The organism is Chryseobacterium sp. MMO-72, assembly GCF_037146035.1.
GTDB lineage: Bacteria > Bacteroidota > Bacteroidia > Flavobacteriales > Weeksellaceae > Chryseobacterium > Chryseobacterium indicum.
In genome coordinates, this window is the sequence record NZ_JBBCWG010000012.1 from 114,235 (window position 1) to 165,791 (window position 51,557).

General features: G+C 36.7%; 47 protein-coding genes and 1 riboswitch (1 of these 48 running past the window's edge). Of the genes, 17 read left to right on the forward strand and 30 right to left on the reverse strand.

Annotated elements, in window-relative coordinates:
• The 4 genes in view from WFH39_RS15945 to WFH39_RS15960 are tightly spaced (at most 8 nt apart) and all read left to right on the forward strand, a layout consistent with a single transcriptional unit that may run on beyond the window.
• Window positions 1–855 carry the 3' end of a hypothetical protein gene (locus WFH39_RS15945; protein ID WP_336690596.1) on the forward strand. It extends 2,595 nt beyond the left edge of the window, so only the last 855 of its 3,450 coding nucleotides appear in the window; the start codon falls outside the window, past its left edge; the stop codon is at window positions 853–855.
• Window positions 856–863: 8 nt separating this feature from the next.
• Window positions 864–4,538, forward strand: coding sequence for a DUF6443 domain-containing protein (locus WFH39_RS15950; protein ID WP_336690597.1), 3,675 nt, complete (start codon window positions 864–866; stop codon window positions 4,536–4,538).
• Between the two features lie 3 nt (window positions 4,539–4,541).
• Window positions 4,542–5,288, forward strand: a complete 747-nt coding sequence (locus WFH39_RS15955) for a hypothetical protein (RefSeq protein WP_336690598.1) — start codon at window positions 4,542–4,544, stop codon at window positions 5,286–5,288.
• Window position 5,289: 1 nt separating this feature from the next.
• The gene (locus WFH39_RS15960; protein ID WP_336690599.1) at window positions 5,290–5,673 is read left to right on the forward strand and encodes a DUF2750 domain-containing protein; all 384 of its coding nucleotides are present in this window, start codon (window positions 5,290–5,292) and stop codon (window positions 5,671–5,673) included.
• Window positions 5,674–5,743: 70 nt separating this feature from the next.
• Here the strand turns inward: WFH39_RS15960 and WFH39_RS15965 are convergent, their stop codons facing one another.
• On the reverse strand, window positions 5,744–5,953 hold the full coding sequence (locus tag WFH39_RS15965) for a hypothetical protein (protein WP_336690600.1): 210 nt from the start codon (window positions 5,951–5,953) through the stop codon (window positions 5,744–5,746).
• Window positions 5,954–6,122: 169 nt separating this feature from the next.
• On the opposite strand from WFH39_RS15965, the gene WFH39_RS15970 reads away from it, so the two are divergent.
• Window positions 6,123–6,284 (forward strand): hypothetical protein, encoded by a 162-nt coding sequence (locus WFH39_RS15970; RefSeq protein WP_336690601.1) that lies wholly within the window; start codon window positions 6,123–6,125, stop codon window positions 6,282–6,284.
• A gap of 149 nt (window positions 6,285–6,433) precedes the next feature.
• Here WFH39_RS15970 and WFH39_RS15975 read toward each other — a convergent pair whose 3' ends face one another.
• From WFH39_RS15975 to WFH39_RS16005, 7 genes are read right to left on the reverse strand one after another with little or no spacing between them, the layout of a single operon-like run.
• Window positions 6,434–7,093 carry a DUF3164 family protein gene (locus WFH39_RS15975; RefSeq protein WP_336690602.1) on the reverse strand — a complete coding sequence of 220 codons (660 nt, stop codon included), beginning with the start codon at window positions 7,091–7,093 and terminating at the stop codon, window positions 6,434–6,436.
• Between the two features lie 19 nt (window positions 7,094–7,112).
• On the reverse strand, window positions 7,113–7,310 hold the full coding sequence (locus WFH39_RS15980; RefSeq protein WP_336690603.1) for a hypothetical protein: 198 nt from the start codon (window positions 7,308–7,310) through the stop codon (window positions 7,113–7,115).
• A gap of 3 nt (window positions 7,311–7,313) precedes the next feature.
• Window positions 7,314–7,613, reverse strand: a complete 300-nt coding sequence (locus WFH39_RS15985) for a hypothetical protein (protein WP_108410302.1) — start codon at window positions 7,611–7,613, stop codon at window positions 7,314–7,316.
• A gap of 13 nt (window positions 7,614–7,626) precedes the next feature.
• A complete protein-coding gene (locus WFH39_RS15990) occupies window positions 7,627–8,241 on the reverse strand; it encodes an ATP-binding protein (RefSeq protein ID WP_108410301.1) in 615 nt (204 codons plus the stop codon).
• A complete protein-coding gene (locus tag WFH39_RS15995) occupies window positions 8,241–9,164 on the reverse strand; it encodes a hypothetical protein (RefSeq protein ID WP_336690604.1) in 924 nt (307 codons plus the stop codon). The genes WFH39_RS15990 and WFH39_RS15995 overlap by 1 nt, the downstream gene beginning before the upstream one ends.
• A gap of 20 nt (window positions 9,165–9,184) precedes the next feature.
• Window positions 9,185–11,236 (reverse strand): hypothetical protein, encoded by a 2,052-nt coding sequence (locus WFH39_RS16000; protein ID WP_336690605.1) that lies wholly within the window; start codon window positions 11,234–11,236, stop codon window positions 9,185–9,187.
• Window positions 11,237–11,269: 33 nt separating this feature from the next.
• Entirely contained in the window at window positions 11,270–11,464 is a 195-nt protein-coding gene (locus WFH39_RS16005; protein ID WP_108410298.1) for a hypothetical protein, read from the reverse strand.
• A gap of 79 nt (window positions 11,465–11,543) precedes the next feature.
• On the opposite strand from WFH39_RS16005, the gene WFH39_RS16010 reads away from it, so the two are divergent.
• The 3 genes from WFH39_RS16010 to WFH39_RS16020 all read left to right on the forward strand — a co-directional run bounded on the left by WFH39_RS16010 (window position 11,544) and on the right by WFH39_RS16020 (window position 15,008).
• On the forward strand, window positions 11,544–12,257 hold the full coding sequence (locus WFH39_RS16010) for an XRE family transcriptional regulator (RefSeq protein ID WP_256038255.1): 714 nt from the start codon (window positions 11,544–11,546) through the stop codon (window positions 12,255–12,257).
• A gap of 823 nt (window positions 12,258–13,080) precedes the next feature.
• Window positions 13,081–14,049, forward strand: a complete 969-nt coding sequence (gene trpS / locus WFH39_RS16015) for a tryptophan--tRNA ligase (protein ID WP_336690606.1) — start codon at window positions 13,081–13,083, stop codon at window positions 14,047–14,049.
• 32 nt (window positions 14,050–14,081) lie between these two features.
• The gene (locus WFH39_RS16020) at window positions 14,082–15,008 is read left to right on the forward strand and encodes a zeta toxin family protein (protein ID WP_336690607.1); all 927 of its coding nucleotides are present in this window, start codon (window positions 14,082–14,084) and stop codon (window positions 15,006–15,008) included.
• A 176-nt stretch (window positions 15,009–15,184) separates the two neighbouring features.
• Here the strand turns inward: WFH39_RS16020 and WFH39_RS16025 are convergent, their stop codons facing one another.
• The 5 genes from WFH39_RS16025 to WFH39_RS16045 all read right to left on the reverse strand — a co-directional run bounded on the left by WFH39_RS16025 (window position 15,185) and on the right by WFH39_RS16045 (window position 19,912).
• Window positions 15,185–15,880 (reverse strand): YjjG family noncanonical pyrimidine nucleotidase, encoded by a 696-nt coding sequence (locus tag WFH39_RS16025; protein WP_336690608.1) that lies wholly within the window; start codon window positions 15,878–15,880, stop codon window positions 15,185–15,187.
• A gap of 203 nt (window positions 15,881–16,083) precedes the next feature.
• The gene (locus WFH39_RS16030; RefSeq protein WP_214587541.1) at window positions 16,084–16,674 is read right to left on the reverse strand and encodes an RNA polymerase sigma factor; all 591 of its coding nucleotides are present in this window, start codon (window positions 16,672–16,674) and stop codon (window positions 16,084–16,086) included.
• Window positions 16,675–16,866: 192 nt separating this feature from the next.
• Complete coding sequence (locus WFH39_RS16035; RefSeq protein ID WP_336690609.1) at window positions 16,867–17,358, reverse strand: hypothetical protein; 492 nt, start codon at window positions 17,356–17,358, stop codon at window positions 16,867–16,869.
• 82 nt (window positions 17,359–17,440) lie between these two features.
• Window positions 17,441–18,721 (reverse strand): methionine adenosyltransferase, encoded by a 1,281-nt coding sequence (metK, locus tag WFH39_RS16040; RefSeq protein WP_214587543.1) that lies wholly within the window; start codon window positions 18,719–18,721, stop codon window positions 17,441–17,443.
• Window positions 18,722–18,961: 240 nt separating this feature from the next.
• A complete protein-coding gene (locus WFH39_RS16045; RefSeq protein WP_076396233.1) occupies window positions 18,962–19,912 on the reverse strand; it encodes a LysR substrate-binding domain-containing protein in 951 nt (316 codons plus the stop codon).
• Between the two features lie 132 nt (window positions 19,913–20,044).
• Here WFH39_RS16045 and WFH39_RS16050 point away from each other — a divergent pair, with 132 nt between their 5' ends.
• The 5 genes from WFH39_RS16050 (at window position 20,045) to WFH39_RS16070 (ending at window position 24,309) form a co-directional block, all read left to right on the forward strand.
• Entirely contained in the window at window positions 20,045–21,532 is a 1,488-nt protein-coding gene (locus tag WFH39_RS16050; protein ID WP_336690610.1) for a catalase, read from the forward strand.
• Between the two features lie 105 nt (window positions 21,533–21,637).
• On the forward strand, window positions 21,638–22,405 hold the full coding sequence (locus tag WFH39_RS16055) for an enoyl-CoA hydratase-related protein (protein WP_336690611.1): 768 nt from the start codon (window positions 21,638–21,640) through the stop codon (window positions 22,403–22,405).
• Window positions 22,406–22,453: 48 nt separating this feature from the next.
• Window positions 22,454–22,876, forward strand: coding sequence for a deoxycytidylate deaminase (locus WFH39_RS16060; RefSeq protein ID WP_235131947.1), 423 nt, complete (start codon window positions 22,454–22,456; stop codon window positions 22,874–22,876).
• 6 nt (window positions 22,877–22,882) lie between these two features.
• Window positions 22,883–23,797: a site-specific tyrosine recombinase XerD gene (gene xerD, locus WFH39_RS16065; protein ID WP_087708296.1), complete on the forward strand. Its 915-nt coding sequence runs from the start codon at window positions 22,883–22,885 to the stop codon at window positions 23,795–23,797.
• Complete coding sequence (locus WFH39_RS16070; RefSeq protein WP_336690612.1) at window positions 23,794–24,309, forward strand: NUDIX hydrolase; 516 nt, start codon at window positions 23,794–23,796, stop codon at window positions 24,307–24,309. Before xerD ends, WFH39_RS16070 begins: the two co-directional genes overlap by 4 nt.
• A 575-nt stretch (window positions 24,310–24,884) precedes the next feature.
• On the opposite strand, the gene WFH39_RS16075 is transcribed toward WFH39_RS16070, so the two are convergent.
• From WFH39_RS16075 to WFH39_RS16115, 9 genes are all read right to left on the reverse strand, one after another.
• Window positions 24,885–25,343: a heme-binding domain-containing protein gene (locus WFH39_RS16075; RefSeq protein ID WP_336690613.1), complete on the reverse strand. Its 459-nt coding sequence runs from the start codon at window positions 25,341–25,343 to the stop codon at window positions 24,885–24,887.
• 2 nt (window positions 25,344–25,345) lie between these two features.
• Window positions 25,346–27,091: an Ig-like domain-containing domain gene (locus WFH39_RS16080; protein WP_336690614.1), complete on the reverse strand. Its 1,746-nt coding sequence runs from the start codon at window positions 27,089–27,091 to the stop codon at window positions 25,346–25,348.
• Between the two features lie 25 nt (window positions 27,092–27,116).
• A complete protein-coding gene (locus WFH39_RS16085; protein WP_336690615.1) occupies window positions 27,117–28,379 on the reverse strand; it encodes a serine hydrolase domain-containing protein in 1,263 nt (420 codons plus the stop codon).
• Window positions 28,380–28,531: 152 nt separating this feature from the next.
• Window positions 28,532–29,461, reverse strand: a complete 930-nt coding sequence (locus tag WFH39_RS16090) for a 2-hydroxyacid dehydrogenase (RefSeq protein ID WP_336690616.1) — start codon at window positions 29,459–29,461, stop codon at window positions 28,532–28,534.
• A gap of 47 nt (window positions 29,462–29,508) precedes the next feature.
• Entirely contained in the window at window positions 29,509–29,901 is a 393-nt protein-coding gene (locus tag WFH39_RS16095; RefSeq protein ID WP_336690617.1) for a GxxExxY protein, read from the reverse strand.
• Window positions 29,902–30,004: 103 nt separating this feature from the next.
• The gene (locus WFH39_RS16100; RefSeq protein ID WP_214587553.1) at window positions 30,005–30,526 is read right to left on the reverse strand and encodes an acyl-CoA thioesterase; all 522 of its coding nucleotides are present in this window, start codon (window positions 30,524–30,526) and stop codon (window positions 30,005–30,007) included.
• The gene (locus tag WFH39_RS16105; RefSeq protein WP_336690618.1) at window positions 30,514–31,287 is read right to left on the reverse strand and encodes a hypothetical protein; all 774 of its coding nucleotides are present in this window, start codon (window positions 31,285–31,287) and stop codon (window positions 30,514–30,516) included. The genes WFH39_RS16100 and WFH39_RS16105 overlap by 13 nt, the downstream gene beginning before the upstream one ends.
• Before the next feature lie 247 nt (window positions 31,288–31,534).
• Window positions 31,535–33,652, reverse strand: coding sequence for a TonB-dependent receptor (locus tag WFH39_RS16110; RefSeq protein WP_336690619.1), 2,118 nt, complete (start codon window positions 33,650–33,652; stop codon window positions 31,535–31,537).
• Between the two features lie 320 nt (window positions 33,653–33,972).
• A complete protein-coding gene (locus WFH39_RS16115; RefSeq protein ID WP_336690620.1) occupies window positions 33,973–34,743 on the reverse strand; it encodes a WG repeat-containing protein in 771 nt (256 codons plus the stop codon).
• Window positions 34,744–35,047: 304 nt separating this feature from the next.
• Between WFH39_RS16115 and WFH39_RS16120 the strand changes: the two genes are divergently transcribed.
• From WFH39_RS16120 to WFH39_RS16135, 4 genes are all read left to right on the forward strand, one after another.
• The gene (locus WFH39_RS16120) at window positions 35,048–37,831 is read left to right on the forward strand and encodes a bifunctional aconitate hydratase 2/2-methylisocitrate dehydratase (protein ID WP_336690621.1); all 2,784 of its coding nucleotides are present in this window, start codon (window positions 35,048–35,050) and stop codon (window positions 37,829–37,831) included.
• Window positions 37,832–38,143: 312 nt separating this feature from the next.
• Complete coding sequence (locus WFH39_RS16125) at window positions 38,144–40,414, forward strand: aconitate hydratase (protein WP_116096748.1); 2,271 nt, start codon at window positions 38,144–38,146, stop codon at window positions 40,412–40,414.
• 110 nt (window positions 40,415–40,524) lie between these two features.
• Window positions 40,525–41,019, forward strand: coding sequence for a hypothetical protein (locus WFH39_RS16130; RefSeq protein ID WP_076393713.1), 495 nt, complete (start codon window positions 40,525–40,527; stop codon window positions 41,017–41,019).
• A gap of 67 nt (window positions 41,020–41,086) precedes the next feature.
• The gene (locus tag WFH39_RS16135) at window positions 41,087–43,306 is read left to right on the forward strand and encodes an outer membrane beta-barrel protein (protein WP_336690622.1); all 2,220 of its coding nucleotides are present in this window, start codon (window positions 41,087–41,089) and stop codon (window positions 43,304–43,306) included.
• Between the two features lie 327 nt (window positions 43,307–43,633).
• On the opposite strand, the gene WFH39_RS16140 is transcribed toward WFH39_RS16135, so the two are convergent.
• The 8 genes from WFH39_RS16140 to thiS all read right to left on the reverse strand — a co-directional run bounded on the left by WFH39_RS16140 (window position 43,634) and on the right by thiS (window position 50,784).
• Window positions 43,634–44,344 (reverse strand): HesA/MoeB/ThiF family protein, encoded by a 711-nt coding sequence (locus WFH39_RS16140; RefSeq protein WP_336690623.1) that lies wholly within the window; start codon window positions 44,342–44,344, stop codon window positions 43,634–43,636.
• A gap of 425 nt (window positions 44,345–44,769) precedes the next feature.
• Complete coding sequence (gene thiH / locus WFH39_RS16145) at window positions 44,770–45,888, reverse strand: 2-iminoacetate synthase ThiH (RefSeq protein WP_336690624.1); 1,119 nt, start codon at window positions 45,886–45,888, stop codon at window positions 44,770–44,772.
• A gap of 11 nt (window positions 45,889–45,899) precedes the next feature.
• Complete coding sequence (locus WFH39_RS16150; protein WP_108408743.1) at window positions 45,900–46,676, reverse strand: thiazole synthase; 777 nt, start codon at window positions 46,674–46,676, stop codon at window positions 45,900–45,902.
• A gap of 31 nt (window positions 46,677–46,707) precedes the next feature.
• Window positions 46,708–47,328 carry a thiamine phosphate synthase gene (locus WFH39_RS16155; protein ID WP_336690625.1) on the reverse strand — a complete coding sequence of 207 codons (621 nt, stop codon included), beginning with the start codon at window positions 47,326–47,328 and terminating at the stop codon, window positions 46,708–46,710.
• 125 nt (window positions 47,329–47,453) lie between these two features.
• Window positions 47,454–48,197: a hydroxymethylpyrimidine/phosphomethylpyrimidine kinase gene (locus tag WFH39_RS16160; RefSeq protein WP_336690626.1), complete on the reverse strand. Its 744-nt coding sequence runs from the start codon at window positions 48,195–48,197 to the stop codon at window positions 47,454–47,456.
• Window positions 48,173–48,757: a thiamine phosphate synthase gene (locus tag WFH39_RS16165; protein ID WP_336690627.1), complete on the reverse strand. Its 585-nt coding sequence runs from the start codon at window positions 48,755–48,757 to the stop codon at window positions 48,173–48,175. Before WFH39_RS16165 ends, WFH39_RS16160 begins: the two co-directional genes overlap by 25 nt.
• On the reverse strand, window positions 48,754–50,565 hold the full coding sequence (gene thiC / locus WFH39_RS16170; RefSeq protein WP_336690628.1) for a phosphomethylpyrimidine synthase ThiC: 1,812 nt from the start codon (window positions 50,563–50,565) through the stop codon (window positions 48,754–48,756). The genes WFH39_RS16165 and thiC overlap by 4 nt, the downstream gene beginning before the upstream one ends.
• 12 nt (window positions 50,566–50,577) lie before the next feature.
• Window positions 50,578–50,784, reverse strand: coding sequence for a sulfur carrier protein ThiS (thiS, locus tag WFH39_RS16175; protein WP_336690629.1), 207 nt, complete (start codon window positions 50,782–50,784; stop codon window positions 50,578–50,580).
• A gap of 57 nt (window positions 50,785–50,841) precedes the next feature.
• Window positions 50,842–50,942: riboswitch (TPP riboswitch) on the reverse strand.
• Window positions 50,943–51,557: the final 615 nt, after the last annotated feature.

Genomic DNA, 51,557 nt, shown 5'->3' on the forward strand with positions numbered 1-51,557 from the left:
TTGCTTTCCAGTACAAAAAATACCGAATATTATGAGTATGTACCTGTACATACGCAAGATGACTCTTCATACAAAAAGCTGATGACCACTACGGAGTATGTATATGACAGTAATTCTCATTATCAGCTTACTTCTCAAAAAACGGTGATGTCTGACAATACCATTCAGCAAACCACCTACTCCTACGCCCACGAAAAAAACAACCAGTTGATGATCTCTAAAAACATGATCGGCATCCCTTTGGAAACCACCGTTACGCAAACTGTTGGCGGTGTTACCAAAACACTGGGCAAAACAGAAACGGTGTATCCGACAGCTCTTTCTACACCACAGACCGGAAATCTGGTGTTGCCATTGTCTGAGAAGTCGTATGATAAACTGAATAACACGATGTCTACGGATGTAACCTATGATAAATATGATGACAAGGGAAATATCGTTCAGTATACCGAAAAAGACGGAACTCCTGTAACTATTGTATGGGGTTATAATCAGACTGAACCGATTGCCACTATTGAAGACATCACCTATGACCAGCTTACAGCTACCGTTTCAACCAACGCCATTGTTTCTGCTTCTAACGATGATGCTTCTGATCCAAGTAAAGAAGGTCTTCTTTTAAATGCGCTGAATGATTTCAGAAAATTACCGGCTCTTTCAGGAAAGAAAATAACAACTTATACGTATGATCCACTAATTGGAATGACCAGTAAAACTTCATCACTAGGAGTTAGACAAATATTTGTCTATGACATGGCAGGGAGACTAAAAGAGGGAAATATCAGAGTAAAAAATAATTCAGGATCATACATTCAGGAAACTTCTCAAAAGAATAATTACAAATTCAAGCAATAATCACAGAAATGAAAAAATATTTAATATCAAAAGGATTGTCCTTGTTAGGTGTATTGCTCGCAGGGATGTCTTTTGCACAATCCAATGAAAATTATGTGCAGTCTATAGGCTGTCTGAATCATGATTGTACAAAAAAATCGGAAACCATTACCTATTTTGACGGTCTGGGAAGACCTAAGCAGATCATTAATGTAAAAGCCACTGCTACCGGAAAAGATCTGGTCATGCCGGTAACGTATGACGGATTCGGAAGACAGGCAAAGAATATATTGCCCGTTCCTGTGGCTTCTCAAAACTCTTCCATCCATACCGGAATTACCGATGAAACCGCTGCCAATGCATATTACGGCGCTTCCAATGCTTTTACGGAGAAGGAAATTGAGAATTCCCCTTTAGACAGGGTATTGCAGGAAGCGAATCCGGGAGAGGAATGGAAAATGAGTTCGGGAAAGACAAAGAAATATAAATACGAAACCAATATAGGAAACGAAGTTAAAGCTTTTGTGACAAACACTTCAACCAATACAGTGAGCGGTGTTTCCAATACGGTTTCTTCAGTATCACTTTCTTCTGCCAATTCAGGATTTTATCCCGCAGGAACACTGTATAAAAATACCGTAACCGATGAAGACGGAAATTCTGTTATCCAGTTTGAGAACGGAAGAGGGCAAACAGTTTTGATCCGTAAGAACGACGGTTCGCAAAACATCGATACCTATTATGTTTTTAATGAGTATAACCAGCAGGCTTTCATCATCACACCGAAGGCGGTAAAACAGATCGAAGATAATAATAACCTCATTACGGATGCGATTTTAAACGAACTCTGCTACCAATATCGTTATGACGGAAAAGATAGGCTCGTGGAGAAAAGATTACCGGGCAGAGAATGGGAATTTTTAGTTTATGATAAGCAAGATAGGGTCATCTTGGCTCAGGATGGTATTTTAAGAACAACCACCAATAATTTCGGAAGCAAAGGCTGGCTTTTCACCAAATATGATGAATCCGGAAGAGTCGTTTATACCGGTTTTTTTGCCAATACCGCTACAAGGCAGGCAATGCAAAGCGCATTGAACAATATGACGGCGAATGCGTATAATAACGAAAAAAGGACGACTACATCTTTCAATTTGCAGGGACTGGATGTGTATTACAGCAAACAGGCATTCCCAACGGGAAGCATGACACTGCTTTCGGTTAATTATTATGATACTTACCCGCCTGAAGCTCCGGCTGTACCACAGACTATTTTAGGGCAGTATACCCTGCCACAGACACTGGATGCCAATAATGATGCTTCTACCAACGGAGTTCTCACGGCTTCTTATGTGAAAAATATTGAAGACAACAACTGGACGAAAACCTATAGTTATTACGATTCTTTTGGAAGGGTTATCGCCACCAAAAGCACCAACCATCTCGGAGGATATACCAACACCGAAACTGAGCTGGATTTTACAGGCGTTCCTTTAAAAACAAATACTTTCCACCTCAGAAAGCAGGGCGAAACCGGAGTAACGGTTATGGAAAGATTTGTATATGATGACCAGAACAGGCTTCTGAAACATTTTCATCAGGTAGACAGTAATCCTGAGGAACTGCTTGCCGAAAACACCTATAACGACCTCTCGCAGATTGTAAATAAAAAAGTAGGTTCTACTTCGGGTTCTGCGCCTCTACAGAGTATTGATTATAATTACAATATCCGTGGCTGGCTTACCGATATCAATAAGAACCAGATGGCAGCTGCCGATCTTGGCGGAAAACTGTTTTCTTACAAAATAAAATACACCAATCGTGACGGCATCCAGAATCCGGATTCTTCACAGTTTCCGGGGAAAAATGTAGTTCCGAAATACAACGGAAATATTGCGGAGGTAGACTGGAGAGCCGTAGAATCTATTGGTGCAAATCCATCAACAACACCGAAAAGATATGGGTACGCGTATGACAGGTTAGACAGATTAACGGCAGGCTTTTACCAAAATCCGCAGAATCCTTACAGCAAGGAAAATATAGAGTCTCTGGTGTATGATCTGAATGGGAATATTTCCAGTCTTTACAGGACTTCGGTGATGGAAAACGGAAGCACTACGGCGACGGTAATTGATAACCTTACCTACGACTACACTGGAAACAGAGCAACCAAAATTAAAGACATCAGCGGAAACTCTACCGGATATGAAGGAGTAGCAGGAAATACCATTGGGTATGATGTGAACGGAAACATGAAAAATATGATCGATAAAAGCATTACAGCCATCGGTTATAATTATATGAATATGCCCAACTCGTTAACGATTAATCTGGGACAGCTAACCACCGATATTGCCACAAAATATAGAGCAGACGGAAGCAAGGTAAGAAAAGAAACTACGAAAACTTCGATAGGAATTACAGGGACAACTACCACTAAGGAAACAACGGATTATCTGGATGGTTTCCAGTATTTCAGTACAACAGGCGGAAATACAGGCGGTGGCGGAAGCACGGAAATGATGATGGCTTCAAGAGCTTTTGAGCCGCAGGCTTTTAGCTTGGTTGATCCTACAGGTACCAGTACACTGCTTACCATAAAGACTCCCGACTTACAATTCTTCCCGACGGCAGAAGGGTTTTATGATTATGTAAAAAATCAATATATTTACCAGTATAAAGATTTACAAGGAAATGTAAGGCTTTCTTACGCAAGAAACAGCGCAGGAGCTCTTGAAATTGTCGACAATAATGATTTCTACCCATTCGGGATGAATCATCTGAAAACGGGGAATGCGTATTTTGGAGGGGGTTCCTACAAAAACTACAAATTCGGAAAAAAGGAATTACAGGAATTTGGAGCCTATGATTTCGAAGCGCGTATCTATTGGCAAGATTTACCAAGAATGGGACAAATGGATCCATTGGCGGAAAAAATGCCAAGTTGGTCACCCTACACCTATGGATTTAATAACCCAATTAGGTTTGTGGATCCCGATGGAAATGAACCCTTAGATACTGTAGAAGATTGTTGCAGTGAAAAATCGAACTTTCAATTACAAAGAAGTGATGCCGATGATGCAGCTGCTTTGGTAGAAATGATTGGAGGTGGAATTCAAAGTGCAAGAGCGGCAGCTGCAAATTTAGCAGGAACCTTAATAAATTCTGTAACAGGTGATAAGTATAGAAACAGATATGAAGTTGATGGTGCGACTTTAATTTTAGTAACAGGTGTTCCGAAGCAGACAACTAAGGAAAAACTGGTTAATTCTGCATGGGACTTAGGAACACTTGCCTTAACTGCTGCAGGAGGTCCAGAAGGTGCCTTAATGGCGCAAGGAGGAAAAGCACCTGCTATAAAAGCTATCGAAGAAGTTAGATCGGCTGTAAAAGCTGTCAATGGGAATTCAAAAGCGAGTACAAGGGCTCAACACGTTTATGGGATTGTTAATAAAACTACTCAAGGAATAGAAAAAGTTGGAATAAGTGGAGGTAAGATCTCAAAAGCAGGAAATTCATATCGAGCTACGAAGCAAGTGAATAAATTAAATAGCGAAGGAGGAAATTATACCCAAAAAATACTTAAAAATATACCTGGAGGAAAAAACGCAAGAGCAAAAGCTTTAGAAGCAGAAATAAAATATACAAATAAAAATAAAGCTACAATAAACCCAAGAATACATAATAGACCAAAACCACAATAAATTATGACTTTATATTATATACACTTAGGGCTAGATTACAATGATTATATTCTTAATGATAATGAACTACGTTTTGAATTTCAAAAACATACTAATTTCATTGACGATTATTTCTCAAAAGCTGTAAGGAAACATCGTTTTATAACGGATGGAACATTTAAGATGATTGCAGTATCACCGACTGAATTTGGTATAAAACCAAATAGAATTGTACCAACTGATGTTTTAGAAGTTAATGTACCTTTCGATAGAAAAAGGTATGAAGAAGTAAAAGGTTCTGAAGATTTCAATTATTATTTAGAGTTATTAGAACAAGGATTTAAAAAAGCTTCTAATTCAAAGGAAATTCCTCTTGATATTTTGCTGAATCTAATAAAAGAATTTAAGGAAGGCGGTTGTAAAAATGAATGGTTGCATAAAAAGAAACAATTTAAAAAAAATGATTTAGAAGTCAAATTAATATGTGAATTCACAACAAATTATTTTCAATTAAAAATCAGTATATCGCAAATTTCAACGAAAAAAGAGTTGATTAATGGGATTATTGCTCAAACTGAACCTGGAAATTCAATACATGAAGGTTTATTCAAAGACATAATTATTGATAAAGATATAATCATTACTGATAAAGCAGATGCTCCACGATTTGAAATAAGTATTAATAAAGCTTTAGAGGGAAAATTAAAATATAAAGTCTTTGGCGATAAAGAATTAAAGGAAATTTTATCATATAGGCTCAAAAATTCATGATATGAATCAAAAACAGATAGAAAATATTTTAAAGCTTGAACCACAAAAAAGATATGAATATTTTATTAGGAAAGTAGCAGATTTTGAAGAATTATGGACGATTGTTGATGAGAATGGAGATTATGCTTTGTCAAGCGTTGATGATAAAACTTTAGTTTCGTTTTGGTCTGCTGAAGAATTTATTGGATCAAACTTAGACGATGAATGGAGTAATTGTAAAACTTTAAAATTATCCCTTGATGATCTCACTGACGAAGTTTTACCATATATTGCTGATAATGACTATTTAATGAATATATTTCCGATTAATGGTCGATCAGGGTTTATAGTAGATTTGGAAGAATTTTCAAGAGACTTTACAGAAGAATTGAAAAAGTATGAATAATTGACATTTGAAAAAAGGCTGTCCCGCATTTATTATTAACAAAACTTAAGTATGCAAAGCTCAAAGCCACCTATTTGGTGGCTTTGTTATTTTGCAGCTCAATTCTTTCTTTTTCCAGAACTTCCGCCATTATTTTGGCTTGTGCAGTACAGTCTTTTAATTCGGCTTTTAAGCTATCAATTGTTTTGTTTTTAGCTTGCAGGATTTCCTCTGTTTTCTTTTGTTCCATACAGGAAAAAGAAACTACAGAAAGAAATAGTAAAAGAGATAATTTCATCATTGTAATTTTAAGATACGGCTAAGATAGATAAAAAATCACTCCCTTATTATGCAGTAAGGAGTAATTTATAGCAGAATCTACTTGCTTTATATAAAAGCTTCAAGTTATATTTGCTTTAATAAACACCTCAATATGAGGGATTTATTTTTATTAAACAAGAAAGGGAATTATGAGAACAGCGGTTTATTTCAATCAGGCTAAAAATGAAACCTATGAGCTGGGAGGAGTTGCAAATATGCAGCATGCGTACGATCTATATAAATTTGTTTGCAGTAGAAATAACTGGAACCCGACAATGTTTACCAATGATGTTATAGTAAAATTGAAGTAGGAATATTCAACATAAATAAAATACTCCCTTATTAGCTTTGTCAATAAGGGAGTTTATTTTAAATCAACCATTATTATTGTATTTATGGTATTCTAATTTTGATAAATTCGGGATTTTCCCGATAATTTTAAACGTTGAAATTGTAAGTGTTACAGAGCCGAGAAGTTGAGTTCTATCCTTTCAAATTTACCCTCTTCATTCTGTTTCTCGAAATCATATTGGTAGCCTTTCAGGAAATTGCTATAACTCTGTTTTAAAAGCCTTAACCCTTCTTTCCATCTTGGATCATCAAAACGCGTTTCATGGCTTAGTAAATTCATTACACTTGCATAGTCCAGATCACCTTTTTTGTTTTTTACTAAAAATCCGATCAGCATTTCAAATAAATCCTTGTCCCTCTTTTTCACAGTATCATACAGGAACGCGTGAATCAGCTCCAAAGCCTTTGTACTTCTTTCATCCCAAGTGGGTTGTGTATCGCGGCGGCGTTTAATTCTGATCGTTTTATCGCTGTGCATTAAGGTAAAGCCGCCTTTAGAATTGCTACGGATTTTTCCGTATTCATTTAATTTCTCCTGGTGTTTTTCCATCTTGGCATGAGTAAGCTTTTTCAATAAACACGATTTGCTTTCAACTTCAAGGGCTAAGGCAATCAATTCTCCCATATCACTGTCTCTTTCGGCTTCATAGGCGCGTTTTTCTTTTTCCTGTTGTTCTACCTCCATTTTTCTTTTATGGTTAAGCACCGCTTCCATTTCTTCTGCAGACAATTCGTTAATTGGTCTTTCTAAAAGTTCATTAATATTCATAATTTGTTATTTTTGATAATTAGTTCTTTTGTATTAAGTTGTCGATTTTCTCCTTTTTTCCGTCGCGTTTTCCATCTTCATACCCCTTATCGTAGGCTTTCTTTGATTCGTCGTTTAAAAGGGCTATATTCTTTTGATGAGCCTGTATTTGCTGCGAGACGCTTGTTGCCAAAGTGTAATTTTTTAAAATCTCGTCCAATAATTCTGTGGCTTCCATGTCCTAAAATATAAGTTTGGTTAAATCCGGCTTGTATTCCGGGAAATAGTTTAAATAATTTTCAGCTTCAACCCACAGGTCTAACTCCGGATCATGGAAATACTGAAAGCGGTCTTCCCCATAATGCATCACCGGTGGTTCCCAGTTTTCGTTGATGATCCACTCATACGCTGCCAGAATTTTGGGCGTTGTAGAGTTAAATTTCTCTCCTCTGTACAAATGGATCCTTACCCTTTCGCTCCAGTCTAAAAACCTGACAAGGCTGTCCAGTTGTAGAATTTTTAATAATATGTCTTTGTTCATTGTCTTTCTTATTTTATTTTGTCCCCCAGTACAGGTTTGCTTTTTCTTCATTGATCATTAACGTGCCTCCCGGACATCTCCCGGAAATAATGGCTTTTAGCCCTTCTGCCTGAATAATGATTTTAGCTAGCTTTCTCCATGTTGTTGCCAGAGCATTGTCCGGCAGTCCTTTCACTTCGTGGCAAACCATTATTATTAATTTATTGGAATGGTTCTTTTTCAATTCTGATACCATCTTCCTTGTGATCTCGTCCCTGTAAATGGTTGAATTATCTATAAAAATGATTTTAGCGCATTTCCGGGAGCTAAAACGAGCCTGAAGCTCTGCCCACGGCTCGTAATCTATAATGTGAAATTTTTTGTCTTTGTCTGATAATCCCGCAAATTTCATGGCGGCGATAATGTCCTTCGATAATCCTTCTTCTGCGGATACATAAAGCACTTTTCCAAATGTGGTAAGGTATTTAGCCAGCATCATGGCGAAAGTTGATTTTCCGTTCTTTTCTCCTCCACCCAAGTACCAAAAACCGGTGGTTTCCGGTTTTCCAAAAGCTTGAAGCCAAAGTCCAGTAAATTCAAACAGTTTAAACACAATGGAAAACGCTTGTTTTACTGATAGTGCCTTCATTATTCCCTGACCTTTAAGAGTGTTTCTAAATATCTGAGTGATTTGATACGCCCGCCCTGTTCCCCTTTTTGCTTTCCTTCAAATGGATTGGCGACTTTGACCATACATTTTTTGACCACTTCGTTAACCTCATTTTTATTTTTCAGGTTTACATAGGCTACATCCCCGAACAGCTTTAAATAAAATTCTTTTCGTTCCTCAGGATTTTTCGGAACCAGTGTTACGAAGTCATCGGAAAGGCGGCTGAATATTTCTGCAAAGCCCACTTTATGATTGTTGATTCCTTTGGTAATTTTTGCACGTAACCCGTCAGCTCCCATTGCATACCAAGTGCAGTTATGCTTGGTGGCGTTCATGATCCCTTTTAATTCCAAATAGGCATTGTATTCTAAATCTCCGAACTCATCCACGCAGACAAACGGATTTTCAATAATATTCAAGGCATATTTTACCGTTTCCAGGATGTCATAATATTTTCCGGTGGTATCGCAGCCTAATGCTGCAGCCAGTTGCTTTACAAAGCGTATTTTAGTCTGCGACTGGGAACAATCCACATAAAACGCATTTTTCATTTTGGAGACAATATCCATTGCACAACGTGTTTTTCCGATCCCGCAGTCATCAACCAAAATCATTGATGTTTTTGTAGCCTGACAAAAATTGAAGTTGTCTTCCATCGCAAGGTAAACCTCTGTTTTCACCAATTTCATTTCGTAGTCATTCTTTGCCGTTTGGAATTTGCTGCCTATATTCAGCCATTGTCCCAATGACAAAATATTCTCAATCATACCATCTTTTATCTGACCGTAAGCCATGCTGTCGATACCCAATGATTTTGCGTAAGCGGTATCTGTGCCTTTGAATTTTTCCCTGCCCTTAAGTACTGCAGTACGGATGTTCTGTTTTTGTTCTAATGTTATCATATCAATTTATTTTTGATTTGTTAAAAATTGGCTGCCCAACTTCTCACGGTTGATGTATTCGAGTTGTGGTTGTAGCTGCTTTCCTCAGCGTCTGAGAACACCTCCTCCGGGGTACTGTTATTAGGCGTATATTTTTTTCGACCTGCAATCTGAAATTTATTGTTCAGTGTTTTTTTACGGTGGTCAATAATTAAGACCTGATCAATTTCACGTTTACGTTGAGCCATGAATTTGTTAACAGTGTTCTCGTATGCACTCATTAATCTGCGGTTCAACTCGCCCTGCTCATCTCTTTCATGGATTGATCTTGAATATTCCGGCTGGGGAACCAAATCACAAAGCATCAAATCATCATAATAGATCATCGCTTTTAAAACATTCCCGTCGTTTCCGTCAAGCCAGTAAATCGTAAACTCTTTGCCATTAACATACTTCAGGAGCCTTATTAAATCATCACTCAGCGCAATTTCACCATCCAGCCCTAAAACAAACGTTGTGTTTCTGAATTTGATAATTCCGGCATTACAGCTTGATGTTTCTGTTTTACCAATGTGAGGTAGTATTGCCGTCCAATTGGTAGGCTGTGTATTTTTATTCTGCATTTCACAAAATACTTCCCATCTTGTTTTATCGGTATAAACGGAATGAGGCATATTGTTCCACGTTTCAATATCGCTGAGCGATTGGTCTACAATCGTATCAAAAGGGATGATGATTTCTTCTTCTCCGCTTTTCTGATTTTCTTCTTTCAGGGCGTATGGTCTTGCCATCCATCCTAAGCGGCTTTTTTCGTGGCGGTATCTTAATTCCTCAAATTTTCGCTCCACAACTTTTGACCTTGCACGGTTCTTATAGATGTTCACTCTGTCAAACATTGCCCCATTACGTAAGAAAGTGTCCTTAAATCCGCTGTTTAGTGAACTTTCGCATTCCAACCCAAGCGGAAGATTGAAGCCCCATTCTGAGTAGTTTCTGACCATTTGGCGGTAAAACTCGATAATGATCCCTTTTTTATCCTTCCCCCAAACCCAACACGTCCATGCTTCGCTTCCCACATCAATACCCATATAGAACCAGGGACGTTTCCTGTTTTCATTATACATGAATGGAGGCTGCCTGTCATCTATGGAAATCAGGGTTCCCGCTTCTTTAATTTTCGTCAGCTTATGTGGAGGAGTGAATTCCTGTATCAATTTCTGACGGTCACCGGAACGCTTGGCAAAGGTTCCGATCTTGTTTTCCCATTTTCCAAGCCATGCAATAATTGAATTATCGGACATTTCCCTGAAATTCGGGTTGGTACGGTCGTACTGCTCTCCGGTTTCTTTACTGATAATATCCAGTTCACCGTTTAAAAAAGCCTGATACTGATCGGCGACCTGAGTCCGGGAAGGTTTATAGTCCTGTCCTGCAAACATATCATTAAGTAAAGCCATCATTTCGCCCGTCATTAATTTTCGGTTCTGGTTTTTCAGTTTGCCGGAAATCAGGCTTTCAAAATTGAGTCCCTCGTCAAAAGAATGAAAGAATGGTTTCCAAACCCGGTCAAAGCCTCTATGGGATGAAGGGATGGTGTGGGTAGTATTGTATACCTTTGGCAGAAACTCATTAAATGTCGTAACATCGGTAATGATAGAGGGCATTAACCCGCGCCCGGATGTTTTTCTTAATTTTTTCCATTCGGTTAAACGCGCCTGTCTTAATCTTTCGGCTGCAATAAGCACACTGGCGTTGGTGATATATTCCTCTTTAAAACTTTCTTTTAACGGTGTGCCGTCCTCAAATCTGAAATCGGTATAGTAACGTACTGCTGTGGCATCAAATTCAAAAAATGAAAGTAAAGGGTGTCTCATTTTGCGCGGATCGCCCATGCTTTCCTGTACATCTTTTGAAAGGCTGTCAAAGTCAATATACATCTGTCTGCCATTGCCTCCCTTCTGAACTTTTTTAATTCCGTAAGGTAAATCTTTGTATCGGTGGATTTCAACTTTAAGCGCGCTAAGGGTATTGTAATATTTTGGTATTAATTCGTCCTTTGTAACAACTAATATATTTCCCCAATTATGTGGCATAATCTCTTTTTTTAACGTGTTAATAAATCTATTCTAATCTATTTGTAAGTTTTTTCTGTAGTCTAATACAAATTTCTTCCGGTTTTCTTGTATCATACCCATTGCTTTTACTGCGGCTTTTTCGTTCCGCTTGAATCTCTTACGGGCTGCGTCTGAAGAAACACATAATAATTCTCCAAGCAGCTGATAGTCGCCATAATAAATTTTTTCTTTTTGCTTATTTTCCATGATAAATCAAATTTTTGTTATAAATTTGTTCAAATGTCCTGACAAATATATACAGAACTTTCTTAATAACAAAATTAAAATGAAAGAAAATACAGATGTTTCTTCAAGATTGCAGAAAATGCTTGATTTTATCGGACTTAACGCTCCTGAATTTGCTAAGAAATTAGATTACAATAGACCGCAGACTATTTATGATATCCTAAGCGGTAAAGCAAAACCGAGTTTTGACTTCTTTCATAAGCTTGCTAATTCAGAATATTCTGATTTATTTGATTTCAAATGGTTTGTTGATGGAAAAGGTGATATGATCAAAGAAGAACCTATTATAACGCCTTTGAGTATCAATAGAAAGACAAAAGACGGAATTATTGAAAATCAGGAAGTACCCTTTTATGATTTTTCGGCTGTGGCAGGGCTTCAGGCATTGTTTGACAGCGGAGCTCCTCACAAAGCACTGCAAACCATTAAAATTCCCAATCTTCCAAAATGTGACGGGGCTATTAATGTAACCGGTGACAGTATGTACCCGCTTTTAAAATCCGGTGATATTATTCTATATAAGCAAATTACGGTGGATGATATATTTTTCGGTGAAATGTACTTGTTAAGTATCCTTACTAAAGGGCAGGAGGAGTATGTAACAGTCAAATATGTACAGAAATCAGAACTCGGAAATGAATGGGTGAAATTGGTAAGCCAAAATCCACATCATCAACCAAAAGACTTTAAAATAAAAGACATTACTGCCATTGCATTGGTAAAAGCAAGTGTTCGATTTAATACAATGTTTTAAATTGTTGATAATCAGCAAAAGGAACTTAAAACCAGATGTCCCTATACCCCCTTGAATAATTCAAAATGATGCTTTTTTTGATCTTTTTTAACCCTTATATACATCTGAATCCGGTTAAAAAAAACGGGTTTTGTAACCCCAACTGTAACCCCAACTGTAACCCCAACTCAAAAAGCATCATTTTAAGGGCAAATCTACAAATACAGAAAATCCAGTATTATTTTCCTCATCAATATGATCAGATATTTTTATTTCAACACACGAAAACGCCTTATTACAAGGTTTTTATGTAGAATAGTAAATTTGTTTCTATGAGAAAATAAAAAGCCCCGAAAAGGGGCTGTATGATGGCGGAAATCTCTTTTTAATAGTAATAAAATGGTAGCAAATAGTAATTTTTCGGCGTTTCGTTTTTTTCAACCCGAGGGTTAAACACACCCAAAATCCTTTTATTAATGGGGTTTTTCAGCTTTTTTTACTTACTAATCATTTTCGCTTTTTCGTTTTAAGGGGAGTAGATTTTTAACGCAAAGTTTTTAATTAGATAATAATTACTTTTCTAAGTGTGCAAAGAAGCACCAACAAGTTGATTTGATGAAGCTCCGTTTTCAAGCTCTGCGCAGCAAATTTATTTGCCTTTGAATCCTAAAAATAATACGCTTTGAATAAATCTTTGCGTTTAAATTTTCCAAACACAAATAACGTTAATGTTTTCACGAATACCACAAACAATAAAACATAAACATCTGTGCAAATTCATGGAATCTGAGGGAGAATTGATTAAATTTGCAGTTCATTAATTTTTAAATATAAACTTTAAACAATGTCAAGAATTCTTACCGGCATTCAAGCCACCGGAACACCTCACTTGGGAAACTTGTTGGGTGCAATTATTCCTGCGATAGAATTATCGAAACAGGAAGGAAACGAATCATTTTTATTCATCGCGAATCTGCATTCTTTAACGCAGATTAAAGACGCGAAAGAACTGAAACAGAATACCTACGAGATTGCTGCGGCTTGGCTTGCTTGTGGATTAGATACCGAAAAAACATTTTTTTACAGACAGAGTGACATCCCTGAAACCTGTGAACTTTCTTGGCATTTATCATGTTTTTTTCCTTATCAGAGATTAACTTTGGCGCACTCATTCAAAGATAAAGCGGACCGTTTGCAGGATGTAAATGCCGGTTTGTTTACGTATCCTATTTTAATGGCTGCAGATATTTTGTTATACGATGCGGAGATTGTTCCGGTAGGAAAAGACCAGCTTCAGCATTTGGAAATTGCGCGTGATGTCGCTTCCAGATTTAATAATCAGATGGGTGAAGTTTTTGTTTTGCCTCAATCTGAACTTCAGGAAAACACAAAGTACGTTCCCGGAGTTGACGGACACAAAATGTCTAAATCGCGAGGAAACATCATCAATATTTTCCTGCCTGAAAAGGAACTGAAAAAACAAGTGATGAGCATCGAATCAGATTCTAAAACTTTAGAAGAGCCAAAAGATCCGGAAACGGATAAAACTTTTGCCATCTATCAGTTAATTGCTACTCTGGAACAGACTGAGGAACTGAGAGCGAAATATTTAGCCGGAAACTTTGGTTATGGTCATGCAAAAAAAGAACTTCTGGATCTTATTTTAACAAGATTTGAAAAAGAAAGAGAACTTTTTTCTTATTATATGAACAATCTTGATGAACTGGAAGCAAAACTTCAGGAAGGTGCAGCAAAAACGCGAGTTATTGCTACGGAAACGATTAAGAGAGTGAGAGAAAGTCTGGGAATTTAATATTTTTGCTATTTTAGTATTAAAATTAAACTATGAGCCAAAATCTTTCACGTTTATTAACAAATAATAATGAAGTTGAACATTTTTTAAGCAATGTTTTGAATTATAATCTGAGACACGATCCAGAAATTATTAATTTGATAGTTGATGGAGAAATGGGTATCAATACGATAAATATTGCCCAACAAACTTTTTCTTCGAGTAATTACAGACATATACATTATAAAACGGATGAAAAAAGATGGGAATTAAGAAAAGAAATTATTTCTGAGTTAACTACGCTAGAAAGATTAGATTCTGATGATAATATTTGTTTAGGAAAAGGAGGTGCTCTTCCTAAGACACCACTCAAAAAGAAAAAAGAATGTTTTATTGTAATTGGTCTTCCTGCTTCTGGAAAATCTGGATTTTCTGATAAACTTGCGGATAAATATGGTTCTATTATAGTAGATAGTGATTATGCAAAAAGAAAACTCCCAGAATTCACAGCACATTTATACGGCGCTTCTCTAGTTCACGAAGAATCTTCCCAAATAACATATGGTTTTAATCCTAATAGCATGAGTCTTGATTGTTTATATGACACTTGTATTATAAATGGATATAATATGGTAATACCTAAGATTGGAGATGATCCTGAAAAAATATTAAATTTTACTCAAATCTTAAAAAAACTAAAATATAAAGTTAATTTAGTATTAATCTATGTTAGTAGAAAAAATGCAACAATTAGAGCGATTAATCGTTATAAGCAATCTAAAAGATATGTACCATTAGGACTCATTTTTGATGGATATGGTAATAACCCAATATTAACCTACTTCTATTTAAGAAGTAAGTATAATCATTTATTTAATAGTTTCACTCTTATTGACAATAACAAAGAGCCATTTATTGGAGATAAAACAGGATCTAAAATTTTGAATTTAAAATTAAAAGACCTAAATTTAACATTATGAAAAATAATTCGATCAAAAGAAGAGCCTATTCTATTAGAATTTCAAATTTGCAGAAGACTTCCGAGAAAAGAAAATCCAGAAGATTTTTGGGTTATATGAAAAGTATTGATAGTAAAGAATTTGATCTTATGATAAGATCTACTGAGAGGTTATTAAGATTAAAAAAAATCAAAGATTTACAAAAATAAAACGATTTCTGTAAGTCTTTTAATGACCTTCAATCCAATCTCTTTATTTTTTTCCTTTAAAACATCAAAGAAAATAACATCCATACCAAAATTCTGAGCGCCAACAACATCTGCAACCCAGTCATCGCCAATTAAAATACTGTTTTCTTTCGTGGCATCGGAAAGGTTCAGAGAATATTCAAAAATTTCAGGACGTGGCTTTCTTACTCCGACTGTATCTGCGCTTGTGATGGTCTGAAAATATTTATCAATGCCGGATAAAATACATTTTCTCTCCGTCACTTCTTTAAATCCGTTGGAAATAATATGCAGTGTGTAACTTTTTGCTTTAAGATAATCCAAAATATATTCTGCACCTTCTACTAGCTCATTATGATTGAGAATTTTATCTAAGAAATGTTCCTCGAAATACATTGATAATTCCGGATCATCAACACCAAAATGGTTAAAGGTATCATAAAAACGGTGTTTTCTCAGATATTCTTTATCAATAATTCCGTCGCGGATGTCTTCCCAGAGTTTTTCATTGATTTCATGATAAACAGAGTGGAATTCTTCAAACCTGATATTGTACTTTAACCCGATTTCTTCTTTCTCAAAAAGATCTTTTATCGTTAAATACGCATTGCGGCGGTGATCCCAAAGTGTATTATCAAGATCAAAAAAAATGTGCTGAATTTTCATACAGCACAAAATTAATAATTTTAATTTTTGGATACAGGATAATTCTTGCCTTTGGCTTTCACTACCTCGACGCTCTTTGAAAAGTTGAGTAAAAACTCAATAGTTTGTTTCTTAGGTTTCAAAGCTTTCACTTTTAAGGAATCATTTTTTTTCATAGGCGAAAATGTTTTTCCTTAAAAACGGGAATTTTCAGAAATTATTATTTATCTAGTTAAGATAATATTATTTTCATCCATGATTTTTCTCAGGTTGATTAAAGCATAGCGCACTCTTCCCAGTGTAGTATTGATACTCATGTCGGTATGATCCGCAATTTCTTTAAAACTTAACCCGTCAAAAAATCTTAGTTTAATTACTTCCTGCTGGTTTTCGGGTAAAAACTGAAGCATTTTTAAAAGATCTTCCTGAATCTGATTGGTTACAAGCTGATCCTCGATATTTTCGGAAGGCTCTCTCAAAAGATCAAAAACAGAATATTCGTCCGTTTCAAAAGTAGTTTCTGAAACTTTCATATTTTTAGATTTTAACCTGAAATGATCGATAATAAGATTATGGGCAATTCTTTTCGCCCAAAGAATGAATTTTCCTTCTTCGTTATAGCGTCCTTCCTTCAGCATAATGATAATTTTCATGAATGTATCCTGAAACACATCATTTGCTAAATCTTCATCATTAATTTTGTAAAAAATGAATGTAAACAACTCTCTCTGATGGCGGTGAATAAGGGTAGACAACGCCTCTTCGTCTCCTTTTTGGTAAAGGGAAATTAGTAAACTATCCGATTTTGATTTCATAACTTCTTCTCAATAAATATTGCTGACTGTAATTCCAGATATTTTATCTGGCTTCAGCTGTAAAAACAAAACAATTCTTCAGAGTAAAGTCGAATCAATAGGCGGATACAATTTTTCTATGGTGTAAATATAATAAATTTTTAATAACTGTTAACCATTTATTAACTTTTTACGAGAAAAATTTAAAAAAATCTACTTAAACATATCGTGAATGAATACAGTAGGGATATTTAATGTAAAATTAACATTTACCCCCTTCAGTTCCTTACCATTTATTCCGCTGTTTCCGATCGGGAACGCATATCCTCCCGTAAGATCAAGAATCCCGAAAAGCGTTACACCTACCTTCGGAGCAATATATTTGTTGGTTCCTTCCGCTCCCATCAGAAAATAGTAAGAATGATTGAAATCTACATTTTTTTCAAAATTTAACAGAACATCGGCTGAAATTTTAGGCATGACAGCAAATTGGGAATGCGCAGAACCCATTAATGCGGAAGCTCCCAAACGGTAAATAACATCATCATTTTTTAAGAAAAGCAGCTTCCCTCCTATTTCCCCGAAACTCTGGTTCTGGTATGTATATCCTACACTTATCATTTTATGCACGGTTAACTGGGCTTTAGCAAATGGACTCAGGAAAAATACGGAAAGGATTGCGATTGCAAATCTGGCGTTTATCATCTTCAAATTTATTTAATGTAAAAATAAAAAAAACTGCCTTATCAAAAGATAAAGCAGCTATTTATATTGTATAAGTTTAAAATTAAATTCCGAAAGAAGCTTTAATTTCTTCTACTTTGTCTAATTTTTCCCATGTAAAGAACTCAAGGTTTTCCAGAGTAAGCTCATTTTTATGACCTTTATTGAAAGTTTTGCTGGCAACATAATGCTCTTTTCCCATGTGTCCGTAAGAAGCCGTTTCCTGATAGATCGGGTTTCTTAGTTTTAAGTTCTGCTCGATTGCGTAAGGTCTCAAATCGAAGATTGTTGAAACTTTTTTAGCAATTTCTCCATCATTAAGATCTACTTTTGCCGTTCCGTACGTGTTAATGTACAATCCGCATGGTTCTGCAACCCCGATTGCGTAAGAAACCTGTACCAAAACTTCATCAGCAACTCCAGCAGCCACCAGATTTTTAGCAATGTGTCTTGTTGCATAAGCAGCACTTCTGTCTACTTTTGAAGGATCTTTTCCAGAGAATGCCCCACCTCCGTGAGCTCCTTTTCCTCCGTATGTATCTACAATGATCTTTCTTCCTGTAAGACCTGTATCTCCGTGAGGACCTCCGATTACAAATTTACCGGTCGGATTGATATGATATTTGATCTGATCGTTGAATAACGCTTTAATTTCTTCAGTCTGTAAAGCAACTACTCTAGGAATCAGAATATTTTTGATGTCTTCTCTGATTTTGTTCAGCATTTCTTCTTCAGATCCAAAATCGTCATGCTGTGTAGAAACTACGATAGAATCGATTCTGATCGGCTTATGATCGTCAGAATATTCAATAGTAACCTGGGATTTTGCATCAGGACGAAGATATTTAATTTCTGAATCTTCTCTTCTGATCGCAGAAAGTTCCTTAAGAATAGTATGTGCAAGATCCAGAGCTAAAGGCATATAATTTGCCGTTTCGTTGGTTGCGTATCCGAACATCATTCCCTGATCTCCCGCTCCCTGTGCATTCGCTTTAGCTTCGAAAGACTCATCCGTTACCACTCTGTCTACTCCCTGATTGATATCCGGAGACTGCTCATGGATTGCAGAAATAACGCCGCAAGAATCTCCGTTGAACATATACTCTCCTTTTGTATACCCGATCCCATTGATTACCTCCCTCGCGATCGTCTGAACATCAAGATAAGCATCAGATTTTACTTCACCCGCTAAAACCACCTGTCCTGTTGTTACAAGAGTTTCACAAGCTACTTTTGAGTTTTTGTCGTATGCTAAAAAATGATCGATTAATGCGTCGGAAATCTGATCGGCAATTTTGTCCGGATGTCCTTCTGAAACAGATTCAGATGTAAATAAATAAGACATATTATTCTATTTGTTTTTAGATTAAAAAAATATACGAAGAAAAATAAGAATAAATTGTCTAATGAAGGTCTAAAAAAGAATACTGTTTTAGCATATTTTTATAGAGGTTGCAATCAGGTCAAATTTTTCCTCGTTCGTAAACGTTGGCAAATTTAAGTACTATTTTTTAATACTCAAAATTTTTGTTTACTTATTATCTCTTCTTTAAATTGATGATTTGATGACATTTAACATAAAACACTATTGCGGTTTTATGCTTACAAATTCTTTCGGATTTTCGTGATAATTCAGTTTTTTCTCTAATGAATTTCTGATAGAATGCGATAATTCATCAATAATTTTCTGCTTAAAGGTTGGTTTGTAGTAAATAATGCTGATTTCTCTGTACGGGAAAGGCTTCTTAAATCTGAAAACATTCTCCTTCTGTACATCTGAAAGCTGATTAAGAGCCAACTCAGGCAAAATACTGATTCCTCCCACTTTATCCACCATATGAACCAAAGTCTGGATATTAGAAGCTAGAAAATCTAAGTTTTTAGGCTTCAAAGTATTTTCTTTTAAATGACAGATATTTTCGAACTGGTTTCTCAGACAGTTCCCTTCTTCAAGAAGCCACACTTTTTCTACATTCAGTTCTTCCGGAACGACATAAGAGTTTTTCTTGTTGGCTTCTTTCTCAGAACTGTAGATCATCAATTCTTCATTAAATAAGAAATCCTGATAAAATTCATCTGCCGCATCGTAAGGGGTAGAAATAATTCCGGCATCCAACTCCCCTGCTTTCAAAGCTTTGATGATGTTGTCCGTTGTCATTTCTTTTACATTCATCTGGATTTTCGGGTTTTCTTCCAAAAATTTGAAGATTTCCGTAGGCAGGATGAAAGAAGAAACGGTAGGAATGATTCCGATATTGATGGTTCCTCCTAAAATATTGTTTAAAAGATTGGCTTTATTTTTAAGTTCATTGACAGATTCTATAATCACCTTCGCCTGATCGATGATCTGAAGCCCCACATCTGTGGTACGGATCGGGTGCGTTGTTCTGTCGAAAACCTTCACATCCAGTTCGTCCTCAAATTTCTGTATCATTGCACTTAATGTAGGCTGCGTAATGAAGCATGCTTGAGCCGCTTTCCCAAAATGTTTGTACTTATCAACCGCGATAAGATACTCGAGTTGCTGAATGTTCATCTGATTAATATTATCTATGACAAAGATAAAATGTTTTTGCCATTTGCAATTAAAAATTCAAGTAAATTTGATATTTAGTACCTTTACATAAACAAAAGCAGTTAAAAAATCATTCACAAAAATCATAAATCTATGGATTCTAAAAAATTAACCTTAAGTAACGGCGCTCCCTATTACGAACATCAGGATTCACAAACAGTCGGTCCGAGAGGTCCGGTACTGCTGCAGGACTTCATTTTGCAGGAAAATCTTGCTCATTTTGTAAGAGAAAGAATTCCGGAAAGAATTGTTCATGCAAAAGGGACGGGAGCTTACGGAACGTTTACGGTTACCCACGATATTACCCAATATACAAAAGCAAAATTATTTTCTAAGGTTGGCAATTCATGCAGAATGTTTGCCCGCTTTTCCACAGTAGGCGGAGAAAAAGGAAGTGCAGATACGGCAAGAGATCCTAGAGGTTTTGCTTTAAAATTCTACACAGAAGACGGAAACTGGGATCTTGTTGGAAACAACACGCCGGTTTTTTTCATCAAGGACGCCAAAAAATTTCCTGATTTTATCCATACCCAGAAAAGAGTTCCGAAAACCAATCTGAAAAGCGCAACCATGATGTGGGATTTCTGGAGCCTGAATCCTGAATCTCTTCATCAGGTTTTGATCTTAATGTCAGACAGAGGAACACCTTACGGACACAGACATATGCACGGTTTCGGTTCTCACACATTCTCTATGATCAATGCTCAGAATGAAAGAGTCTGGGTGAAGTTTCACCTGAAATCCAAACAGGGAATTAAAAATTTCACCAATGATGAAGCGGTAAAAATGGCAGGAGAAAATCCAGATTTTGCGCAGGAAGATCTTTGCAACGCGATTGAGGAAGGAAATTTCCCGAAATGGACGATGTACATTCAGGTAATGACAGAAGAACAGGCAAGAGACTTCAGATGGAATCCTTTTGATATTACCAAAGTATGGTTCCAGAGCGATTTCCCGTTAATTGAAGTCGGAGAAATGGAACTGAATGAAGTTCCTGTTAATTATTTTGCTCATGTTGAACAATCTGTTTTCTCTCCGAGTAATTTAATCGACGGAATCAGCTTTTCACCCGATAAAATGCTTCAGGGAAGATTATTTTCTTATCCGGATGCGCACCGATACAGAGTCGGCGTAAATGCTCATCTGCTGGAAGTTAACAGATGTCCTTTTGCAGTTAATAATTATCAGAGAGACGGATTTATGGCAGATTCAAGCCATTATCAGGACAAGCCGAATTATCATCCGAACAGTTTTGATGATATTAAACCGGATCCTGCTTATAAAAGTTTCGAATATGAACTGGACAGTGCACATGTAGCAAGCTACAACAGAAACGAAAATGATGACGATCATTACACCCAACCCGGATTATTATACACAAAGGCAATGAATACTGAAGACAGACAAAACCTTGTAAATAACATCGTTGGAAGCATGAAAGGAATTATAGGACCCAAAAGAGACGAGATCATTAACAGACAGTTATGTCATTTTTTCAGAGCCAATATTGAATTGGGCATGAAGGTAGCTTCTCAATTGAATGTGATTATTGATGCAAATATGATGAACCACACGAAATAAGTATCTTAAACAATAATTTCAATCAGAAGGAAAAAAAATCAATATTTTTTCCTTTTTTTTATAAAAAATTCATAATTTGCACAGAATAATATTTTAAAGTGGAAAATGGGTTACGAAAATATATTATTAAATAAGGAAGATAAAATATCTATTATTACAATAAACCGACCTGAGAGTTTGAATGCACTCAATGCTAAAACGATCAGCGAATTAAGTTCAGCGTTGAACGAATTAGATTCAGACCAATCCTGCAGAGTAGTTATTCTTACAGGAAGCGGTGAAAAATCTTTTGTTGCCGGAGCAGACATTAAAGAATTCAGTGATTTTGGACAGGAAAAGGCAGAAGAACTTGCTAGAAACGGACACAATACTTTATTCAATAAAATTGAAAATATGACCAAGCCTGTAATTGCAGCCGTAAACGGTTTTGCATTAGGCGGAGGTCTTGAGCTTGCCATGGCATGCCACATCAGATACGCATCGGAAAATGCAAAACTGGGACTTCCGGAAGTAACTTTAGGATTAATTCCCGGTTACGGAGGAACCCAGAGACTGCCGAAGCTTGTAGGAAAAGGTATTGCCAATGAAATGATCTTCTCTGCCAAAATGGTTCCTGCTGCAAAAGCAAAAGAAATCGGACTGGTAAATGAAGTGTATCCAATAGAAGAATTATTAAATAAGACAAAAGAATTAGCCAACATTATTGCCCACAATTCACCAATGGCAATTTCGAAAGCAATTCATGCTGTAAACTTATCGGACACGGATAAAGGTTTTGAAACTGAGATTAAATATTTCGGAGAGCTTTTTGAAATGAACGACAAAAAAGAAGGAGTTTCTGCTTTTCTTGAAAAAAGAAAGCCAAGCTTCTAAACTTTTTACCCTTAATACAAATTATTTCGAAACAAACAATGCTGCGGTATGAATAAGTTTGACAAAGCTTATCTAAAAATGGCTCAGGAATGGGCAAAACTTTCCTACTGTAAACGAAAACAAGTAGGAGCTCTTATCGTAAAAGATAGGATGATTATTTCAGATGGTTATAATGGTACTCCTTCAGGATTTGAAAACTGCTGTGAGGACAGTGACGGGAAAACACACTGGTATGTACTTCATGCAGAAGCGAATGCTATTTTAAAATTAGCAGCTTCCACGCAGTCTGCAAAAGGTGCAACATTGTATTTAACGCTTTCGCCATGTAAAGAATGCAGCAAGCTGATTCTGCAGGCGGGAATTACCAGACTTGTCTACATCAATGAATATTCGGATGACGACGGGATATCATTTTTAAGAAACCACAATATTGAAATAGAGCAAATTTCGGAAAGTGAACTAAAAAAATAACACAACATGACTTGGGATGAAAAAATTAAGGATTTTGAGATCTTTCTTCGATTCGAGAGAAACTTTTCAGAAAACACTCTCGACGCCTATATTCGAGACATCAAAAAACTAAAAGAATACGCAGAAGAAGATCTGGGCAACGTCGGACCGGATACTATAGGCTACGAAAATCTGCAGGAATACATTTTCAATCTTTCCAAACAAAAATTCAGCGAAAGATCTCAGGCGAGATGGATCTCTTCCATTAAAGCATTCTTCAAATTTTTACTTGAGGATGAATACCGTGAAGACAATCCGGCTTCTTTGCTTGAAGGTCCTAAACTGGGTCTTTACTTACCGGATACCTTAAGTCTGCCCGATATCAATAAGATTATCAGTGCGATTGAAGTAAACTCTGATCTTGGAAAGAGAAACCAGTGTATCATCGAAGTTCTGTACGGATGCGGACTTCGCGTTTCGGAACTTATTGATCTGAAAATTTCCAATATTAATTTTAAAGAACAGTATATCAAGGTAAACGGAAAGGGAAACAAAACACGTTTCGTCCCTTTGGCAGATTATACGGCAGATCTTTTGGAAAATTATATTCAGGAAGTACGTTCCAAAAGTAAAATCAATAAAAAATACGAGGACACTTTATTCCTGAACAGCCGCGGAACATCGATGTCCAGAGTAATCGTATTTTTAATTATAAAAGAATTAACAGACAAGGCGGGTGTAAGCAAAAAAATATCACCGCATACATTCAGACATTCTTTTGCAACCCATCTGCTTCAGAATGGTGCAGATCTTCGTTATATTCAGGAAATGCTCGGACATTCCAGCATTACAACGACAGAGATCTACACCCACCTGAAAACAGAGGAACTGCGTGATGTGATCTTGTCTTATCACCCGAGAAATATTAATGTAACTCAATGAAAATATTGAAATATTGCCCCAACTGCGGCAAAGAATCTTTACAGTGGGATGGAGAAAGAAAATGGAGCTGCCAAAACTGTGGTTTCACATTATATAATAACGTTGCCGGAGCGGTAGCTGTGGTAATAAGATATAATGATGAAATTTATCTTACAAGAAGAAACAGAGATCCTAAGAAGGGAAAACTCGATCTTGCAGGAGGTTTTGTAGATCCGAAGGAAAGTGCAGAAGAAACCTGTAAAAGAGAACTTTTTGAAGAGCTGCAGCTGGATGTTGATATTTCAAATTTAAAATACTTAACGAGCCTTCCAAACGTCTATCAGTACAAAGAGATTGATTATAATACCATTGATCTTTTTTATGAATACCGCGTTCCGGAAAAATTTGAAGTGAATCTTGAATTGTCTGAAATTTCAGAAGCAGTCTGGATTCCTTTAAAAGAATTGAATCTTGAGGATATTGCTTTTGATTCTCAGAAAAAGTTTTTTGAAGAGTATCTGAAGAAAATTTAATATTCCTGAAATATATTCTCCCGCAGATTTTACAGAGGTCAACTGAATATGTAAAATTTGCGGGAGATTTTTTATGCTCTTGCTTTGCATGATCAAAATAAATTAACCTCAGTTAGAAATAAGAAATAAATTTAAAAAATTGATTTATAGCATTATATTAATTTATCACAAAGAAAAACAAAAGATTTTTTACTTATTGAAAGTCGGTAAGCTAAACAAAGGCACTTCGTTTACTTAAAAAAGACAAAAATGGTATTACTTTGATAAGTTTTACGCCTTTGTATATCTTAAAACTGAATTCTTGATAATTGAATCTCTTTGTTTAACCTTGCGTTAAGAAGACTTATCCCGAACTCAGGTTAAATTAAAGATTCTTAAGTTGATTTTCAAAATCTGATTATTTTATCGCAAAGGAAAACGGAGAAGTATTCTCTGAAATGCTTTTAAGATAAACAATGCCGCTTCGCTTATCCAAGCAATACAAAAACGATTGATCGCATGAATAGATAATAACTTTGAAAATCAAATAGTTAAACTGTTCATCTTTTTAAATTCTTATATCAAACTTAAGATGATTAATAAGTTTTGGATTTCAGCATCTGATCAAAATACTGAATCAGTAAAGCTCTTTCTGCATCGGAAAGATTGGCTTCCTTGTGATAAACAATATAACCGGGCATCGGCATCGTTTTATTCCGGATGGTCTGGATCGATTTACTCAGCATACTCTGCTTTAAATCTTTGTTGTACGTATCCCAAATTGAAAAATTAAGATGTTCACGTCCTTCGTTGATGTGACTTTTCACAGACCATGAAATCGGTGCGATGTAGGCGTATTTAGGATAAACCGTTTCATTGGAATGACAATCATAGCACGCTCCTTTCAACAATCCCTGAATTTTTGCAGGCGTTTTTTTAACATCCACAAAATTAACTTTGTGATCCACCGGAGGATTTACTTTATCTGTTGAAATAAACTGAATTAAAGCAAATCCCAGCAAAGTCCAGAAAAGTATCTTCTTAAATGTTTTCATATTTATCTTGAAGGGGTTACCAAAGCGTCATTTCCTTTCAGATTAAGCTTATTCAGATCTTTAGGCTGAGATTTGGGCTCTGCTTTCGGTGTACTGATTTTTGAAGGATCCAGAACTCTTGTATCTTTAAGATCCCAGTTTTCGTTGCTGTCCCAAAGCGGTCTTACGATGGCTGTTTTGTAGTAAATATAAGAGTCTTCCGCGAAAGTTTCGTTCTGGAAATCTGCTTCATCCCAAAAGCCGTTTTCGTTATTATCCACTAAAATCCTTACAATGTATTCTCCCGGTTTAAGAATATCAAATTTAACCTCGCTTCCTTTGGTATATTTCTGGAACAACACTTTATCTGAACTGTCTAAAAGTTGCAGCCAGTAGCTTGATTTCGGAGCATTCTGAAGGATGAATTTTAAGCTTCCGAAATTCTCAACTTTATCCACTTCAAAATCGAAACGTTTCGACTGATAATTTTTTGCAAAGAATGATGAAACGGTTTCTTTCGGAATGGTAAGCTGATATTTTTTACCTGAAATAAAATCTGCTTTCACCAAAATCTGATACGGATTTTTCTCTGAGATTTTTGCGGTAAAAGGAACAGTGTTCAATGAGTCTCCTGCAACTCTGAAAATCCATTTATCAGTGTTTATTTTATCCACATAATAATTGGAAAGGATTTTAAAGTCTTCTTTCGGAGGAAGCATGGCACCGCCGTTATCGCTGTTGATATCCATTGCGTTTTTCGCATTGTATCTGTAAAACAACGAGGCGTTGTAAAGGCTGTCTTTCTTTCCTATTCCTGCATTGTACCCGAACTTTAAATTCTCGTTCGTGGTCTGTCCTACATCACTTTTTACGGCATCAAACCAGATTCTTACGGAATCGGACTTCGGAGCGTGGGTTACCTTGTACTCTTTTATTTTTTCGTTTAAAGGTTTTACGGATACTTCATCCGGTTTTCCTTCGAAAGTCATGAGAACTCCTCCCGGAGCTTCTTTCATTTCAAGGTATTTTACCGGTTTTTTAGACGGATATAATTTCAGATTTAATCCTGAAACCGATTTTTCTACGACAACAGGATCTTTTTGGAAACCTACTTTTTCTTTCCCCGGATCGTACATGGAATTTCCGTTTTCATCTTCAAACGCGATGATTTTATATTTTCCGGCAGCAAGATAATTCAGCTCAAAATAGCCATCATCATCAACTTTCGTAATGTAGTAAGGTTTTTGTCTGTAATTGATGGTGTCTTTTACCTGATATAATCCGACAACAAATTTATTTTCACTGGCTTTTTTAATGGATAAAGCATCTCTTACATCCCCGCTTACATAAAGATCATCAAGCTTGTCTCCCGTAGAAAACGCGAAATTGTAATATCTGAGAATATTGGCTTCATTATTATCTGCAATAGAATTTCCGAAATTAAAGTTGTACGTTGTATTTGCCTGTAAAGTATCTTTCCACTGGATCAGGATAAACTTATTGGCAATATTAGAAGGAACAATTCTGGTGATGTTTTTAATCGGCGGAGAAATGTTCAGGTTTTTGTTGATGTCTTTTAACGTAATGTATTCGTCAAAATCTATTCGCAACTGCTTTATATCTCTCGGTACATTTACTCTTGAAGAATCTATATTTGAGCTTAAAAATTTCGGAGCCAAGGAATCTTTTGCGCCCCCGATAGGAGAACCTACTCTTGCACAAGACTGCAAAAGGAAAGCGAAAACCAATAAAAAAAGAATTCTTTTCATGAAGATGTTTACGCAAAAATAAACATTATTCTCCATAAACTTCACCATGACCTTTCAATGTATCGCGATCATCGCTCATTACGCTGTGAAGTTTATCTTTCTGAGGCGGAAAATCTTCGAATAATCCCGATAATGCCAAAGCTGTATACACTCTGTTGGAGTATTTATTTCCAATGGCAATAATGGTGACTTTAGATTTCAGAAGATGCGCAAAAACGGAATTGGTTCCGTGCCACCAACCGTTGTGATACGTGAGTTTTTCCCCGTTATCAAAAATTTTCATCCTGAAGCCGAAACCGTAATTATTCATTCCGAATTTTTCATTGCTGTAAGGCGTGAAAACCTGTTCCATTAATTCAGGCTTTAAAAAATCTTTCGAAAACATCGCTTTTGAAAAGCTGTATAAATCTCGCGGTGTGGTATATACATTTTTATCTCCGTAAATTAAATCCAGTCTGTCCAAAGGATACAGTTTATTGCCTCCGTAATAAAAAGACTGTGACGCTGTCGGAATATCTTTTTCCTGAAAAATATAGGTGTTTTTCATTTTCAGAGGATCAAAAACCATTTCTTTCATTGCCTGCGGAAAAGGAACTTTTGTTACTTTTTCAATAATTAAAGCCAACATGGCAAAATTGGTGTTGCAGTACATAAATCCGGTATCGGTTTCTCTCGCCAGATCCGGTTTATATTTAATGATCATATTCAAAATATCCTCATTCGTAAGGAACGTTTTTGAAAGTTCTGCGGGAGCCGGCTGAATTTTCGTGATGAAGTATTCGTATTTCGGGAGACCGCTTCTCTGGTCGAGCAATGTTTTAACGGTAACATTCGGATAAGGAAAACCCGGAAAATACTGGGTAAGATGATCGGATAAATTCACTTTTCCTGCTTCAATGAGTTTCAGCATCGCCATTGCGGTTAATGTTTTTGAAACAGAAGCGACATGAAGCGGCGTATTTTTACCGATCGGGTTCTGATTTCCTTCTCTGGCAAAGCCTCTGTAATTTTCGTAAATGATATTATCTCCTTTCGCTACTAAAATTCCCCCGCTCAGATCGCCGTTTTCCCAAACTTTCTGGTAGTAACTATTGATGTAATTTGCGAGTGAAGCCTTATTGGCAACCTGATTTTCAGCAGGTGCAAAAACTTTGGCTAAGTCTACATTTCCGTAATTGGGAAGATTGGTGGTGCTTTCAGCGACACTGTCCTGATTTTCAGATTTTTTTTTGCAGGAAAAAAGAAATAAAAAGGCAGATAATACAAGGATAAAATTACGCTTCGTCATGAGTTTCGAAAATGAGCGGCAATTTAATAAAACTCGAAATAATTCGTATCTCCTGAATAGAAATTATGAATTATTTAACATAAATAAAAATGAAAAATAATTCATAAAGTAGTATCGTAAAAATTTGTTATTAATCTTACTGAATTTCAAGGCTAAGCAAACTGTTCCACAATTTTATCTACAATCACCTGCGCCAGTTTTTCCTTACTCTGAACCGTCCAGCCTGCAATGTGCGGTGTCACAATTACTTTTTCAGATTCCAGAAGATATTTCAGATCTTCATTTTCCGTTTCCAGATTTTCGAAAGAGGATTTTTCGTATTCCAGAACGTCAAGACAGGCTCCTTTTACTTTACCTGCTTTTAACGCCTCAACTAAACTTTTCGTTTCAACATTCTTTCCTCTTGCAGTGTTTACAAAATAGAAATTGTTTTTCATCTCAGAGATAAACGGACCATCCACCAAATAATAGGTCTGTTCCGTTAGAGGAATATGTAAGCTTACAACTTCAGCTCTTTCTTTTAATTCTTCCAGAGAAACCTGTGTTGCAAATTCATCCGAAAGACCCGGCAGAATATCATGAAAAATCACGGTACAGCCAAAACCTGAAAGTCTTTTTGCCGTAGCTTTTCCCATATTTCCGTAACCGATAAGTCCCACTGTTTTTCCCAACAGTTCGTCGCCTCTGTTTTCTTCCCGAAGCCAAATGCCGTTTTTCACTTCCTGAGAAGCGATGAAAAGTCGGTTCATTAAAATCAGCAACATCCCGACAACGTGTTCTGCCACAGAATCCCTGTTTCCTTCCGGAGAATTAATCAGTTGAATTCCCAGTTTTTCAGCCACCGGAATATCTATATTTTCCATTCCTGCTCCTACTCTTGCAATGAATTTCAGATTTTTAGCTTTTTCTAAAAAATTCTTGTCCAAAGGAATTCTGCTTCGGATGATAATTCCGTCATATTGTTCAATTTTAGCACAAACCTCATCATAAGAAGAGCTGAAATCTTCTTCCAGAATAAAGTTTTTAGCTAAAAGCTGTTCGGTAATTAAGGGGTGGTTTTTATCGAGGAGTAAAATTTTCATTTTTTTAACACTAATGACACTAATATTGTTGCACAAATGGCACTAAACTATAATTTGCCGTTGATTACTCTTTTTACTCCATCTTTAAAATGATGGGTATTAAAATTAATCAACATTCCGAGTTTGGAATTGCTCAATCGAAGATAGGTAAGAATCTGAGCTAAATGCACATCATTCAGTAACTCAACGGATTTTATTTCTAATATAAATTTATTTTCAATAAATAAATCGAGCCTGTAACCTACATCTAATTTCACATCTTCATAAATCAAAGGCATTGGTTTTTGTTTTTCTACAAAAAGTCCCTGCTTTTGAAGTTCATACAGCATACATTCTTCGTAAGCGCTCTCTAACAATCCGGGTCCTAAAACTTTATGAATTAAATAACCGGACTCATAAACTATTTTCGAGATTTCATTTTCAGAAATATCATTTTTCATCTTGTGTTATAATAATCTAAAACACAAATTTCTTTTTAAATGTAGTTACAAAATATAATTACTTGCGGAAATTTGTGTAAACATTTGTGTTATTTGTGTTTAATCAGCTCGGCTCCTGGAAAAGCTTTTTAAGCTCAATAGATTCAGAAGGTTTCATTCTTCCGGACAGAATCAGGGAAAGTTCTTTTCTTCTCAGTGCCGCTGCATATCGTTCTTTTTCAAGATCTGTTTCAGGTTCCATATCAGGAATCGGGATCGGTCTGTTGAACTCATCTACCGCAACGAAGGTATAAATTCCTTTGTTGGTCTGAATTTTTTTATGATTGATCGGATCGTCCAACCAAACATCTACATAGATTTCCATTGAGGTGGAAAAAGCTCTGGAAACTTTGGATTCCATTACAACAATTCCTCCTTCCGGAATCGGATGGTCGAATGAAACGTGATTTACGGATGCCGTTACGACCCTTCTTTCGCAATGTCTTGTTGCGGAAATAGAAGCGCATCGGTCCATTCTTGCCAATAATTCTCCTCCGAAAAGGTTTCTCAATTGATTGGTATCATTCGGAAGTACAATATTCGTCATCACCGTCAGAGATTCTGACGCCTTTTTTATTTTTGCCATTTCGTTGTCTTAGTGTTGTTTTGAGTTGCCGGAACTTTTGCCGCGTTCTGCACGGCGGGCTGAATGGTTTTTGGTGCTACAGAATCTTTCTTTAAAGAATCTGCAACCGGAACCGGAGTTATTTTTGGCTGAACTTTTACCGTATCCTGAATTCTGTGGGTTTTTGTCTGTACAGAGATATTCGCTTTATCAAAAGATTTTTCTCCGAAAAGAAGTTCCTGTTGCGTGTATGCTACGTATACGATTCCTAAAATCGGGATGATAACCAGAAAAGCCCAAAGAATAGATTTATTAAACCGATAATCTTTCTCAGTATTCAGAGAAGTTGCTAACGGAATATTTTTATTGCTGATATCGGAAATCTTAATTTCTTCCAGACCATAAAAATCCGGATGATCGGATTGCAGTCTGTTTCCTTTAAAATGCGTTTTGCCGTCTTCTACAAACAGTACTCCCAATCCCTGAATTTCAAGGGTCTGATCTGCCTGTAATTTTTTCTTCCAAAAATCCGTCTGAATCTGAAGATCTGTTTTTGAAGCTTCCAAAGTCATCTGCTTCTGCCCCGCAATAAAAGATGCCAAATCATCAGACTTCACCTCATAATCGGGAGTGTATACGATTTTGCTTGCAGGAGGAAGAATGCTCCCATTTTCGGAATTGATAATGGCTTTGGAATTTTCCAAAGAAAAAACGCCAAAATCCGGAACAATAACGGTTCCGAATTGTTTCAAATATTCTAAAATGTAAGCTGAAATATTCATTTGGCAGCAAATTTATGACTTTTCCGCGACTTTTTGAGAGATTTATTGATGATGAATTTATGTTTAAAATTATTAGATATATGAATTATATTTTGGGATGAAACCAATTTTACAGAATTTAATTTTGAAAACACGCTAAAGTCCGCTCCTATTGATTTTAAAACTGAAAAACAATAAAAAAGACTGCCGAAGCAGTCTTAAATCTAACTTTACATTCTATAATTAATCTTAAATATAGCCTGAATGTTTACTGAATTTTCCAGCTGATCCCAAACATAAAATTCGTTCCTGCCTGAGAAAAATAATATGGAGAACCGTCATAAACAGCTCCGTTGTTCACATACTTTTTATTGAATAAATTATTAACCAAAAGCTTCAGGGCAATCTCATTATTTTTAATTTTAAACTGATACTGCGCATTAAAATCGGTTAAAAAATAATCTTTAAGCTGTAAATTTTCATCTTCCGAATTATCCAGATATTGTTTTCCGACATACTGATTCATCAATGCAAACTGGAAATTCTGCGTTGGATTGAATTTCAAACCTAAATTGGCAATCACATCCGGAGAAAAAGAAATCTGCGTATTTCCGAGATCTTTAACACCAGCTTCTGTTTCCACTTTAAAATCTAAATTTCTGTTGTTGCTGAAACTCACATTTCCGGAAAGCTCCCATTGTTTGGAAAGCTTTGCCAAAGCTCCAAGCTCAATTCCGCTTCTGTAACTTTTCCCCGAATTCGTTCTGATGAAAGCCCCCACATTATTCAGTTCGCCATTTAAAACCAACTGATTTACATAGTACATATAATATAAGTTTGCGGTAAAAGATACTTTTCCGAACTGCTTTTCTACTCCGGCTTCAAAATCGTGCAGCTTTTCAGCCTTTACTTCATTGTTTGCCAAAAGATCATCTCTGTTCGGTTCGCGGTGCGCATGTGCATAGGAAACGAAAATTTTTCCTGCTGAAATTTTATAATTGATTCCCGCTTTGGGATTAAAGAACAGCCAGTTTTTATTTAAATCAGCACCTTCTCCATCGCCAGCCGTGATGATTTTTGTATCATAATCTACATTTCTCAATTGCAGGTCTCCGAAAAATTCAAAATCATTCATTCTTACCAGTGCTTTGGCAAAACCTGAAACTTCATTTTTCACAGAGCGGTTTCTGTAATATTCATGCTCATCAATCTGGGGAAGAAAAACGCCCGTTACATTTCCGAAATGTCTTCCGTAATATTGATTGGCAACGGCTCCGAAGTTCACATCTACAGCTCCTAATTTTCCGTAAAGCGTAGAAACAACGCCGTAGAAATCGTTATCCAGCCATTTCTTTCTGATGAAATCCGTTCTCGTCAAGGTTTGAGAACCATTGATGAAGTTAGGAAGATTATATTTCGAAAATTTAGCGTCCTGCTTATAATTTTCATAATATCCTTTTCCTTTGGTATAATGTACCGTTGTTTCTAAATTCCATTGAGCATTAAATTTCTGTTCCCAAAGCAACTGATAATGATTTTGTCGGTAATTATCCGTTTCGTTATCGTAAAATCCGACGATGTTTTCCCAATTCGAATCATAAATCGCTCCCGAATAATTAAATTTAGGATCGGTTTCCCATGTTTTCCGGTCGATTCCGTTCCAAGCCTGATACGTTTTTTCTTTTCCTCCGAAAGCCATCAGACGAATTCTTGTATTTCCTTCCTCATATAAAGCGGTCAGATTGTAAGAATTTAATTTTGAGAAAGCGCGGTCTATATATCCGTCAGAATTAATGTGGGTATATCTTCCCATCACAGAAAGACGGTTTCCCCAGAATTTTCCGGAACCTATTTCCGCAGAATATTTGTAGGTGTTGAATGATCCGTAACTGTCATCCGTTTTAAAGTAAAACTTCTCTTCAGGATCTTTGGAAAGTACATTGATGCTTGCTCCAAAAGCTGCAGAACCATTATTGGAAGTTCCCACCCCTCTCTGAATTAAAATCTGGGATGCCGAACTCGTAAGATCCGGAACATTCACGAAAAACGTTCCCTGACTTTCGGAATCATTGTACGGAACGCCGTTCATCATGACATTAATAGCGCTTCCCGCAACGCCACGAATCCGGAATCCTGTATACCCCACTCCGTTTCCGGCATCTGAAGTTGAAATGATGGAAGTCTGATTCTTCAGTAAAATCGGAAGATCCTGTCCTAAATTTCTGCTGTCCAAATCTTTCTGAACATTGATGATTTCTTTGGCAACAGGAAGTCTTTTGGTAAAATTAACGGCTTCAATTTCCCTTACTTTCAGGGAATCGGAATTCTGCGCCTGTAAAAAAGCGAAAGAGCCAACGGTAAGCCCTAAAAAAAATAATCCTTTCATTCTATAAATCTTTAAAATTTAATGAATAAAAGGGGCGGATTATGATGAGTAATTGATAATCGGTAATAAGTAATATGATGAGGATTACTCATTGCTCATTACCTATTGCTCATTTTTAATTTCCCTAAACGGCATTACCCGTTCCAGGTTCATTGGGTATAATCTCAGCTTGCTACAGCACCCCTTTATTTCAGCCGCGAAATTACGAAAAATTTACCAACTGTGGGAAATTACGTTTTTCAGCCTATTTTTACGCACTAAAATCATTTAATTAAAGATTTGCGCTATTGGAGAAAGATTCTGGAAATTCATTTTTAAATCTAATAGGTCTTATTCTGCGAATCTACATAGTAATAATTCTTACTATCTTTTGAAACCTCGAACATTTTACCAAGCTTCCAGCTAAAATTTCGTTTAATATCAGAATATTCAAACGGAATAATCACCTTTCCGTTCACATCCACCACTCCGAAAACATTATTTTTTGAAGCAATAATCATCGGATTAGCAACATTATCACCTTCTAAAATAAAAAGGTAATCGTATTGAGGATAAATTTTAAACTGCTTGTAATCATAAGGATTTTCAAACGTTGCTTTTTCGATGATTCCGAAAAAACCATTCATCGTATATACCTGAAAAAGCTGCTGAACATACTCTTTGTGAGGACATTTTGTCAAATCGGACTGTTTGTACTGATACACTCTTTTGCCTGTTCTGTCGACACGGTAAGAAATTTCATCTTTTTCTACCGTCGCATAATCCGCAGTCCCGAATTTTCTGAGTTTTACATTAGGAGAGTTCAGAAGATTACAGTCTTCGTAGAAAAATACCGCAATGTGATATTCCGGTTGAATGATAAATTTTCCTTTTTGGTTCACATACCCGAATTTGCCGTCCTGTTTTTTCGGAATTAAAAGCGGAAGCTCTTCATTGATGATCGGAAAATTGCTATTAAGTTTTGCCTTTTCTGGTAATGTTTTAACCACAGTTTTAGAACCTGTTTTCGAAGGCAATTTCTTCATTGTTTTAGCCTGAGAAAAAACAAAAACCGAAATAAAAAGGAATAAAACCGAAGCTACATTTTTCATAATCATCAATTGTTTGCAAAAATATCGCCAAAAATAGAAAATATAAAATACATATTTATAAAGAATCTAAATAATTTAAACTTGAAAAAATTGTAAAATTCCGTAAATTTGGGCACGTTTTCAGGCGTTTATTATGACAGACGTTTTAAAGAAGTCATTTTTAATATACTATCTAAAAATTTCAGCTTCTTGCTTAGATCAAATAAACAAAAAATAATAATTCTGCCGGAAAACACACGATGATAATCTTCCTTTGATTAAGATTGATTATCATCCGATTAAGATTGAAAAGATTTCTATTATTATGAATATTTATCAGGATTACATCCAAGAGATTGAAGAAAGAAAAACTCAGGGGCTTCATCCAAAGCCGATTGACAGTGCAGAATTATTAAGCGAGATTATCGCGCAGATTAAAGATACAGCAAACGAATACAGGGCTGATTCTCTTAAATTTTTTATTTACAACACGTTACCCGGAACCACAAGTGCAGCCGGTGTAAAAGCTAAATTTTTAAAAGAAATTATTCTTGGTGAATCTGTAGTAGAAGAAATCTCTCCTATTTTTGCTTTCGAATTGTTGTCCCACATGAAAGGTGGAAAATCTATCGAAGTATTGCTGGATCTGGCTTTAGGAAATGACAAAAATATCGCAAGACAGGCTGCAGAAGTACTGAAAACGCAGGTTTTCCTTTATGAAGCAGATACAACCCGTCTGAAAGAAGCCTTCAATATCGGGAACGAAATTGCAAAAGAAATTCTGGAAAGCTATGCAAAAGCAGAATTCTTCACAAAACTTCCTGAAGTTGCTGAAGAAATTAAAGTGGTTACTTTCATCGCAGGGGAAGGAGACATTTCTACCGACTTACTTTCTCCGGGTAATCAGGCACACTCAAGATCAGACCGCGAATTACACGGTAAATGCATGATTACGCCTCAGGCGCAGGAAGAAATTAAAGCCTTACAGGCAAAACATCCGGATGCAAGCGTAATGCTTATCGCTGAAAAAGGAACAATGGGAGTTGGTTCTTCGCGTATGTCCGGTGTAAACAACGTTGCACTCTGGACAGGAAAACAGGCAAGTCCTTATATTCCTTTCGTAAATATTGCTCCTATCGTTGGAGGTACCAACGGAATTTCACCAATCTTCCTTACAACAGTAGACGTAACCGGAGGTATCGGAATCGATCTTAAAAACTGGGTAAAGAAAGTAGACGAAAACGGAAAAGCTGTTCTTAACGAAGAAGGCGAACCTATTCTTGAGCAGACTTATTCTGTTGCAACGGGAACGGTTTTAACCATCAATACCAAAGAGAAAAAATTATACAACGGAGATCAGGAGCTTATCGATCTTACAAAATCTTTCACACCGCAGAAAATGGAATTCATTAAAGCGGGTGGATCTTACGCTATCGTGTTCGGTAAAAAATTACAGACATTTGCTGCTGAAGTTTTAGGCATCGAAGCTCCGGTTGTTTTTGCACCTTCTAAAGAAATTTCTAACGAAGGACAGGGGCTTACTGCGGTTGAAAAAATCTTCAACAGAAATGCAGTAGGGAAAACTCCGGGTAAAATCTTACACGCAGGTTCTGATGTACGTGTGAAAGTAAACATCGTAGGTTCTCAGGATACTACAGGTTTAATGACTGCTCAGGAACTGGAATCTATGGCTGCAACGGTAATTTCTCCGGTAGTAGACGGAGCTTACCAGTCCGGATGCCACACCGCTTCAGTTTGGGATAAAAAAGCACAGGCTAATATTCCTAAATTAATGAAATTCATGAACGAATTCGGTTTGATCACAGCACGTGATCCGAAAGGAGAATATCACGCGATGACAGACGTTATCCACAAAGTTCTTAACGATATTACCGTAGACGAATGGGCAATCATCATCGGAGGAGATTCTCACACGAGAATGTCTAAAGGAGTTGCTTTCGGAGCAGATTCAGGAACTGTTGCCCTTGCTTTGGCGACAGGAGAAGCATCAATGCCAATCCCGGAATCTGTAAAAGTAACGTTCAAAGGAACCATGAAAGAACATATGGATTTCCGTGATGTGGTTCATGCAACTCAGGCTCAGATGCTGAAACAGTTCGGAGGAGAGAACGTATTCCAGGGAAGAATTATTGAAGTTCACATCGGAACACTTCCTGCCGATCAGGCATTTACCTTCACAGACTGGACGGCTGAAATGAAAGCAAAAGCTTCCATCAATATTTCTGAAGATGCTACTTTAATCGAGTCTCTGGAAATTGCAAAAAGCAGAATCCAGATCATGATCGATAAAGGAATGGATAACCACAATCAGGTTCTTCAGGGATTAATTGACAAGGCTAATAAAAGAATTGAGGAAATCAGATCCGGTGAAAAACCTGCTCTGACTCCGGATTCCAATGCTAAATATTACGCTGAAGTTGTTGTAGATCTTGATGCCATCGTAGAACCGATGATCGCCGATCCGGATGTAAACAATGAAGATGTTTCTAAAAGATATACGCACGATACTATCAGAGATTTAACGTATTACGGTGGTGAGAAAAAAGTAGATCTTGGCTTCGTCGGATCTTGTATGGTTCACAAAGGAGATTTAAAGATTGTTTCTCAAATGCTTAAAAACATTGAAAAACAAAACGGTACCGTAGAATTTAAAGCTCCGCTTGTAGTGGCTGCTCCTACCTATAACATCATTGATGAATTAAAAGCTGAAGGCGACTGGGAATTTTTAGAGAAATATTCAGGTTTTGAGTTTGACGATAATGCTCCTAAAGGCGAAGCTCGTGTTGAATACAAAAACATGATGTATCTTGAAAGACCGGGATGTAACCTTTGTATGGGGAATCAGGAAAAAGCAGCAAAAGGAGATACAGTTTTAGCCACTTCTACGCGTCTTTTCCAGGGAAGAGTGGTTGAAGATTCTGAACGTAAAAAAGGAGAATCTCTATTAGCTTCAACTCCGGTGGTTGTACTTTCTGCGATCATGGGAAGAATTCCTAGCATCGATGAGTATAAAACAGCGGTTGAAGGGATCGACCTTACTACTTTTGTTCCTTCTATTAAAGAACTGACAAGTACAAGCGCTCACTAAAAAGCTTACAGATAAGCCGTAAAGGCTGTTTTAACAATTTATAGAATTGAAAGATTTTACTCGTAAAGATGTAGAATCTTTCAATTTTTTATTTAGAACCTTTCCATTTAAAGATCTGCAAAAATTATTTTAACTTAGATCAATCACAAAAATTTTATTTTTTCTTAACTTGAAGGTTGGAAATTTCAGAATTATTTATCATTTTTTATCCTTTTTAAAAGCATACAGGAATAGAATTTGATAATTTAATGATGTTAATTTATTTAATAGCAAAGAGCAAATAATTAAAACAGAAGAAAAATAAATTCAGATATGACTTTTGATATTGATATGATCAAAAAAGTGTACGAGCGTTACCCGGAAAGAATTGCTGCGGCAAGAAAAGTAGTGGGAAAACCTCTTACCCTTTCAGAAAAAATCCTTTACACCCACCTTTGGGAAGGAAACGCAACACAGGCACACGAAAGAGGAAATTCTTATGTAGATTTCGCACCGGACAGAGTAGCGATGCAGGATGCAACGGCACAAATGGCGCTGCTTCAGTTTATGCAGGCAGGAAAAGCAAAAGTGGCTGTACCTTCAACCGCTCACGCCGATCACCTTATTCAGGCAAGAGTAGGTGCAGAAGCTGATTTACAGGAAGGTATTAACAAAAACTCGGAAGTTTTCAATTTCCTGAGTTCGGTTTGTGATAAGTACGGAATCGGTTTCTGGAAACCGGGAGCCGGAATCATCCATCAGGTTGTACTGGAAAACTATGCTTTCCCGGGAGGAATGATGATCGGAACGGACTCTCATACCGTAAACGCAGGAGGTTTAGGAATGGTTGCCATCGGAGTTGGTGGTGCAGATGCAGTTGACGTAATGGCAGGAATGGCTTGGGAACTTAAAATGCCAAAATTAATCGGGGTAAAATTAACCGGTAAAATGTCCGGCTGGACTTCAGCAAAAGACGTGATCTTAAAAGTGGCAGGAATTCTTACCGTAAAAGGAGGAACAGGCTGCATCGTAGAATACTTCGGAGAAGGAGCACAATCTCTTTCAGCGACAGGTAAAGGAACCATCTGTAATATGGGAGCGGAAATCGGAGCAACGACTTCTACTTTCGGATATGATGATTCCATGAGAAGATACCTTTCGTCTACCGGAAGACAGGATGTTGTAGATGCGGCAGACCAGATCGCGGAACATTTAACAGGTGATCCTGAGGTATATGCAAATCCTGAGCAATATTTTGATCAGCTAATTGAAATTAATCTTTCTGAACTGACTCCTCACTTAAACGGACCTTTCACTCCGGATCTGGCAACGCCTGTTTCTGAATTCAGAGCAAAAGCAGAAGCCAACGGATGGCCACTTGAAGTAGAATGGGCACTGATTGGTTCTTGTACCAATTCGTCCTACGAAGATTTATCAAGAGCAGCTTCTATCGTGGAAGATGCCGTTGCTAAAGGAGTGAAACCGAAAGCTATTTTAGGAATTAATCCGGGTTCTGAGCAGGTGAAATTTACCGCAGAAAGAGACGGTTTCCTGAATTCATTCAGAAAGTTTGAGAATGCTAGAATATTTACGAACGCCTGCGGACCTTGTATCGGACAATGGGACAGAGAAGGTGCTGAAAAAGGTGAAAAGAATTCGATCATTCACTCTTTCAACAGAAACTTTGCAAAAAGAGCAGACGGAAATCCAAATACCCACGCTTTCGTCGCTTCTCCAGAAATGGTAGCTGCTGTGGCAATTTCGGGCAGACTGGATTTTAATCCTATTACCGATACTTTAACCAACGAAGCCGGAGAGCAGATTAAATTAGACGAGCCTAAAGGTTTTGAATTACCGGAAAAAGGATTCGCTGTGGATGACAATGGTTATCAGGCGCCTTCTGAAGACGGATCTTCTGTAGTGGTAAATGTAAGCCCAACTTCAGACAGACTTCAGTTACTGGAAGAATTTCCGGCTTGGGATGGCAAAAATATTACAGGAGCAAGACTTTTAATAAAAGCTTTTGGAAAATGTACTACCGACCACATTTCTATGGCTGGACCATGGCTGAAATACAGAGGTCACCTTGATAATATTTCAAATAATATGTTGATCGGAGCAGTTAATGCGTTCAACATGGAAACCAATAAAGTTAAAAATCAGCTTACAGGAGAATACGGAGAAGTTCCTGCTGTACAGAGAGATTATAAAGCCGCAGGAATTCCATCCATCGTTGTGGGAGACCAAAACTATGGGGAAGGTTCTTCAAGAGAACACGCAGCAATGGAACCGAGACATTTGGGCGTAAAAGCTGTTTTGGTAAAATCGTTTGCGAGAATTCATGAAACCAACCTTAAAAAACAGGGAATGTTGGGAATTACTTTTGCCAATGAAGCAGATTATGATAAAATTCTGGAAGATGATGTGATCAATTTCCTGGATCTCGATCAGTTTGCTCCGGGAAAACAACTGACTTTAGAATTCATCCATTCAGATGGAACGAAAGACATTGTGATGGCAAACCACACTTACAACGATCAGCAAATTGACTGGTTTAAGGCAGGTTCTGCTTTGAATCTGATCAAACAACAGGAAAAAAATTAATTGTTAGATTTAATTAATCATAAAAAAGCAACTTCAGATTGAAGTTGCTTTTTGTTTTATATTGATTTCGCTTATTTTTAGGCTTTAAAAACTAAGAGTAAAACTGAACTATGAAAAAACTTTTACTGCTTTTATCGTTTCTTCCTCTACTCTCTTTCGCGCAGGAAAACAACGAAGTAAAAATTAATGCCTTTGGAATATTTAAATCAAGAATTGATATTGGATATGAGCGGATTATTAATTACAATGCCGGAATAGGAAGTTATTTTATATACCAATGGAAAGAAAAATATACGGTTATGCCATATTATAGATTTTACACAGACAATGAAGGTATTGCAAAAGATTTTTTTATTGAAGCATTAGCTATTTACAACAGAAACAAATATTCTCCGCTTGACGATAATGGTCAGACTTTAAATAATGAGAAATGGGGATCATCTTTAGGAATCGGGGCCGGAGTTGGAGAAAAATATGTATTTCTTTCAAACCTCTTTGTGGAAGCTGGTCTGGAAGCCGGAATTGTTAAAAATTTATCTGCTTCAGACAGAGATCAGTACGGCGGATTATTCCGCCTCTTTATTTCAGCAGGATATAGATTTTAAATTTAAGTGAATAAAAATGTAACAAAAGTACTTTTTTCATTGTCTAATAGAATATCAGAAAGACATTATGAAAAAAGCAATTATTGCGTTATCACTTTTGGGCAGCATCTTTTCTTTTGCCCAGGAAAAAACGAATAACCAGGCAACCAAAGAAAAACAAATTGAAGGAGTAACCATTACCAAAACTAAAAAAGCCGTTGAACAGAAAGCCGACCGTACGATTTTCGATTTTTCGGAACAGCCGCAGCTTAATAACGGAAACGTTCTGGAAGGCATCAAAAAACTTCCCGGATTGGTTTCTACCGATATCGCAGGAATGATGTATCAGGGAAAAGTTCTAGATGTTTATTTGAACGGAAGACCTTTGAACATTACTTCCAATGAGCTTAATTCTTTTCTTGAAGGAATGCCCGCCAATTCTGTAGACCGAATTGAAGTGATTACACAGCCCGGTGCGGAATTTCCTGCCACTTCAGGAGGCGCTATCATGAATATTATAACGAATAAGAATGCGAATAAATATTTAACGGCAACGTATTCCGGAAATTATTCTTTCACGAATTATGATAAATTCAGAAGCAGAACAAGCAATTCTTTAAATCTGAATGCGAGAAATAAAATTTTCGGATGGCAATTGAACGTTGGGCAGAATTACCGTGAAAGTATGCTGAACAGCAATCAGGACAATCTGATGTTAAGCAATACGGACAGAGTGGGAAGAGGATATTTTGCAAAATCCGGGCTTACTTTTGATCTCGGACAGGACAGATTGCTTTTAAATTATGATATTTACCATAATAACAATGATAATTATACATCCAGCAACGGACTTGCTGATCTTCCGTATTATCTGAATCCGAATATTATCAGAGAAGGAAATTTTTCATCCTTTGATGCAGCTCACACCGATAATTTGAGACAGGAAGCTGTGGTAACCTATCAGAAACGTTTTACAGAAAAATCTCAGAAGCTGGATTTCCAGTTTGGTTTTACAAAATCCGACAGTAAATTTATTCAGGATAATATTTTTACAGATGTGGTTTATACCAATCCTGTTGAAAATAGTCCCAGAATTCCTTTTTCTAATAAGCTGAACAACAAATCGGATATGGAAATCGCCAATTTTAAGGTAGATTATTCTCAGCCTTTAAAGATTTTGGATGGCGGAAAAGTAAGTTTGGGAGGATTGTACGAGCATCAGAATTTTGATACGGAAAGCAAAGGAATCACGAATTTAGAATACACCAGACAGACAACAGCAACTTATCTGGAGTTTCAGGCTAAGCTGAAAAAGTTTGATTTTATTTTGGGAACGCGTGCTGAAAATTATGATATTTCCGGTGTTACAAGATATTACAACAACAAAAATCTTATTGAGGCAGATCTTCTTCCTTTTAACAAGTTTAAATTGTTCCCGAACGCAAGTGTTCAGTACAATCTGATGAATCAGGTATACGTAGCAGCGAATTATAATAAAAAGATCAATTTGCCGAGTATTTCTGCCTTAAACCCTAACAACACCACATTTCAGGGACCGAATACGCAGGTAACGGGAAACCCGAATCTTCAGCCAACGATTTTTGATAACTATGAAATAAAAATTTCAGCTTTCGATTATGCATTTATCGGATATAGTGTAAGTTCAGCGAAAAATCAGGTAGCGCAGATCATCAGAAAAGACGGAAAAAATCTCTTCAACGAGCAGATTAATATTTCTGAAATGAAAATCCACAATTTCAACGTCGGATTACCGGTTCCTTTCATGATTTTCAGCAAACCATTGAGCGAAATTATGAAGTTTAATTTCAATCCGGATAAGATCAACTTCATGTATATTTATGCCGGTTATCAGAAGCATGATATTGACAATCTGAATAATAAAGGATTCTGGATTCTGAATCTGATGACGCAGATCATTTTACCGAAGGAGATCAAATTAACCGCCAATTACAGTTATCTGACTCCAAAAGCAGGGTATTTTTATTTCACCGCGGAAAAGCCATTCAACAATTCTGTGGATCTTACGCTGACGAAGAAATTTATGGACAATCGTTTGACGGTTTCTGTTTTTGCCAATGATATTTTCAACGGACAATTGATGCAGGTTCGCTCCAATCCACCTTCAGGAGAAACGGTCATGCTGAGAACGAAATACGACTCAAGAAATTTCGGATTGTCTGTTAATTACAAAATCCCGACGAAGAACAAATTGGCAAAAGAAGATGCAAACATCCTGAATCAGACGAAGAAAGATGAAAATGGCGGTGTGATGCAGCAGGGACAGTAGTTTTTTTCTAAACACTAATTGCACGAATGTTTTGCACAAATTTCACGAATAATTTTGATTTATAATGATTAAGCAAAATTGAAACTGATAAGTATTTATTTTATCAATAGGAGCGGACTTTAGTCCGCTTTTTTACGCCCTAAAGAAAAGCTTCAGCCAAAACTTAGAAAATTTGTGTGATCTGTGTAAAAACATTCGTGCCATTAGTGTTTATTCAATACGAGCGGACTTTAGTCCGCTTTTTTTTACGCCCCAAAGAAAGGCTTTAGCCAAAACTTAAAATATTTGTGTGATTTGTGCAAAAAATTCGTGCGATTTGTGTTTAAACTAAAAATCAATAGTCTGAAAACGCCAATTCAACGTATCAATCAACGTTAACTGATTCAACGGCAATGGTAAATCTGTAATAATTTTCAAAGCTAAATTCGCCATCATGCTTCCTACAATTCCCGGTAAAGCTCCCAAAACGCCCAAACTGTCGCAATCCGGAAGAGATTCATCAAAAGGCGGTTCCGGAAAAATGTCTCTTAAATTTTTACTGCCATTATAATTAAAAATCGCAACCTGCCCTGAAAATCCCAAAATACTTCCATAAACCAAAGGCTTTTTGAATTGTACACAGGTATCATTAACTAAATATCTCGTTTTAAAATTATCAGAACCATCAATAATGACATCAAATCCGGAAATCAATTCTTCGGCGTTTGATTCATCTATTTTTTGTTCAATTCCAACGAATTTAATTTGATGATTTAGATTTCTGATAAATATTTCGGCGCTTTTTACTTTAGAAATTCCAACCGTGCTTTCATTGTGAATAATTTGTCGGTTTAAATTATGGAGTTCCACCTCGTCAAAATCCACGACACCCAAAGTTCCTACTCCCGCTGCAGTCAAATATTGGATAACGGGACTTCCCAAACCTCCGGCTCCGACTACCAAAACTTTAGAATTCATTATTTTTCTTTGACCTTCCAATCCGATTTCTTCAATGAAGATCTGTCGGCTGTATCTTGCGAAGATGTCTTCTTTTTTCATTACAATTTTTATTTTTTAACAACCTGTTGTGCATCTTGGAAAGTAATTTTAACCCATTAATTGTTAAATATATCTACTTTTTGTTTTACTTTTATAAATGAAATGCCTTTGTTTATCTTTCATTAAAGATTGCTTTATTTTAAAAAACTTTGTTTATCCTTGCGATAAAATTTAAACGCTAAGAAAGACAAAGAGTAGATTTTAATTGCCTGGAACGAAGATAAACAAAGGCGTTTCACTTAATTTAGAAATACAAAGGTTCAAAATGCACAATTGTTTTTTTAACCATTAAGATCTATTTATGGAATGAAGTTAGTTAAGGAAATATCTAAATATTTTAAGAATATCTCATCCTGTTATTTTCCTGTAAAAAGCTTAATTTTTCTAAACTTTTTAAATAAACCTTAATGGTTCAAATTTCTAATTTAAGTTCCGCTATAAACCACATCCCAGTCTTTCATTACAGGATCGTAGCCTGCTTTTTTAATGATATTTTTTATTTCCTCCATGCTTCTTTCATCACTGGTTTCGAACTGCTCCAGCGACTCTTTATCCACCGCATAACCTCCCGGATTGGTCTTGGAAGCAGCACTCATTGCTGTTGCGCCCAATGAAATAATGTTATTTCTGAATTTTTCATTTTCCCTTGTGGAAATAGAAATCTCCAAATCTTCATTCCAGATTCTGTAGGCGCAGATGAGCTGTAATAAATCTCTGTCGGACATGATGAAATTCGGTTCAATAATTCCTTCCGCAGGTCGAAGGCGCGGAAATGAAACTGAATATCTGCTTTTCCAGTATTGCTTCTGAAGATAATCGATGTGTAATGCGTTGAAAAAACTGTCCACCCGCCAATCTTCCAGCCCCAGTAAAACGCCGAGTCCTGTTTTATGAATTCCGGCTTTTCCAATTCTGTCGGGCGTTTCCAGACGAAATTCGAAATTCGACTTTTTTCCTTTCGGATGGTATTCTTTGTACACTTCCTGATGATAGGTTTCCTGATAAATCAAAACTGCATGTACTCCTGCTTCATGAACCCGTCGGTATTCTTCTTCAGATAAAGGCTGAACTTCAATGGAGATATTCGCAAAATGAGGTTTCAAAAGCTGTATGGCATTCAGAAAATAATCGATTCCGACCGTCTTATTGGCTTCACCGCTTACCAGCAAAACATGATTCACGTCCATTGACTTTAAAACAGAGGCTTCAATCAGAATTTCGGTATCAGAAAGTGTTTTTCTTTTAATGGAATTATCCAGACTGAAACCACAATAAGTACAGATATTCTGACATTCGTTGCTAAGATACAACGGCGCATACAACTGAATGGTTTTTCCGAAACGCTTTTGGGTAAGCTGTTGAGCCATTTTTGCCATTATTTCCAGTTTTTGAGCCGCAACCGGCGACAGAAAATTCAAAAAATCTTCTATGGTTTTATTCTTTTTATGAAGACTTTTTTCAACATCGGTTAACGTTACTTTTTCAAGTTTCGTTTTTACCTCATCCCATTGGTAATTTTCAAAAAAATCTTTAAAACTCTTCATTTCATTTAATTTTAATCAAATAAAAAGGCAGTCAGCGGACTTGAAGCTTCCGCATGATGTGAAATCGCACCCAAACCGGATTCAAAAGCTCTTCTTCCGGCAATCACACCCTCTTTAAAAGCCAATGCCATATTTACCGGATTCTTCGCCACCGCAATTGCTGTGTTTACCAAAACCGCATCGGCTCCCATTTCCATTGCTTTTGCCGCATCGGAAGGCGCACCAATTCCCGCATCCACCACAACCGGAACATTACTTTGAGCAATAATGATTTCTAAAAAATCCAATGTTTTTAGTCCTTTATTGGTTCCGATTGGCGCTCCTAAAGGCATTACGACGGCTGTTCCTGCATCTTCAAGACGTTTGCACAGGACAGGATCTGCATGAATATAAGGCATCACGACAAACCCTAATTTTGCCAGTTCCTCTGTTGCATACAATGTTTCAATAGGATCGGGTAACAGATATTTCGGATCGGGGTGGATTTCAAGTTTTACCCAGTTGGTTTCCAGTGCTTCTCTTGCCAACTGTGCCGCTAAAACAGCTTCTTTGGCAGTTCTTGCTCCTGAAGTATTGGGTAAAAGGTGAGATTTTGTAGGTTTTAACGCGCTTAAAATATCGTCTTCCGAAGAATGGGCATCAATTCTTTTCAAAGCCATGGTTACCAATTCGCTTTCTGAGGCGATGATGGAATCCGTCATTTCCGACAGGCTTCCGAATTTCCCTGTTCCTAAAAACAATCGCGATTCAAAGATTCTGTCGGCTATTTTTAAAGGTTGATTTTTCATATTTACTTTTTAGTTTAGATGTTTAAAAGATTTAACTCAATTCTAAAATGTTTCTGAATTCATTAATTACAGAAGGCTGACTGGTAATCTGCCCGGAAACAGCAACTCCATAAATTCCGATTTCCTGTAATCGTTTGATGTCTTCCAAAACAACTCCGCCAATGGCAAAAATTTTTGGAATCTCAATTGATTTTTCTTTTAAGTTGTTGATGATTTCACCATAACCTTCAAATCCTAATATCGGACTTAATTGTTCTTTGGTAGAAGTAAATCTCAACGGACCTAACCCAATGTAATCGCAGTGTTCCGCCATTCTCTGAAGAATATCTGAAAAAGTATTGGCGGTTCCTCCGATGATTTTATGCTCTCCCAAAATGTATCTCGCCTTTTCTACGGACATATCTTTCAATCCCAAATGAACACCATCCGCATCAACGTCTTTTGCGATCTGAACATGATCGTTAATGATAAAAACAGCCTGATAATCTGCACATAACTTTTTTGAAATTTCACTGAGTGTGATAAAATCTTTTTCGGGTGTATTTTTCCAACGAACCTGAATCCATTTTGCGCCATAATCAAGAGCTTTCCGGATATTCTTTTCCTGAACTTCTAAAGATGAACCCTGAGAGATGTATTGTAATTTTTCCATTTTTTATTTAATGTAATTTTCTTTTTAACGCGAAGCCGCAAGGTTAACTTTAAAAGTCTTCTGCATATTTTTCGTTCGCAACGGCATTTCATTCAGCAAATGATAGAGATTTTTAATGATACATTTTAAGAATGAAAACCTAGTAAAGTTGGATTGCTTGTTAAAAATTTTTCGATATATAATTTTCCTTTTCGACAGGCATTTTGCAAATTTTCTCCTTTTGCTAAATGACTTGCAATTGCGGAAGAAAGTACGCAACCTGAACCGTGTTTCGGGTAAAATACAGAAGTTGTATTGTTGGGTTCGATTGAAATTTTTTTCCCATTTTCCCATAAAATATCTGTCCCGATTTCATCTTCCCGATGTCCGCCTTTTATTAATACGGAACATCCATTTTCTGATGGTTCAAAAAGACGATTTTCTTTCAAAACGTTGTATTCATTATAGTTAGGTGTGATTAAATCTATTTTTTGTAAAACATTTTTAAGCTCGGAAATGGTATTCAGATCAAAAAAGGAAAATTCCGATGTGCTTTTTAAAACCGGATCCCAGACAATTTTTACTTCAGGGTTAATGGATTTAAGTTTTTCTACAATCTGAGCTAAAAATTTGGCATCTTTTACCACTCCGATTTTCACCGCTTCAACTTTATATTTTTTCATCAAAACATCGGTAGCTGATAAAATTTCATCTATCGGCTGCCATTGAAGCGTATAAAATTCGGACTCGGTTTGTAAAGTCATTGCTGTACAAACGCACAATCCCTGAACTTTTAGCTGTTCAAATGTTTTAATATCTGCCAATACACCGGCTCCACCACTTGGATCGAATCCGGCAATGTTCATTACGAAAGGACGCTCTTTCTGCATTTTCTGAAAATATCTAAAGGATTATTACTTTCCCAAATTGCTCCCAACAAAGCCACTCCGTCTACTCTGCTGTTGAAAACTCCACTAACATTGTTTTCATGAATCCCTCCCAAAGCAATCAGTTTTACGTTTGAATGATTTCGTTTTTGAATCTCATTCAAAATATTCGAGTTTTCTCCGTATCCTTTTTTTGAAATACTCGGAAAAACCGGACTGATAAAAGCATATTCCCAATCGTCAGATAATTCATTAAAAGTTTTAATATCATGAACAGAAGTGGAAATCGTTTGATCTGCGAAAGGTTTAAACAAATCATTCTGTCTGTAAATTTCTCTGAAATGAAATCTTGAAATATTAAAACGTTCAGCCAAATCGTAATGACTGTGCAAAACCAATTGATGATGAAATTCAGAATGTATGTTTTGGATAAAATCTTTCATTTCTTCCGAATTGATGAATGGTTTTCTGATATGAAGCAAATCCAATCCTTCCTGAAATAATGCATTGATGATTTCAGTTTCATTCTGAACCAGTTCTTCAGAAGTGATAACGATGATCATATATAGATTTCCTTTCCTTTTTCGATGAACTCCTGCGATTTATCCAGCATTCCCTGTTCGGCAGATTCCCGAATTTCCTGGGTAATTTTCATGGAACAGAATTTAGGCCCGCACATCGAACAGAAATGAGCTACTTTTGCTCCGTCTGCCGGAAGTGTTTCATCGTGATAAGATCTCGCCGTTTCCGGATCTAAAGAAAGATTGAACTGATCTTCCCATCTGAATTCGAATCTCGCTTTGCTCAACGCATTGTCTCTGTATTGCGCTCCGGGATGTCCTTTTGCCAAATCTGCAGCATGAGCCGCCAATTTATACGTAATCACCCCCACTTTTACATCTTCTTTGTTCGGAAGTCCCAAATGTTCTTTCGGCGTAACGTAGCACAACATGGCACAACCAAACCACCCGATCATTGCCGCTCCTATTCCTGAAGTGATGTGGTCGTAACCCGGTGCAATATCTGTTGTTAAAGGTCCTAAAGTGTAAAATGGAGCTTCATCACAAACTTCCAATTGCTTCTCCATATTTTCTTTAATCATATGCATCGGAACGTGACCGGGACCTTCGATCATCACCTGAACATTGTGTTTCCATGCGATTTTAGTTAATTCACCTAAGGTTTCCAGTTCTGCGAACTGCGCTTCGTCATTGGCATCGGCAATTGAACCGGGACGAAGACCATCACCCAAAGAAAAGGCAACGTCATATTTTTTCATGATTTCGCAGATCTCCTCGAAATGTGTGTACAAGAAGTTTTCTTTGTGATGAAATAAGCACCATTTCGCCATAATTGAACCTCCTCTGGAAACAATTCCTGTTACCCGTTTTGCTGTTAAATGGATATATCTCAGTAAAACTCCGGCATGGATCGTGAAGTAAGAAACACCCTGTTCTGCCTGTTCGATCAAGGTATCTTTAAAAATTTCCCACGTTAAATCTTCTGCAACGCCTTTTACTTTTTCCAATGCCTGATAAATCGGAACGGTACCAATGGGAACCGGACTGTTTCTGATGATCCACTCTCTGGTTTCGTGGATGTTTTTCCCGGTTGATAAGTCCATGATGGTGTCTGCGCCCCATCGACAAGCCCAGACTGCTTTTTCAACTTCTTCTTCAATGCTTGATGAAACGGCACTGTTTCCGATGTTGGCATTAATTTTAACTAAAAAATTCCGCCCGATAATCATCGGCTCGCTTTCGGGGTGATTGATGTTGTTGGGAATAATGGCTCTTCCGGCTGCAATTTCGTCTCTTACGAATTCAGGCGTGATTTTATTTTTCGGCGTTTTTGCACCGAAACTGTTTCCCGGATGTTGGAAAACCATGCCTTTTGAAACGGAATCCAACTGCTCAATTCTCTGGTTTTCCCTGATGGCAATATATTCCATTTCGGGAGTGATGATGCCCTGTTTTGCGTAGTATAATTGGGTAATCTGTTTTCCTTCTTTCGCTACTTTAGGTTTATGATTATATGAAAAACGCAGTTCGTCCAATTTTGAATCCGAAAGTCTGGCTTTTCCGTATTCAGAAGTGATTCCGTCAAGAATTTCCACGTCATTTCTGTCTAAAATCCATTGTTCGCGAATTCTTGGAAGTCCTTTTTCTATATTAATCTCAAAATTTTCGTCGGTATAAGGTCCTGATGTATCGTAAATGGTAACAGGAGGATTTTCATCCATTTTTCCGTTGCTTAGTTTTGTCGGACTGAGCTGTATTTCGCGCATTGCTACATGGATCGGGTGAATTTTCCCTTCAACATAGATCTTTTTTGAGTTCGGAAATGGTGAACGTGTGATGTTATGAGCCATAATAATATTTTTTTAACCACCCTGAGTGGCTGTGATAATTAAAATTGAATCTTTATCGTTGAGGAATGTTTCCGCCCAGAATGACTGCGGAATAATACGGTTGTTGAGTGCTACAGCAATTCCTTTTTTCTTTTCAGGTAATTCCATAGCAAGAAGCGCTTCCAGATTTTCGGGAAGTTTTTCGAACTTTTTTGTCGTGTGATTGATTGTGAGCTCCATTCCTAAATTTTTAAAAATACTTTAGGAATGTCCATGATTGTACAGTAGAATGTACAGCAAAGTCATCTCACTTTTCCCTACGCTAGTATGATCTAGAAATCAGGTTCAAAGGGTAAATTCTCAGCCCGTCTGTTCAACGGACACCCCTAAAGTATCGGACGAAGTTAGACATTTTTTTGAAATGGGCAAAATTTTGTGAAGGAAGGAAGTTGGAAGTCTTTGATTTTGCTGATGACAAAGATGCTTTAATTTTAACGCAAAGAGCTCTTATTCAGGATTCTTAGTTTAGTAAGCAAAGGCAAATAAATTTGTGGCGCGAAGCGTGAAGATTTTCTTTTTTGGATTGATTTTTTAATTTTAGCTGACTAATTTTGTGGATAGTGCAGAGGTTTTGATTTTAACGCAAAGAGTTCTTATTAAAACTTCTTAGTTTAGTAAGCAAAGGCAAATGAATTTGTGGCGCGAAGCTTGGAAAATATTCTTTTTTGGATTGATTTTTTAATTTTAGCTGACTGATTTTGTGGATAGTGCAGAGGTTTTGATTTTAACGCAAAGAGTTCTTATTAAAACTTCTTAGTTTAGTAAGCAGAGGCAAATAAATTTGCGGCGCGAAGCTTGGAAAATATTCTTTTTTGGATTGATTTTTTAATTTTAGCTGACTGATTTTGTGGATAGTGCAGAGGTTTTGATTTTAACGCAAAGAGTTCTTATTAAAACTTCTTAGTTTAGTAAGCAGAGGCAAATAAATTTGCGGCGCGAAGCTTGGAAAATAT

What these genes read in the sequence shown, in the direction of transcription:
- WFH39_RS15950 (WP_336690597.1), top strand. Translation starts at nt 864, where the DNA reads ATGAAAAAATATTTAATATCAAAAGGATTGTCCTTGTTAGGTGTATTG.
- WFH39_RS15955 (WP_336690598.1), top strand. Translation starts at nt 4,542, where the DNA reads ATGACTTTATATTATATACACTTAGGGCTAGATTACAATGATTATATT.
- WFH39_RS15960 (WP_336690599.1), top strand. Translation starts at nt 5,290, where the DNA reads ATGAATCAAAAACAGATAGAAAATATTTTAAAGCTTGAACCACAAAAA.
- WFH39_RS15965 (WP_336690600.1), bottom strand. Translation starts at nt 5,953, where the DNA reads ATGATGAAATTATCTCTTTTACTATTTCTTTCTGTAGTTTCTTTTTCC.
- WFH39_RS15970 (WP_336690601.1), top strand. Translation starts at nt 6,123, where the DNA reads ATGAGAACAGCGGTTTATTTCAATCAGGCTAAAAATGAAACCTATGAG.
- WFH39_RS15975 (WP_336690602.1), bottom strand. Translation starts at nt 7,093, where the DNA reads ATGAATATTAATGAACTTTTAGAAAGACCAATTAACGAATTGTCTGCA.
- WFH39_RS15980 (WP_336690603.1), bottom strand. Translation starts at nt 7,310, where the DNA reads ATGGAAGCCACAGAATTATTGGACGAGATTTTAAAAAATTACACTTTG.
- WFH39_RS15985 (WP_108410302.1), bottom strand. Translation starts at nt 7,613, where the DNA reads ATGAACAAAGACATATTATTAAAAATTCTACAACTGGACAGCCTTGTC.
- WFH39_RS15990 (WP_108410301.1), bottom strand. Translation starts at nt 8,241, where the DNA reads ATGAAGGCACTATCAGTAAAACAAGCGTTTTCCATTGTGTTTAAACTG.
- WFH39_RS15995 (WP_336690604.1), bottom strand. Translation starts at nt 9,164, where the DNA reads ATGATAACATTAGAACAAAAACAGAACATCCGTACTGCAGTACTTAAG.
- WFH39_RS16000 (WP_336690605.1), bottom strand. Translation starts at nt 11,236, where the DNA reads ATGCCACATAATTGGGGAAATATATTAGTTGTTACAAAGGACGAATTA.
- WFH39_RS16005 (WP_108410298.1), bottom strand. Translation starts at nt 11,464, where the DNA reads ATGGAAAATAAGCAAAAAGAAAAAATTTATTATGGCGACTATCAGCTG.
- WFH39_RS16010 (WP_256038255.1), top strand. Translation starts at nt 11,544, where the DNA reads ATGAAAGAAAATACAGATGTTTCTTCAAGATTGCAGAAAATGCTTGAT.
- trpS (WP_336690606.1), top strand. Translation starts at nt 13,081, where the DNA reads ATGTCAAGAATTCTTACCGGCATTCAAGCCACCGGAACACCTCACTTG.
- WFH39_RS16020 (WP_336690607.1), top strand. Translation starts at nt 14,082, where the DNA reads ATGAGCCAAAATCTTTCACGTTTATTAACAAATAATAATGAAGTTGAA.
- WFH39_RS16025 (WP_336690608.1), bottom strand. Translation starts at nt 15,880, where the DNA reads ATGAAAATTCAGCACATTTTTTTTGATCTTGATAATACACTTTGGGAT.
- WFH39_RS16030 (WP_214587541.1), bottom strand. Translation starts at nt 16,674, where the DNA reads ATGAAATCAAAATCGGATAGTTTACTAATTTCCCTTTACCAAAAAGGA.
- WFH39_RS16035 (WP_336690609.1), bottom strand. Translation starts at nt 17,358, where the DNA reads ATGATAAACGCCAGATTTGCAATCGCAATCCTTTCCGTATTTTTCCTG.
- metK (WP_214587543.1), bottom strand. Translation starts at nt 18,721, where the DNA reads ATGTCTTATTTATTTACATCTGAATCTGTTTCAGAAGGACATCCGGAC.
- WFH39_RS16045 (WP_076396233.1), bottom strand. Translation starts at nt 19,912, where the DNA reads ATGAACATTCAGCAACTCGAGTATCTTATCGCGGTTGATAAGTACAAA.
- WFH39_RS16050 (WP_336690610.1), top strand. Translation starts at nt 20,045, where the DNA reads ATGGATTCTAAAAAATTAACCTTAAGTAACGGCGCTCCCTATTACGAA.
- WFH39_RS16055 (WP_336690611.1), top strand. Translation starts at nt 21,638, where the DNA reads ATGGGTTACGAAAATATATTATTAAATAAGGAAGATAAAATATCTATT.
- WFH39_RS16060 (WP_235131947.1), top strand. Translation starts at nt 22,454, where the DNA reads ATGAATAAGTTTGACAAAGCTTATCTAAAAATGGCTCAGGAATGGGCA.
- xerD (WP_087708296.1), top strand. Translation starts at nt 22,883, where the DNA reads ATGACTTGGGATGAAAAAATTAAGGATTTTGAGATCTTTCTTCGATTC.
- WFH39_RS16070 (WP_336690612.1), top strand. Translation starts at nt 23,794, where the DNA reads ATGAAAATATTGAAATATTGCCCCAACTGCGGCAAAGAATCTTTACAG.
- WFH39_RS16075 (WP_336690613.1), bottom strand. Translation starts at nt 25,343, where the DNA reads ATGAAAACATTTAAGAAGATACTTTTCTGGACTTTGCTGGGATTTGCT.
- WFH39_RS16080 (WP_336690614.1), bottom strand. Translation starts at nt 27,091, where the DNA reads ATGAAAAGAATTCTTTTTTTATTGGTTTTCGCTTTCCTTTTGCAGTCT.
- WFH39_RS16085 (WP_336690615.1), bottom strand. Translation starts at nt 28,379, where the DNA reads ATGACGAAGCGTAATTTTATCCTTGTATTATCTGCCTTTTTATTTCTT.
- WFH39_RS16090 (WP_336690616.1), bottom strand. Translation starts at nt 29,461, where the DNA reads ATGAAAATTTTACTCCTCGATAAAAACCACCCCTTAATTACCGAACAG.
- WFH39_RS16095 (WP_336690617.1), bottom strand. Translation starts at nt 29,901, where the DNA reads ATGAAAAATGATATTTCTGAAAATGAAATCTCGAAAATAGTTTATGAG.
- WFH39_RS16100 (WP_214587553.1), bottom strand. Translation starts at nt 30,526, where the DNA reads ATGGCAAAAATAAAAAAGGCGTCAGAATCTCTGACGGTGATGACGAAT.
- WFH39_RS16105 (WP_336690618.1), bottom strand. Translation starts at nt 31,287, where the DNA reads ATGAATATTTCAGCTTACATTTTAGAATATTTGAAACAATTCGGAACC.
- WFH39_RS16110 (WP_336690619.1), bottom strand. Translation starts at nt 33,652, where the DNA reads ATGAAAGGATTATTTTTTTTAGGGCTTACCGTTGGCTCTTTCGCTTTT.
- WFH39_RS16115 (WP_336690620.1), bottom strand. Translation starts at nt 34,743, where the DNA reads ATGAAAAATGTAGCTTCGGTTTTATTCCTTTTTATTTCGGTTTTTGTT.
- WFH39_RS16120 (WP_336690621.1), top strand. Translation starts at nt 35,048, where the DNA reads ATGAATATTTATCAGGATTACATCCAAGAGATTGAAGAAAGAAAAACT.
- WFH39_RS16125 (WP_116096748.1), top strand. Translation starts at nt 38,144, where the DNA reads ATGACTTTTGATATTGATATGATCAAAAAAGTGTACGAGCGTTACCCG.
- WFH39_RS16130 (WP_076393713.1), top strand. Translation starts at nt 40,525, where the DNA reads ATGAAAAAACTTTTACTGCTTTTATCGTTTCTTCCTCTACTCTCTTTC.
- WFH39_RS16135 (WP_336690622.1), top strand. Translation starts at nt 41,087, where the DNA reads ATGAAAAAAGCAATTATTGCGTTATCACTTTTGGGCAGCATCTTTTCT.
- WFH39_RS16140 (WP_336690623.1), bottom strand. Translation starts at nt 44,344, where the DNA reads ATGAAAAAAGAAGACATCTTCGCAAGATACAGCCGACAGATCTTCATT.
- thiH (WP_336690624.1), bottom strand. Translation starts at nt 45,888, where the DNA reads ATGAAGAGTTTTAAAGATTTTTTTGAAAATTACCAATGGGATGAGGTA.
- WFH39_RS16150 (WP_108408743.1), bottom strand. Translation starts at nt 46,676, where the DNA reads ATGAAAAATCAACCTTTAAAAATAGCCGACAGAATCTTTGAATCGCGA.
- WFH39_RS16155 (WP_336690625.1), bottom strand. Translation starts at nt 47,328, where the DNA reads ATGGAAAAATTACAATACATCTCTCAGGGTTCATCTTTAGAAGTTCAG.
- WFH39_RS16160 (WP_336690626.1), bottom strand. Translation starts at nt 48,197, where the DNA reads ATGCAGAAAGAGCGTCCTTTCGTAATGAACATTGCCGGATTCGATCCA.
- WFH39_RS16165 (WP_336690627.1), bottom strand. Translation starts at nt 48,757, where the DNA reads ATGATCATCGTTATCACTTCTGAAGAACTGGTTCAGAATGAAACTGAA.
- thiC (WP_336690628.1), bottom strand. Translation starts at nt 50,565, where the DNA reads ATGGCTCATAACATCACACGTTCACCATTTCCGAACTCAAAAAAGATC.
- thiS (WP_336690629.1), bottom strand. Translation starts at nt 50,784, where the DNA reads ATGGAGCTCACAATCAATCACACGACAAAAAAGTTCGAAAAACTTCCC.